Here is a 56136-nt window from a genome sequence, read left to right as displayed (position 1 = left end):
CAGGGCGATTTCGCGCTGCGCCATGGCGTAGCGGGTCAGCGAATCCATGATCAGCAGCACGTTTTGCCCCTGGTCGCGGAAGTGTTCGGCAATCGCCGTCGCATACGCGGCCCCTTGCAGGCGCATCAGCGGCGGCGTGTCGGCCGGCGCGGCCACGACGACGGAGCGGGCCAGGCCTTCGGGGCCCAGGATCTGCTCGATGAATTCTTTTACTTCGCGTCCCCGTTCGCCGATCAGGCCGACGACGATCACGTCCGCCTCCGTGTAGCGGGCCATCATGCCCAGCAGCACGCTCTTGCCCACGCCGGAACCGGCGAACAGGCCCATGCGCTGGCCACGGCCCACGGTCAGCATGGCGTTGATCGAGCGCACGCCCACGTCGAGCGTGTCGACGATGGGCGCGCGGCCCAAGGGATTGGCGGGGCGTACATTGATGGGGGCGCTGTCCGTCGTGTGCAGCGGGCCCAGCTGGTCGAGCGGGCGGCCCGCGCCGTCGAGCACGCGGCCCAGCAGTTGCGGACCCACGGGCAGGTGGCGCGCGCGGTCGCTGGGGCGGCGGCGCGGGTGCGCCACGCTGCCGGGACGGGGAATGGCCGGTTCGACGGAAAACACGCGCGTGCCGGGCACGATGCCTTCGACGTCGCTTTGCGGCATCAAAAACAGGCGTTCGCCTTCAAAGCCGACCACTTCCGCCTCGACCCGGCCGCCATTCGGCAGCGGCACGGTGCAGGCGGCGCCGACGGCCAGGCGCAGGCCCACGGCTTCCATCACCAGGCCGGCCACGCGCGTGACGCGTCCTGAAATCTGCATCGGTTCGACAAAGCCGACCACGGCCGTACAGTCGCTCAGGTAGGCGCGCCAGCGCGCCGCATGGGCAGCAGGGCCTTTGACGGGCTCGCTCACGGCGCCAGCCAGTCCAGGTCTTTGCCCAGCGCATGCGTCAGGCGGTGCCAGCGGGTGGACGTCTGCGCATCGATCTGGTTGCTGGCCGTGTCGATCTTGCAACCGCCACGTTCCACGGACGGGTCTTCGATGACGCGCCAGCCGCCCTTGTCGAGCTCATCGCCGATGCCGTCGCGCACCACTTGCGCATCGTCCGGGTTGAGCATCAGCAAGGCTGGTTGTTGTAGTACAGGCAAGTACTCGATGGCTTCGCGCACCATCGGCAGCATCAGTTCGGGGCGCACGGGCAGGGCCGTCTTCAGCATGCCCTTGGCCAGCTGCAAGGCCAGTTCCATCACGTCATTGGCGATCAGCTCGTCGGCCTGGTGCACGGCCGTGCCGAAGTCGACGGCGATGGTTTGCAGGTGCGCCAGTTCCACGGCGGACGCCGCCTTGCCTTCCGCATACGATTGCGCATGGCCGTCGGCATGCCCGGCCGCATGGCCTTCCGCATAGCCGGCCGCGCGGCCTTCGTCGAAGGCCGTGGCGCGCGCTTCTTCGCGGATGGCGTCGAGTTCTTCCTGCGTCGGGTATTCCAGCGGCGGGGCCAGCTCTTCCTGGTGCAGCTCGCCGTAGGGATCGGTTTCCGGATCGATTTCGGGCTCGGGGTCCGGTTCCAGCAGCTTGCGCGCCGCCACCACGCTGGGACGCTCGTCGCCAAACGAGGTCATTTCCCAGCGCTGGTAGGCGGTTTGTTGCTCTTTGGGAATTAAACTAGACAAACGAATCCTCGCCTTTTCCGCCTAAGACAATCTGCCCCTCGTCCGCCAGGCGGCGCACGATCTGCAGGATCTGTTTCTGCTGCGATTCCACTTCCGACAGGCGCACGGGGCCTTTCGATTCCAGGTCTTCGCGCATCATCTCGCCGGCGCGCTGCGACATGTTCTTGAAGATCTTGTCGCGCAGCTCTTGCGAGGCGCCTTTCAGGGCGATGATCAGCATTTCCGACTGCACTTCGCGCAGCAGCAGCTGGATGCCGCGGTCGTCGATATCGATCACGTTGTCGAACACGAACATTTCGTCCATGATCTTTTGCGCCATGTCATTGTCGTAATTCTTGATATTGTCCATGACGGAGCCTTCTTGCTCGCCGCTCATGAAGTTCAGGATCTCGGCCGCCGCGCGCACGCCGCCCAGCGACGATTTCTTGATGTTTTCGTTACCGGACAGCAGTTTCGTCAGCACGTCGTTGAGCTCGCGCAAGGCGGCCGGCTGCACGCCGTCCAGGGTGGCGATGCGCAAGACCACGTCGTTGCGCAGGCGGTCCGTGAAATGGCCGAGGATTTCGCAGGCCTGGTCGCGTTCCAGGTGGACGAGGATGGTGGCGATGATCTGCGGGTGCTCGTTGCGGATCAGCTCGGACACGGATTGCGAATCCATCCACTTCAGCGATTCGATGCCGGACGCGTCCTTGCCGCCCAGGATGCGCGACAGCAGCACGGATGCCTTGTCGTCGCCCAGCGCCTTGGTCAGCACCTGGCGGATGTATTCGTCCGAATCGAGGCCGACGGTGGAATTGAGTTCCGTCTGCGCGCGGAAGTCGTCGAGCACCTCGACCACCTGGTCGTGCGCGATGCCCTTCATGGTGGCCATGGCGGCGCCCAGTTTCAGCACTTCGCGCGGCCCGAGGAATTTCATGACCTCGGCCGCTTCGCTCTCGCCCAGTGCCAGCATCAGGATCGATGCTTTTTGCAGTCCCGTTGTCTCAGTCATTATTGCCTATCCATGCTTTGATTACGTTGGCCACGACGCGCGGGTCTTCCTGCGCCAGTTTCCGGGCCATCGCCAGGTTTTCGCGATAACCGCGGGCCGTATCTTCTTCCAGTTCCTCCAGCTCCGCTTCGCTGAGCAGGACTTCGTTTTCTTCGCCGTCCTTGCTCAGTTCCGGCTCGATGACGGGCGGCGGGGCGCCGAAATCGTCGATCTTGCGCATGACCGGGCGCAGCATCGGGCGTACGATCTTGATGAATATATACAGCAGGATCAGGGCCGTGATGAGGAATTTCGCCAGTTCCTTGGCCAGCGGCAAGTTGGCCGGGTCGCGCCACCACTCCAGCTTGCCTTCCGGCGCGCGGTCGATGCCGTCGAAGGGCGAGTTGGCCACGCTGAAGCTGTCGCCGCGCTCCTTGTTGTAGCCCATCGCTTCCTTGACCAGATTATTGATCTGGATCATTTCTGCTGGGGAAATCGGCTTGACCGTGACCTTGCCATCCTTGTCGAAGCTGCGGCGGTAGTTGACGACGACGGCCACCGACAGGCGGCGCAGGCCGCCCATGGATTTCTGTTCGTAGCGCACGGTCTTGTCGACTTCATAATTCGTCGTCGATTCCTTCTGTGTCGGCGCCGTCGGCGCGCCGCCCGGGGCGCCCGGCGCCTCGGCCGTCAATGGCGCCGTGGCCACGCCTGGCGGCTGGTTCGACAGCGCGCCCGGCACGCCGGACGGGTTGGCATTGCCGGCGCCCGTCGATTCGCTCGTCTGCTGGCTGCGGATGGTGGACGCTTCCGGCGGCGAGTTCGGCTTGTAGGTTTCGGCCGCCTGCTCGCTTTGCGAAAAATCCACGTCGGCCGTCGCTTCGGCGCGCACATTGCCTTCGCCGACGATGGGCAGCAGGATCGATTCGACCTGCTTGATCACGCTTTGCTGCAATTGCTGCACGTACTTCAGCTGGTTCGGGTCCAGGCTCTTGATGCCGTTGGCGCGGTCTTTGTCCTTTTCCTGGTTCGACAGCAGGGTGCCGGCCTGGTCGACCACGGTAACATTGATTGGCAGCAATTCCGGTACGCTGGACGCCACCAGGTGCACGATGGCGCTCACCTGCAGCTGGTCCAGGCCGCGGCCCGGGTGCAGGTTCAGCAGCACGGAAGCCGTCGGTTTTTGCTGTTCGCGCACGAAGACGGATGGTTTGGGCAGGGCCAGGTGGACGCGCGCCGTGTCGACGGCGGACACCGACTCGATCGATTTCGCCAGTTCGCCTTCCAGTGCGCGCTGGAAATTGACCTGTTCCAGGAATTGCGACACGCCCAGCTTCTGGTTTTCCATCAGCTCGAAACCCACGTTGCCGCCTTTCGGCAAGCCTTGCGCGGCCAGTTTCAGGCGCGCGTCGTGGACTTGCTCGGATGGTACGAGAATGGCGCCGCCGCCTTCGGAAAACTTGTGCTTGATGCCCAGCTGGTCCAGCGATGCGGTGATGGCGCCGCCGTCGCGGTCCGTGTAGTTGGAAAACAGGACCTTGTATTCGGGCGGCTGGTTCCACATGTACAGGGCCACGCCGATGGCGACCAGTGCCGCCACGCCCAGGCCGCGCAGGAAATTCTTGCCCATCGGCGTCTTGGCGAACGCTTGTACGGACTCCACGGGCGAGCGGGCAGGCGCCGGTTCCGGCGGTATGCGGTTCACATCGATTTCTTCGGCTACAGCCATGATTGCCTTCCAGGGCGGTGTATTTACGTGTATTGGGTGGTGCGTGGGGGCCGCTTCCTCGGGAGGATTGGGCGATATGCAGAATTATCCGCCACTGTCACGCGCTTCAATCGTCCAAATAGAAGGCGCTTTTGCCGCCTGCTCGGCCGAGCGGCTGGCGTTGGCGCTGGTATTGTGGAACCCTGGCAACATGTGACGGAAGTTATTGTACCCGTCGTTGCCTTGCAAGCCAGGGTTTTGTTCTCTGGGTGCAACAGGCATGGAACAGTTACGAAGCACACCAGAATCGGGAGGCAAAGTGAAAACAGGCGGTATCGATAGCAGCAGGATCGAGGCGATGATCGCGCAACTGAAGTCGGCGGCCACGCGGCCGGAGGCGAAAATACCGGCGATCCAGACCGAGATGCCGGCGGCGAAGGTGAATTTTGCCGATGCCTTCAAGAGCGCGCTCGACTCCGTGAGCGGCGCGCAAAAAGCCTCGTCCGCGCTGGGCCAGCGCTTTACCATGGGCGACGAAAAGGTCAGCCTGTCGGACGTGATGGTGTCGATGCAAAAGTCGAGCATCGAATTCCAGGCGACGGTGCAGGTGCGGAATAAACTAGTTTCTGCATATCATGAAATTATGAATATGCAAGTTTGAGTTTTAGCTACCCTAACGGCAGATTCCGGGGTCAGTTCCCAAAGAATCGGAATGTATCCCATTGGGATACATTCCCCCGCCGGGTCTGACTCCAGCTTTCGTTTTGGGTTATCAGCCCAGCCCAGCCATGCGCGCATTCCGTTCTCGTTCGAGGCGCGTGATATAGCGCTGCACGTGCGCCAGCATGCTGCGCGGCAGGTCGACGAATTGGCAGCCGAGTCGGCGGTTCAGCTTATTGTTCAGCAAGGTCATGTCCAGCGAGTTGCGAATTTGCAAAGTCGCGGTGACGATGCCGACGTCGGGCAAGTCGATGCGGCAGCCGGGATAGTCCCTGCCGATGGTTTCGCCCAGCATCAGTTTATTGTCGAGGATGGCGATGCCGCCGCAGCTGATGTCGGCCAGCGGGAACAGGGTGTCGGCGCCGCCCAGCGAGGGCGGCAGGGGAATCGCCACGCGCACGGGATTGCTCACGGGCGTAGTCATGCGGTAATACTCGCGCCGCTGCAAGCGGATCAGTGTTTCTGGAATGGAAATTTTCAAGGCGGGCGTGCCGCCGTAATTGCACTCTTCCACCAGGGCGCTGGCAAACAGGATGCGGATCTTGTCGAGCGAGGTTTCAAACGAAATGCCCTTGGCGGCCACCATGCGCCGGTTCTGGTCGGCATTCACGGAACGGTCGAGGATGACGCTATCGTGGTCGGCATCGACTTCCAGGATGGACGTGACGCACACATCGGATTCACCGTGGATCAGCATGCGGATCAGCTGGTTCTTTTCGCCTATGCTGCGCAGCAAGGCGATGATTTCCCGCCGCGATTCCACTTCAAAATCATGCCAGTTTTCGAGGCCGGAATCCATAATATGTGCTTGCATTGATGCCTGTCTATGTATCGGTGAGGTTGATGCTGGTGTCGGGCGGCGGCGGGATGGGCCCGCCATTCGCAGATTCAATATGATATAACCAGGCCAGCAGTTCCGCAATCGCCCGATACAGGCCGGGCGGAATCTGGCGGTCCAGGTCGACATCCATCAGCAACGCCACCAATTCCTTCGATTCATGCACGAAGACGCCGTGTTCGCGCGCCGTGCTGATGATCTGGTCCGCGATCAGGCCGCTGCCCTTGGCCACCACCTTGGGTGCGGGCGCGCCGCTCTGGTAGGCCAGCGCGACGGCCGTCTGCGGCACCTTGCGCTTGGTGTCGTCAAGCATCGTCCGCTTCCGTTGGCTCGGCGGCGTCCGGCTTGCCGGCGATCGTCAGCGACGTCAATGGCCAGCCGGCCGCGGCTAGCGACGCTTCCAGCGCCGCCGCATGCTGGCGCAAGGTGTCGGCGCTGCCTTCGCTGCCCGCTTGCAGCTGGATGGCCACGCGGCCGCCCTGCAAGACCACGTGCGCGGCCAGGTCGCCCAGCAGGGGAAACTGGAAGCGCACGTTGCTGCGCCAGGCCGTCGCTTCCTCGTCGCCGTCGCGCCCATCGTGCTGCTGTCCTTCCGGCGCATCCTTGCTGATATCCCACTGCATCTTCTGGCCGGGCCACGCTTCGCCCTGCCATTGCACGCGCGCCTGTTCGTGCGTATGCAGCTGCAAATTGATCAGTTGCGCCGAGGCAAGGTCGGTCCCCGTCCTGGCCGCCTCGCCTTGCGGGGCTTTCTGCATCTGCGGCTCCAGCAGCAGCGACGCCAGCGGCCGCTTGCCTTCGGCCCATTCGGCCACATGCGATTCATAGAACAGGCCGCTGCTGCCCACCGCCTCCTGCAGTTTTTGCGCCACCTGGGCCGGAGCTGCGCCCGGCGTGGTCATCAGCGGCGTCTTGCCGACCAGGGACAGGGGCGCGCCGGGCACGCTTTCCGCCTGGCTGAGCACGGTGCTGATGGCGCGCGCGGTGGTGCTCAGCTCGGGCGCGGGCGTGTCGCCCGCCAGGGCGGGCAACAGATTGGCCGGCGTCAGGGGTGCGCGGCTGAGCAGGGTGGCGGCCGTGCTGCTGGCGCGCGTGCCCGCCTGGGCGGCGCCGGGCTGGGGGCCGCGCGTTTCAGCGGCGTCCGGCTCGGCTTCCGCGTCCGCATACGTCAGCAGGGCGCTGGCGGGCTGGTCGCGGTTGTTGCCGATTTGAAAAGAGGGGCGGGGATTGATGCCGATCAAGGTCAGCGGGATTTCCGTGCCGGGCTGGGCGCCGGCGGGCAGCTGCATGCGGGCCGGCGTACCGGCCACGCGCACGAGAAAGCTGCCGTCGCCCATGCGGGCCAGCACCTGTCCCTGCATGGATTTGCCGATGAGTCCCTGCAGCGAGCGCTGGAACTCGGCCTGGCGCGGGTCGGCGACGGTGTCGGCCGGGCGAGTGCCCTTGATCGGGGTCAGGGGCGTCATGCCGATCGCATCCATCTTCGGCAACATGATAGCGGACCTTGCCCCGTGGGCGCTTACGCGCCGTAGGCGTTGGCCAGGCGCCGCTCGGTGCCGGTGCTGCTGATCAGCTTGGACAATTGCGCCATCCACGGCATGGTGAGGTCGCGGATCTTGCGGTCGTCTTCCAGGATCTGCTTGATCAGGGCGACCTTGCGCTGGCGGCCAGCGCTTTCCAGCACGACTTTTTCTTCATTCGCCTTCAGCGCGGCCACATGCGCGCTGATGCGCTGTTCCAGCACTTCGAGCGCATCCCAGTCGGCATTGGTGGCGGCGGTCACCATCTGGCCCGTCAGGGTCTGCATGGCTTCGTAGGTGGTCAGGACTTCTTGATTCGTCATCATGGGTCAGGCGCTCGCAAGGCTGGGCATACGTTTCAGATCGGCGCCAGGCATGGCGGCGGGAGTGGCGCCGATGGCGTTCCAAGTTTCGCGCAAGTCGGTGAGCAGGCGCTGCACTTCTTCCAGCAGGGTAATATCGTTGTGCAGGTTGGCCGTCAGCAGGCGCGCACTCATGTATTCATACAGGGCGTCGAGGCCTTCGGCGATCTGGCCGCCCGCTTCCTTGTCCAGGCTGGCGCGCAAGCCATTGTCGATGATCTGGATGGCTTTCGAGATGGACTTGCCTTTCTCCGGCACATTGCCCGATTTCATGTGCATCTGCGCGCTGAGCACGGCCACCAGGGCGCCGTCGTACAGCATCACGATCAGCTTGTGCGGCGAGGCCGAAACGATGCCCGTTTCCAGGCCGACCTTGGCATAGGCGTTGACGCCGCGTTGTTGGGTTCCAAACATGTAATTCTCCTGATGAATGGGCTTAACGGTTGGCGGCGATGGCGGCCAGCTGCTGGGTCAAATAGGTTTGCATGCCCTGCAATTTATTCAGGGACACGTCCAGGCGCGAGTACTGGGCGCGGTAGCGCGCTTCGATGTCGTTCAGTTTGTCACTGAACTTGTCGCGCTGCGTCGCGATGCTCTTGATGGTTTCGTTGAGGCCCTTGGAGCGGTTGGTGATCATGCCGTCCGTGCCGAGGAAGGAAGTGGCCAGGTTATTCAACTGGTAGGCATAGCCTTGCGAGAAGCTGACGGTGCCGCGCGAGCCGGTGGTGCCGCCCGTGACTTCAATCTTCAGGCCATCGGCCGGCGAACCGGCGGCGCCCGTCAGGGTCTGGCCCGAGCCGATCACCGGTTGTCCGCCCAGGGTGCCAGCCACGTCCGCGCCCTTGACGGGCGCGGATGCGCCGAACAGGTCGGTTGGCGCCGTGCCGGTGCCGCTGCTGATGGCGATATTCGAGACGGAACCATAGCGGCTCGAGGCCAGTACCAGTTTGCCCGCACCATCGACGGAAGCCGACACGGTGGCGCCGTTGTCGGAAAACGACTTCACGCCGTTGATCGATGACTGGATGATGGATGCCATCTGGGCCGGGGTGTACGTCCCGGCAGGAATGACGACCTGGGCCGTATTCTTGGCAGCGCTGGGCTCGGTATCGTTCAGCGTGATGCTCCACGTGGTGTCGCTGCCTATCGTGGTGGTGGCCGGCATCGCGGCGGCCGAGGTGATCGAGCCTTGGCTGGCCATCGTGGTGATCGTCAGTTCATAGCTGCCCGGCTTGGTTGCTGCGGTCGAGCTGGTAAAGGCGACGTTGCTGTCGGTGGCCTTGCCGAGCGCGGAAAACAGGCCGGCGATGTCCGTGAAGTTAGCGCTGATGGCCTTGTCGAGCTTGCTGGAGTCCAGGGTCAGGCTACCATCTTTCTGAAAGGAAATGCCGACCTGGCTCAGGGTGCTCAAACTGCTGTTCAAGCCGGTAATGGGCGCGCCCAATTGCTTGCGCAACTGGCTCTGGATCGATTGCGCGGTGGAGTCCCCCAGCAGGACGCCGCCCTTCTTGGTTTCCGGATCATAGGCCGTCATCTTGGCCATCGCCGTATTCAGGTCGTTATAGGCCTTGACGAAGGTATTGATGCTGGTCTTGACGGTGGAGGTATCTTTCTGCACCGACAAGCTGGTGCTGCCGACCTTGGCAATGCCGAGGGTCACGCCTTCGATGGCCGTATCGACACTGTTGGACGCGCTGGTGATGGCGATGCCGTTGACGCTGAAGTTGGTGTTTTGCGCGGCGCTGTTCTGTTTCAGGTTCTGCGTGCCGCTCGCATCGTAGGACAGCAAGTCATTCAGGGCGCTGTCCGGGGGCAGGCCGTCGCTGCCGCTCAGCGAGATCTTCATGGACGAGTTGGCACCCGTCTTCGACGAGCTCAAGACCAGATGGAACGGCTTGTCCGTGCCGTCCGAAACGATGCTGGCCGTCACGCCCAAGCCCGCGTTATTGATGGCGTCGCGAATGCCTTGCAAGGTGTTGTTGGTGGCGTCGATCACCACCGTGCCCGTCGCCTGCGTGCCGTCCTGGGTGAAGTTGGTGTTCATGTAGGCGCCACCCGAGCCTGCCGTCAGTCCGGCGGCGGCCGGATTGCTGCCGGCGATGGTGATCGGGCTGGCATTGCTCGAGGCCAGGTTGATGGTGCTGGTCAGCGTCACGTTCGAGCCGTCATTGACCGAGTTCGAGGCGTGGCCGATGCCGCCCTTGACCGAGCCCGTCACCACTTCTTCGATGTTCAGGTTGGAACCGTCGGCGCGCGTAAATTTCAGGGTGCCGTCGGCGGCCTTGCCGGTGACGGTGATGTTGGCCGCGGCCAGCGCATTCGAGACGGCATTCGGACCTTCGAGCGTCGTGTCGAGCGAGGCGGCCGTGATGCCGCCGTTGGCGGCCACGCCGTTGCCCTGCGTAACGATCTCGATGCCGCCCACCGACAGCGAATAGGTGCCATCCGCGCCCGTTTCGACGCTGCCGAAGCCGGCGAACATGGTCGCGCTGCTCGACGTCGGCTGGGCCGTGGCGGTCACGCCCGTGGTGCTGCTCTTGGCGTTGATGGCGTCGGCCAGGGCGCGCGCGCTCTTGGTGCTGGCATCGGTGGGGATGGCGGTGCCGTTGAGTATCAGCGAGCCGTTGCTGATGCCGGTCTGCGCCGTGGTGGCGGCCAGGGCGGTGCCGTTCAAACCGAAGGTGCCGCCGGTGAGCGAGCCCAACTGGAAGGAAATCGTCGTCTTGCTGCCCAGTCCGATGGTCGACAGCTTGTTGGCCATGCCGCCCGACATCAGGGTCTGCGACTGGGCAAGTTGGGTGACATTGATGTTGTAGTTGCCGGCCACGGCCTTGGCGCCGGCACTGGCCGACAGCACGAGGGGATCGGCGGGCGTGGCGCTGACTGCGCGGAAGTTATTTGTATTCGACAGGGCCGACAGCGAATTCTGGAAGGTGCTGACGGCGCCACTGAGCGTGCCCATCGCGCTGAGCTTGGCCTGGTAGGAGGCCGTTTTCTTGTCAAAAGTACCCAGCGGTGCGGCTTCGGCCGTCATCAGCTTGTCGATGATGGCATTCACATCCAGGCCGCTGGCGCCGGCGCCGATGCCTATGGATGAAAGGGTAGGTGTGATGGCCACTGAATACTCCTAGGAAAACGCTAATATAAGCTGTTATCGGCAGAATCAATCAGGACTTGAGAGGGGGATTTACCGTGCTGTTTTCAGCGGGAGCAAAAAAGCGGGGAAGAGATGGGAAAATATTGTACGAGTTGCAATAAAAAACGGGGCCGGATAGCCAGGCTACCGAACCCCGTGGTCATGCTGATGCCTGCTGCCGCGATGTCGCATGTCCGTGAGCCATGCCATCATCAGGCGCTTTGGCGGATCAGCGAACCCTTGGCCGAGTCAAAGGTCTTGGCCAATTCCAGCGCTTCCCGGGTGGGAATCTGGCGCAGTACTTCCTTGGTTTCCTGGTCGATGACCTTGACGACCGTGCGTTGGCTGTCTTCATCGATGGAAAACTCCAGGCCTTGCGTCTTCATCTGCGACGACTGGTTCAGCTCCGATACCGCCTTGTCGAGCTGCTCGCGGCTGGGTTCCTTGCTGGCTTGCTGTGGTGCAACCTTGTCGGTTTCCGTGGCGGCGCGTGGCGCTGCCGGGCGGGCCGGTGATGTGTCCGCAGACACATAACTCTTGTCTATCCTGGCCGCGGAGGCGGCCGCTATCGTGTCGATAGTCATGGTGCTCTCCTAGTGAAAATTCCCCGGCCGAAAAAATCCGGCAGGGGAATCAGAGTCCTACGCTGTTGCGATACTAATCAGGGATTAGCCACGCAGCAGGCTCAGGACGCCGTTTGGCAGCGAGTTTGCTTGCGCCAGCATGGCCGTACCAGCTTGTTGCAGGATCTGGCCGCGGGTCATGTTGGCCGTTTCCGATGCAAAGTCGGTATCGACGATGCGGCTGCGCGATGCGGACAGGTTTTCCGTGGTCGATTGCAGGTTGGAAATCGCCGACGAGAAGCGCGATTGCAAAGCACCGTACTGGGCGCGTTGGCCGTTGACCGTTGCCAGTGCTGCATCGGCAATTTTCAGTGCCAGCTGCGCGCCGTCAAACGTCGTCACGTCCAGGGTCGACACGGAGTTCAGGGTCGAACCTTGTGCCGTCGCTTTACCAATCGCCAGGCCGGTGGTGGTGGTTTCCGTTACCGAGAAGCTGTTTTGCGAGTCGAAGGTCACGCGGCCGTTGACCGTGGCGGCGTTGGCAGCGGTGATGATCGATTGCGCTGCAGCTTGTACCTTGCCGTCAGCCTTGTAGCCATCGACGTCGAACTTGACGTTGGCCGTCGTGCCTTGCGTCAGGCTGATGTTCTCGCCCGATGCATTCGTCAGCTTCATGCCCTTGTTGACGCTGTCGTACTGGGCGGTCACGCCGGTCTTGGCCGTTTGGGCATTGATGGCGTTGATGCCTGCAGCATAGTCAGCTGCGGTCGATGCCGTGCCGCTGACGGCGAATGACACGGTGACTGGCTTGGCGTTATCCGAACCGATGGAGAACGAATACGATTCGGCGCCCAGGTTCAAGTTCACATCCGTTTGTGCCGATGCGGTCACGCCCGTTTTTGCCGTTTGGCTGTTGATGTCGGCGGCGACGGATTTGGCCGTGCTGCCTTTAATGGCATCACCTGCACCTGGTGCCGTTTCGGCGACGGCGGCCGTCGTGTCGACGGTCGTGGTGCCGATGGAGCCGGAAATCGTCAGCTTGCCGACAACTGCATTACCTACGGCATCTTTCTTGACAGCCGATGCATCGTTGGCGATACGGTTGTTACCGTAGGTGTTGGTCAGGAAGTTCGCGCCGCTGGCGGAAATCAGCTGATTGGCATCGGCGCCAACCTGGAAGTTGGCCGTACCCATGGTGCCGTCCAGCAGCGCCTGGCCGTTGAACGAGGTGGTTTGGGCGATACGGTTCAATTCCGAACCCAGCTGGCCTACCTCGGTTTGCAGCGCTTGACGGTCGCTCGACGAGTTGGTGGCGTTCGACGATTGCACGGCCAGTTCGCGGATACGTTGCAGGATGTCGCCCGAGCTTGCCAACGCGCCTTCAGCCGTTTGGGCCAGCGAGACGCCGTCGTTTGCATTGCGGGTGGCTTGGGTCATGCCGCGGATTTGCGACGTCATGCGGTCGGAAATTGCCAGACCAGCGGCGTCATCCTTGGCGCTGTTGATGCGCATGCCGGAGGACAGGCGTTGCAGCGAGGTGCTCAGGGCCGACTGCGAGGTCGACAGGTTGCGTTGCGAATTCAGGGACGAGATGTTGGTATTAATTACTGCAGCCATGATAATTCTCCAAACAGGTACTACATTGCGCTATGTGCTAGTCACTTTGGCCTGCCCCGCTGTTCCGGGACAATCAAGCCGCTGTTGTTTAGGGTAACGGTTGCTCTGCGGGAAAATTTATGGCGAAAAGTGCTTTAAATTTTAATTTTTAGCCCTTCAGTTTGCCGCCGGCCGCGCGCTAGACGACATGATTTAAAGAAACTTGAGGGTAAAAATAGTTTTATTTTCATATCGCGCGGACGCCGGCGGAAGGCGGGAAGGCGATGAATGTTATTGTTTTTGCCATGAAAAATGCCGTCCGGCCGGTTGGCGGGACGGCATGGCGTGAAGCGGACCGGGCTTAGTCGGCCACCACCACGCGGTTCTTGCCCGTCTGCTTGGCCTGGTACATGGCGCGGTCGGCGCGCTTGACCAGCTCGGCTTGGTCTTCGTTGGGCAGGCGCAGGGCCACGCCGGCGGAAAAGGTGATCAAGACTTTTTCGTTGTCGTGCAGGAAGAAATGCCGGGTCAGCTCGCGCTGCAAGCGCGTCATCGTCGACGAGGCCGCCTCGACCGTGGTTTCCGGCAGCAGGATGAGGAATTCCTCGCCGCCGAAGCGGGCGATGACGTCCATCGAGCGCAGGGTTTCCTTGACGATCTTCACCAGGTGTTTCAAGGCGGCATCGCCGGCAAGGTGGCCGTAGGTGTCGTTCAGGCGCTTGAAATCGTCCAGGTCCAGCATGGCGATGCACAGCGGCGTGCCGCGGCGGTCGGAGCGGGCGGTCTCGCGCTCGAACACGTCGTCCAGGCCACGGCGGTTCAGGCTGCCCGTCAGCTGGTCTTCCCGCACCAGTTCGCTCATATGCTGGAGCTTGGCTTCCAGGGTGTGGATGCGCTGTTCCGCATCCTGCACTTCCTGGCGCGCCAGCACCATCTTGTCGCGTGCGCGCAAGGCTTCGTTCTGCACCATGCGTGTTTCGCGCAAGACTTCGTCGAGAACGCTGTTCAGTTCGCTGATATTTTCCGCCTGGCTGATCTTTTCCGAATAGCCGCCGATCTTTTCATGGAAGTCGCCCGTGCTGGCCGCCACTTGCCCCAGGCGGTCGATGAAGGTCATCATCATGTTCTTGACCGTCAGCTTGACGTCGGACAGGCTGTGCTTGAGCTGGCCTTGCTTGTAGATGACTTCCTTCAGGCTGCGCGTGGCGTCTTCCAGCGCGCGCTGGTCGAGCGGGCCGGCGATCAGGTTTTGCACGGCATCGACCTGGCCGCGCAGCCAGCTGTCGTCGTCGAGCAACTGGCTGACGTTGTCCAGCAGCAACTTGAACAGGCGCAGCAGCAATTCCTGCTGCTCGGCCGTGTCGCCGCTCTTCAGCTCGATCTGGTAGCACAGCTGTTTCAGGCGCAGCGCCGCTTCGTTCAGCGCTTCTTCCGTATGGGCCAGCTTGATGGCCGCGCCCAGCGATTCGGCCTCTTCCACCAGCGCGGGCGTGCCCGTCAGCAAGGTGGCGACGGCAAAGCCCAGGGTGCGGCTGAGCAACTCGCGCAGTGTGCGCGTCTGTTCGCCGTCCGGCAGGGGCGGCAATTCGATGCCGCCGCCTTTCTTCACCTGTTTTTCCGCCAGTTGCGCCAGGGTGCGCGCATAGCTGTCCCAGTCGCGCGCTTTCAGGGCGCGCTGGAAACGCCGGCCAAAGTCGCCCAGTTCGCCCGCCGATTCGCTCATCTTGGCGGCAAACTGCGTCAGGACGTTTTCCGCGCCACTCTCCGTGGGTGCGCTGGCGGCCAGGACCGCGGCAGGCGCGCCGGGCGTCTCCGCCGGTTCGCTGATGCCGGCGATTTCATTGTAGATATCGCGGTAGGCGCTTGGCGTGGGGGCGATGCGGCGCGTGGCCAGGCGGCGAAACGCTTCGCGGGCGATATCGGCAGGGTTCATCGCCGCAGCGGCGGCGGTATTCGTGGCGCCGGCGGGAGCGCTTGCTGGTGAAGTTGGCAATTTACTGGACATGTAGGCACAGCCTTTTTAGATATTTCTAATTATCCTCATGATATGCGAGTTGGCAAAGAACTTATTGTGCGAGAAGCAAGGAGAAGTCCTGTCAATTCGCCCGATGCCAGCGGGCATGCCGCTTTGCCGTCAATCCACCAGTTGGTTGCGGATGGCGTAATGCGTCAGTTCGGCGCTGTTCTTGAGTTTCATCTTGACGAGCAGGCGGGCGCGGTATTCGCTGACGGTTTTCACGGACAATTTCAGCTCTTCGGCAATGGCGCCCACGGCCTTGCCCGAGGCGATCATGACCAGGGTCTGGTATTCGCGGTCCGACAAGGTGTCGTGCAAGGCCGTTTCGTGGTCGTCGCCCACCGTGTTGGCCAATTCCTGCGCCAGCGAGGCGCTGATGTATTTCAAGCCTTGCGCCACCTGGCGGATGGCCGTGACCAGTTCGCGCGGCGCGCTCTGTTTCGTCAGGTAGCCGGCCGCGCCCGCCTTGAGCGAACGGATGGCGTACTGGTCCTCGCGGTGCATGGATAGCATCAGCACGGCCAGTTCCGGCTTTTCCTTCTTGATCTGCTTGAGCACCTCGATGCCGCTGCGGTCGGGCAGGGAGATGTCGAGCAGCAACACCTGGCATTTCGAGCCGCGGAACAGCTTGATGGCGTCGTGGCCATTTTCGGCCTCGCCGGCCACGATGATGTCCTTCGTATCGGCGAGGATTTGCTTCAAGCCCTCGCGCACGATCGCGTGATCGTCGGCGATGAATACCCGGATGGTGGCTTTTTCTTTCATGACTGCGTTGTTTCCTATCTAATTCACCCACTGGCCGCTTCTGGTGGCGGCCCGCTGTGCGCGGGCGCACTGGCTGCAGCCGCTATTATCGCCTCTCGCGGCGTGGTCAGCCGGATTTTTATGCTCAGGATGGTGCCGCCGTCCGGCCCGTCCATCAGGCTCAGGGTGCCGCCCAGCGCGCTGGCCCGCTCGGCCATGCCGCGGATGCCGAACGATTGCGGCTTGGCGCGGTCGGACAGGCGCATGCCGACGCCATTGTCGGCGATCGACAGGCTGATATGCTGGCGCTGCCGGGCCAGGCGCACGCTGACCTTGCTTGCCTGCGCATGCTTGGCGATATTCGTCAGCGCCTCCTGGGCGATGCGGAACAGGCTGGTCGCCTGGTCCAGCTCCAGTTCGATGTGCTGCCGGTTCGAAATGAACTGGCATTCGATGCCGGCCTGGCGCGCGAATTCCTTCACTTGCCAGTCCAGCGCGGCGACCAGGCCCAGGTCCAGCATGGAGGGGCGCAAGTCCAGCGAAATGCGGTGCACGGCGTCGATGCTGCGGTCGACCAGGGCATCGACATAGTCGGCCTTTTCCTGCAGTTGCCGGTCGTCCGGCGGCAGGCGGCGCGCCAGCATGGCCAGCGCCATCTTGATCGCCGTCAAATTGCCGCCCAGGTCATCGTGCAATTCGCGCGCCAGACGCGTGCGTTCGTGTTCCTTGACCTTGTCGATATGCGCCGTCAGCTCGGCCAGGCGGGCGCGCGACTGGCGCACTTCGCTCTGTTCCAGCCGGCTTTCCGTGATATTCGTCATGATGCCTTCCCACTGCACCGTGCCATCGGCCAGCGCGCGCGGCGTGGAGCGCAGGTTGATCCATTTCACATCCTTCCAGGCATCGATCCAGATGCGGCCTTCCCAGTTCCAGCTCCACAAGGCGTTTTTCGACGCTTGCATCGATTCCAGATACGAGGCGCGGTCGTCGGCGAGGATCAACTGGTAAAACAGTTCCGGGCGCGCGTGCAGCTGCGCCGGCCCCAGGCCCAGCAGGGCCTGGCAGCCATCGCTCAGGTAGGGAAAGGCGGCGCGCCCATCCGCATGCAGGCAGAACTGGTACACGAGACCCGGCGTATTCGAGACGATGGCGTTGAAGCGCGATTGCACCTGCGCCAGGGCGGCGGCCGTCGCCTGCGGCGTGCGCAAGTCTTCGCCCTCGGCCAGCAGCAGGGCGCGTCCATGGCGGCTGGCGCGCGACAGGTGCAGGCTGAGCGAATACAGGCTGCCGTCGCGGCGGCGCTGCTGCACGTGCAGCAGGGCTTGTGCACCGATGCTGTCGTCCAGGGTCGCCAGCACGGCGGCCAGTTGCTGCGCGTCGAGCTGCGGCGCCAGGGTGAAGGGTGTCATCGCCAGCAATTCCTTGCGCGCATACTGCAAGTTGTCACAGGCGGCATCGTTGGCGTCCAGCAATTGCAAGCTGGCCGCGTCGTACAGGTAGATTTCCGGCGCCGCCGCGCGCATGGCGGGGGCCAGGCGGGGAGTGTCGTGCATGGAGTGGCCTTTCTTCATCAGCGGCGGGCGCGCCAGAAGGCGGCGAAGCGGCGCAGCACCCTGGCCGGGCGCGAATTATGGCGTCCTGGCGTACCCTTGCGCAAGCGTTGCCACCAGGCAAGGCGAGCGCGGCCCAGCGCGGCCGACAGGCGGCTGACACGGCGCCAGGGGCGCGTGGCGCGCAGGCGGGCGATCCAGCGGTCCTTGGTTTCCATGAACAGGCCATGCCAGCGGGCAAACCATGGCAAACTGAGCAGGGTGGGACGCGTCAGGCTGTACAGGCGCGCCACGGCGGCCGCGCCGCCCAGCTTGGCGATGACGATCACGCCGATGCCGGAAAAGGCATGGCCGCGCGCGATGGCCAGCAGGGCCAGCAGCTTGACGGGGAACAGCAGTACGGCCGGCAGTACGAAGATGGCCAGCGCCCAGTACGGCGGCAGGCGCTTGATCCACGCTTCCAGCGCATGCAGGGGCGGAAATTGCGCGATCACCTGCATGAGGCGCGCGCCGGTCGCCCACAGCCATTCCTCGATCAGCAGGAAGATGGCAGCCAGGTAGACCAGCGGCGCGAACAGCCAGCGCCTGACTCTGTAGAATTTTTTCATCCGTCTCCGTGTGCGGCGCAGGTTTGCCGCGATTGCCACGATGATACGTCAAAAAAGCCCGTTTGCCCCCGCATCCCGTGTGCCCGTGGCTCCCTGGCGGGGCTACAATAGACAGATGAATAAAGCCTTTGTAAAAGAATCCGACAACGACGACGATGAAGAAGCGGCCGCGCTGGCGCTGGCCATTCCCGCCGGCGCCAAGAACTACATCACGCCGGCCGGTTACCAGCGCATCAAGGATGAGCTGCTGCAGCTGATCGACGTCGACCGTCCTGAAGTGGTGCGCATCGTCCATTGGGCGGCGTCGAATGGCGACCGTTCGGAAAATGGCGACTATATCTACGGCAAGCGGCGCCTGCGCGAAATCGACCGCCGCATCCGCTTCCTGACGAAACGCATGGACCTGGCCGCCATCGTCGACCCCAGCGTGCACCATGGCAACGACCAGGTGTTTTTCGGCGCCACGGTCACCTACCGCACGAGCGACGGCGAAACGCACACCATCACCATCGTCGGCATCGATGAATTCGACCCCCTGAACGGCAAGATCAGCTGGGTCTCGCCCATGGCCCGCACCATCACCAAGGCGCGCGAAGGCGACGTGATCACCCTCAACACGCCGCTGGGCGAGCAGGAACTGGAATTGCTGGAAGTGACGTATCCGGCGCCGGGGGAGACTTGAACTGATGTGCACCACATGAAAAAACGGCTGGGCAGAGAATCTGGCCAGCCGTTTTCTAGTTGCGCTCGCGCAATATCCGATTGACCCCGGCGACCCGGCGCACATTGCGCAGCAGGGCGGCCAGGTGGACGCGGTCCTTGACTTGCACGGTGAAGCGCAGCTGGTCGAGGACGTTGTCCTTGTCTTCATCCATGCCCACGTAGATGATGTTGGCGTCGGACTCGCCGATTTCGGCGGCGACTCTGGCAAGGATGCCCCGTTCGCTGTTGATCAGCACCTTGATGCGGCAGTCGAAGCGGCGGTTCAGTTCCGTTCCCCAGCGCACGGCGATCCAGCGATCCGGTTCCTTGGCGCGCTGGCGCTTCGCTTGCGAGCAGTCGCTCGTGTGCACGAGCAAGCCCTGGTCGCGGCGCAGCTGGCCGATGATCTGGTCGCCGGGAATCGGCAGGCAGCACGGCGCCAGTTGCACGGAGACGCCTTCGCTGCCGCAGATGGTGACGGGGTCGAGTTCGCTGCCGCTATTGTGTTCCACGGGCATGCTGGCCGCTTCGCCGCCGATCAAACCGAAGATGTGGCGCGCCACCAGGGTGGCCATGCGCTTGCCGATGCCGATGTCCGCGTACAGCTCGTCCATGGAATTGGCGCTCGATTCGTTGAGCAGGCGTTCGACCAGCGGCGCCTGCAGGTCGGCGTCGATGTTCAGCGCGTGCAGCGCCTGGGACAGCAGTTGCTGGCCCAGGGCGATCGATTCGGGCAGGTTGATCGTGCGCAAATGGTGGCGGATGGCCGAACGGGCCTTGCCGGTGCGCACGAACGACAGCCAGGTCGGGCTGGGGCGAGACGAGGAATCGGTGATGATTTCCACGATGTCGCCGTTGTGCAGCTCGGTGCGCAGGGGCGAGGTTTCGTTGTTGATCTTGACGGCCACGGTCTGGTCGCCGATGCCCGTATGGATCGAGTAGGCGAAGTCGATGGCCGTGGCGCCGCGCGGCAGGGCGATGATCTTCGACTTTGGCGTAAACACGTAGACGGAGTCGGGGAACAGGTCGACCTTGACGTGTTCGAGGAATTCGGCCGAGTCGCCCGTCTGTTGCTGGATGTCGAGCAAGGATTGCAGCCAGGCATGCGTGCGCTGCTGCAGGTCGGACGGGTTCGATTCGCCGCTCTTGTACAGCCAATGCGCCGCCACGCCCGATTCGGCCGTGCGGTGCATTTCCTGCGTGCGGATCTGGAATTCGACGGGCGTGCCGTAGGGGCCGATGACGGTCGTGTGCAGCGACTGGTAGCCGTTCAGCTTGCGGATCGCGATGTAATCCTTGAACTTGCCCGGCATGGGCTTGTACAGGCTGTGCAGGGTGCCCAGGGTCACGTAACAGTCGGCAAAACTGCCCACCACCACGCGGAAGCCGTACACGTCCAGCACTTGTGAGAACGACAAGTGCTTGCTGCGCATCTTCTTATAGATGTCGTACAAGGTCTTTTCGCGGCCCGTGACGTCCGCATCGAGCTCGGCCATGGACAAGGTGCTTTTTACGGCTTCCATGATCTTGTTGACCACTTCGCGCCGGTTGCCGCGCGCCGCCTTGACGGCTTTCGCCAGGGTGCGGTAACGCATCGGATACAGGTGCGAGAACGACAGGTCCTGCAGCTCGTGGTAGATGTTGTTCAGGCCGAGGCGGTGCGCGATCGGCACGTACACTTCCATGGTCTCGCTGGCGATGCGGCGCTTTTTTGCCGCCGTCATGAAGTCCAGGGTGCGCATATTGTGCAGGCGGTCGGCCAGCTTGATCAGGATCACGCGCACGTCGGACGCCATGGCCAGCAGCATCTTGCGGAAGTTTTCCGCCTGCGCTTCGATCTGGCTCTGGAATTCGATCTTTTCCAGCTTCGACAGGCCGTCGACCAGGTGCGCCACGGGCGCGCCGAAGCGCTCGATCAATTCTTCCTTCTTGACGTCCTGGTCTTCCATGACGTCGTGCAGCAGGGCGGCCATGATGGCTTGCGCGTCGAGCTTCCAGTCGGCGCAGATTTCCGCGACGGCGATCGGATGCGAGATATACGGCTCGCCCGAGCGGCGCATCTGGCCCAGGTGCATTTCGTCGGAGAAGCGGTAGGCTTCCTTGACTTTCTTCAGGTCCGCGGGAGACAGGTATTCGGCCAGCTTGTCGGCCAGGTGGCTGACGGAGGCCACGCCCAGGGCGGGCGCTGGCGGTACTGCGGGGATGTTGCTGCCGGACGTGCCGACGCCGGGCGTGGTTGCGCCCTGCGATTTTGCCGCCTGGCGCGAGGCCAGGGGCGGCAATGCTGCGGAAGTCGTGTCGGCTGGGGTCAGACTCATAAAACGTCGCGTTGCTTCACAGTGTGAATAAAGGATACGGTAGAACCAGGGGTCAGCACTGTTCCGGCACGCGGGTTCCCACTTACATCGGGACCTTTTTCAGCATTTCGATGCCGACTTTACCGGCAGCGATTTCACGCAGTGCAACAACGGTAGGCTTGTCCTTGGCTTCCACCTTAGGGGTGTGGCCTTGCAGCAACTGACGTGCGCGATAAGTCGCAGCCAGGGTCAGCTGGAAACGGTTAGGGATCTGCTTCAGGCAATCTTCGATTGTGATACGGGCCATAGTAACTCCTAAAATTTTTGCGTGGTGCTGTGTGAACTGGCGTGCAGGCGAATTACTCTGCGTGCAGGCCCAGCTGGGCGAATAGCGATGCGTTGCGGGCCGCTTGTTGCGCAAACCGGCAACGGGCCGCTCTCACGATCGCGCTCAGTTCGGACAAAGCGACCGTAAACTCTTCATTGATAATAACATACTCGAACTCGGGAGCGTGTGCGATTTCGCCGCCGGCCGCCAGCAGGCGGCGCGTGATCACGTGCGGCTCGTCCTGGCCGCGCTTGTTCAAGCGTTCTTCCAGCGCATCGATCGATGGCGGCAGGATGAAAATGCCGGCCGCGCGGGGGAATTGCTTGCGCACCTGGCGCGCGCCCTGCCAGTCGATTTCCAGCAGGATATCGGTGCCGGCCAGCATTTGCTGCTCCACCATGATGCGCGACGTGCCGTAGTAATTGCCATGCACTTCCGCCCATTCCAGGAATTCGCCCTGTTCGGCGCGCGCGACGAAGTCTTCCGCCGTCGTGAAATAGTACTCGCGGCCATGCTGCTCGCCCGGACGGGGCGCGCGCGTGGTGGTCGAGATCGACAATTTGATGCCGGGCTCTTGCGCCAGCAATGCATTGACCAGTGTCGATTTGCCGGCGCCCGAGGGCGCGGCGACCACGAACAGGCTGCCGGAGAAGGCGGTAGGGTGGCTCATGCGGATCTTTCCATTTGCGTGTGATGGCGGCGTTTGCGCTTGCGTGGGCGCCGCCCAATTCGGTATTTTACCAAGAGGCAAGGCGGCGAGCCAGCCCCGCGATGCGCCTCGCCGCCCCGCTTGTGCATATTTTGCTTGTTATCCTGAGGAAATAGTTATTTAATTTGGATGGTTTTTTCTCAATAACTATTCTACCGACAGGATGCGCGCATGAAGAATTTCCCGTTTCTCAGTTCCGCCCAGGCCATGTTGTTGCTGCGCGTGGCCATCGCCGTGATGTTCATGGCGCACGCCATCACGCGCATCGCCAATGGCACCATTCCCCGCTTTGCCGGTTTCCTGGAAGACAAGGGATTTATTTACGGCCTGGCCGTGGTGTGGGCGATTACCGTCGTCGAGATCGTTTGCGGCAGTTTGCTCATCGTCGGCAAATACACGCGCTGGGCGGCGGCCGGGCTGATGGTGATCTGCATCGGCGGCATTGCCATCGTGCATGCGGCCAAGGGCTGGTTCGTTGGCGAGCATGGCGCCGGCGGCGTGGAATACAGCATCGTGCTGTTTGTCGCCTGCGTCGTCATCGCCGCCAGCGACCAGGGGCGCGCCGGAGCGCGCCTGGCCTGACGGGGTTTATTCCAGGTTCTGCACCTGTTCGCGCATCTGCTCGATCAGCAGCTTCAAGTCCATCGAGGCGTCGGCCAGTTCCTTGACGGACGCCTTGGCGCCCAGTGTGTTGGCTTCGCGGTTCAGCTCCTGCATCATGAAGTCGAGGCGCTTGCCCACTTGCCCGCCCTTGGTGAGGATGTGGCGCGTTTCGCCCAGGTGGGCCGACAGGCGCGCCAGTTCTTCCGACACATCGATGCGGATGCCGTACAGGATGACTTCCTGGCGGATGCGTTCCATGGCGTCCTGGCGCGACAGGGCCGAATTCGAGCCCTGGCTGGCCAGGCCCAGCGCGTCCTGCATGCGCTCGATGGCTTTTTGCTGGAAGGCCGCCACCACTTGCGGAATCAGGGGCGTGATGCGTTTGACGATGGATTCCATCGCTTCGATGCGCGACACCAGCACCGCTTCGAGCGCGGCGCCTTCGCGCTTGCGGCTGTCGACGAAGGCGGCCACGGTGCGTTTGGTCAGCGCGCCCACATCCGCCTGCAGGGATTCCTGTCCCACTTGCGCTTCTTCGATGACGCCAGGCCAGCGCAGCAGTTCGGCCACCGTCATGACGGGGGCGGAGACAAAATGCTGGCCCACTTCGTTTTGCAGGCGCGCCAGTTCGGTCAGCAGGGGCAGGTTCAGCGCCTGCGTGCCGTTTGTGGCGGCCTTGCGGCCAAAGCTCAGGCGTACCTCGACTTTGCCGCGCGTGATGGCGGACATGACGGCGGCGCGCAAGTCAGGCTCCAGGGCCCGCAGATCGTCGTTGATCCGGAATTGCAGGTCGAGAAAGCGCGAGTTGACGCTCTTGATTTCAATTGTCAGTGTGCCTGCAGCACCTTCGCTGGTGGCAACCGCGTAGCCTGTCATGCTTGAAATGCTCAAAGGATTCCCCGATTTGGTCTTGTATACAGTCACTTATACACTTAATCAGCCAGCGCAGGCAATACCGCCCGCGCCGCAAAAACAGAACCGCATGGTCTGATGGCCTGAAAATTGCTGAATAGTGTGCGTTTTACGGCATTGTAAAGAAAATTGTGTTTGGCGGGGCAGGATTGTAGGGATCATGTGTGCGCCGCCTGCCATTGCGTCTTGCGCTGTTGCATGACTGCAAATAGACGGGCGCGCGGTGGTAAAATCGCTGCCGCAACCCCAATCACACAGGACATCCCATGACATTTGAATCCCGCCCGAGCGGCCGCGCCGTCGACGCGCTGCGCGCCATCCGCATCACCCGCCAGTACACCAAGCATGCCGAAGGCTCGGTGCTGATCGAGTGCGGCGACACCAAGGTCATCTGCACCGCCAGCATCGAAGACAAGGTGCCGGGTTTCCTGAAAGGCAAGGGCCAGGGCTGGTTGACGGCCGAATACGGCATGCTGCCCCGCTCGACGCACACGCGCATGGACCGCGAAGCGGCGCGCGGCAAGCAGTCCGGCCGCACGCAGGAAATCCAGCGCCTGATCGGCCGCTCGCTGCGCGCCGCCTTTGATTTGCAGGCGTTCGGCGAACGCACGCTGCACCTCGATTGCGACGTGATCCAGGCCGATGGCGGCACGCGCACGGCGTCGATCACGGGCGCCATGGTGGCCGCGTATGACGCGTTTTCCCAGCTGCAGGCGCGCGGCGCGATCGCCGCCATTCCCGTGAAAAGCTTTGTCGCCGCCATCTCGGTGGGCGTCTACCAGGGCATGCCGGTGCTGGACCTGGACTACGTGGAAGACTCGGGCTGCGACACGGACATGAACGTGGTGATGACGGAAGCGGGCCACTTCATCGAAGTGCAGGGCACGGCCGAAGGCGCCGCCTTTGACCGTGCCGGCATGAACCGCCTGCTGGACCTGGCGCAGGGCGGCATCGCCGACCTGATCGCCCTGCAGAAGCAGGCATTGGGGATCTGATCTTTACACAGATTTACATCCGCTGGCCCGCCGCGCCGGGCAAAAAGCCCACAGTTGCCGCTTCTTGCGGCAGCTTCGGGGCGAGGTGAGGGGGGCGCAAAAGGTTTACAATGTCGGCACTTCAACCGGATTACTGACATGACTCAACGCCTCATCCTCGCCTCCAACAACGCCGGCAAGCTCAAGGAATTCAACGAGCTGCTCTCGACCATCGGTTTTTCCGTCCACGCCCAGGGCGAGTATGCCGTGCCGGAAAGCGACGAACCATTCCACACCTTCGTTGAAAACGCCCTGCAAAAGGCGCGCCACGCGTCGCGCCTGACGGGCTTGCCGGCGCTGGCCGACGATTCCGGCGTGTGCGTCAATGCGCTCGGCGGCGCGCCCGGCGTGTATTCGGCCCGCTATGCCGGCGAGCCGAAATCGGATGCCGCCAACAGCGCCAAGCTGATCGCCGACCTCGAGGCGCATGCCGACAAGTCCGCGTACTACTATTGCGTGCTGGTGTATGTGCGCCATGCGGACGACCCGCAGCCGGTGATCGCCGACGGACGCTGGAATGGCGAAATGATTGCCGCGCCGCGCGGCAACGGCGGTTTCGGTTACGATCCGCACTTCTTCATTCCCGCGCTGGGCAAGTGCGCGGCCGAACTGACGTCCGATGAAAAGAACGTGCTGTCGCACCGTGGCCAGGCCCTGCGCGCGCTGGTGGAAAAGCTGCGATGATCCCGATCAAACTGGTGGGCGCCGTTGCCAAGTCGGCAGCCAAGCCCAGTACCGCTCCCGCGCCGCAGGACGGCATTTCCGGCGCGGCCGGGGCGGCCCTGAAATACCTGCAGCCGGGTGCGCTGAACCTGACGGCTTTGCCGCCGCTGTCGCTGTACATCCATTTCCCGTGGTGCGTGAAGAAATGCCCGTATTGCGACTTCAATTCGCACGAGGTGCGCGGCGACTTGCCGGAAGCCGAATACCTGGCGGCCCTGCGCCTGGACCTGGAAATGGCGCTGCCGCTGATCTGGGGCCGCAAGATCCACACCATCTTCATCGGCGGCGGCACGCCCAGCCTGATGTCGGCGGCGGGCCTGGACCGGCTGATGTCGGATGTGCGCACCTTGCTGCCCCTGGAGCCCGATTGTGAAATCACCATGGAAGCCAATCCTGGCACCTTCGAAGCGGAAAAATTCAAGTCCTACCGGGCCAGCGGCATCAACCGCCTGTCGATCGGCATCCAGAGTTTCAACGGCCGCCACCTGCAGGCGCTGGGCCGCATCCATGACGACAACGAAGCGCGCCGCGCGGTGGAGATCGCGCACGCGAACTTCGACAATTTCAATCTCGACCTGATGTATGCGCTGCCCACGCAAACCCTGGCCGAGGCGCAGCAGGACCTGGACACGGCGCTGTCGTTCGCGCCGCCGCACCTGTCGCTGTACCACCTGACTTTGGAGCCGAACACGCTGTTCGCCAAGTATCCGCCCGTGCTGCCGGACGATGACGAGAGCGCCGACATCGCCGACATGGTGGCCGCGCGCGCGGCGCAGGCGGGCTATGGCCGCTACGAAGTGTCGGCCTACGCGCAGCCGGGCCGCCAGGCTAAGCACAACCGCAATTACTGGGAATTCGGCGACTACCTGGGCATCGGCGCAGGCGCCCACTCGAAGATTTCGTTTCCGCACCGGGTGCTGCGCCAGGCTCGCTACAAGCAACCGCGCGCCTACATGGACGCGGTACTGGCCGGTAACCCGGTGCAGGAAGAGCGCGAACTGGCGCGCGAGGAAATGGGTTTTGAATTCATGCTCAACACCCTGCGCCTGACGCAGGGCTTTTCGCCGAACCTGTTCGCCGAGCGCACGGGCCTGGCCCTCAATGCCATCGAGCAGCCGCTGAACGCGGCCGAAGCCAAAGGCTTGCTGTACCGCGACCACCAGGTCATCCGCCCGACGGCGCTGGGACTGTCCTTCCTGAACGACCTGCAGCAAATGTTCCTGGAAGACTGACTGCCTTAATGACGCCTGCTAATGCGTGCTGGCGGCGCGCAGGCGCTGCAGCTTGGCCGCGTACAGTCCATGCTCGCCGCGCGTGGTGCTGGTGTCCATCGCCAGTTCCAGCTGGCGTCCGGCCTGCGCCAGCTGGCCCATGCGCGCATACGCCTGCGCCAGCCAGAAGTGGAATTCATGGTAATACGGATCACGCGCGATCTCGCGCTTGAACAGGCGCGCCGCTTCCTGGTAGTCGGCGGTTTCCATGGCGCGCTGGCCCAGGTTGAAAAAGTGGAAGGGCGGCTCTGGCTGCAGGGCCAGCAATTTGCGCCGCAGCAGCTGCGCTTCGCCCGTGCGTCCCAGGCCGTCGAGTGCCTGCGCCAGGTTGGACAGCAGCACGGCGTTCGATGGCGAGCGTTCCAGTGCGTAAGCGAGCGTGCGCCGCGCCGGCTCGATGTCGCCGTGGCGCAACTGGATGATGCCCAGTGTATTCAAGGCGCCCGCAAACGTGGGGTCTTGCAGGATGGCGGCGCGGGCATACCAGTAGGCTTGATCGAGCTCGCCGCTGGCCATGGTTTCGGCGGCGCGATTGTTGAGGTACATGGCCAGGATGGTTGCTTCGCGCACCTCCTGCGTGCGCTGGCCGGTGAGGTCTTCGCCCGGCAGGAAGTCGATGAGCAGGATGGCATCGGCGTCGTAGCCGACGGTATTGCTGGCGGCACGGCGTTCCAGCGCGAGATTGACGTGGCCGGCAACGAAATACATGCCGCCGCTGCGGCTCCAGCTCTCATCTCCCAGGACCACCTGGTAGTGCACATCGAGTCCCATTTCCTTGGCCAGCGCGGCCGTCATCAGCACCAGCGACAGGCAATTGCCGCTGCGCGCATCGAACGCCTGTGCCGCCGTGCGCGTCATGGCGGCATCGTATTCCAGTTGCAGCCCGGCCCGGTTGTGGAGGGCATCGGCGAGCGCCCGGCGGGGATTCTTGTTGCGCGCCTCGCGCGCGATATCGACACGCACGTATTGCCGCATGGCCTCGCTCATGGCAAACGCCTGCTGCGGGTCGACCGGTATGGTGGGCGCGGCAAAGCTGGCATCGTTGAACAGGTCGGGCGGAGGCAGGGTGGCGGGCGCCGTGGCGCAGCCGGCAAGGGCTGCACACAGCAGCAAGGGGGACAGGAAGCCCCGGCGCAGCTGTGCGCTGATGCCGCTGATACATTTCATGTTCGTACTCCCGCAGAACGATGTCGGGCGCAACACGTATTGCTGCCGGTGGAGCGCCATGCCACCTGAAACAAGTATCCTCGCGCGCCAGGGCGCTGTCAAACCCTTTCAACTGGCGCCGCCGTCAGCCTTAAAACTCTTCCCAATCCTGCTCGCCCGCCACCTGCGCCTGAGGCTTGCGCGCAGGTGGCGCACTCCTGGCCGCGCTGCCTGGCTGCCTGGCGGGAGTGTTCCTGGCCGCCGGCCTGGCCAGCTTGGCGGCAGCCGGCCGCGCGGCGCGTACCGGCGCCGCCGCGGCCATGTGTTCGAGCTGGAAGCCGGCCGCCACTTGCGCCAGGCGTGCCGCCTGGTCCTGCATGCTTTCGGCGGCGGCCGCCGCTTCCTCCACCAGGGCCGCATTTTGCTGCGTCACCTGGTCCATCTGTGCGATGGCCTGGTTGACCTGGTCGATGCCCATGCTCTGCTCGGCGCTGGCGGCAGTGATCTCGGCCATGATGTCGGTGACCCTGCGCACGCTGTCGACCACTTCGCCCATGGTATTGCCGGCCTGCTGCACCAGCCGCGTGCCGTTGTTGACCTGCTCCACCGAGTCGCCGATCAGGGTCTTGATTTCGCGCGCCGCCGCCGCCGAGCGCTGCGCCAGGCTGCGCACTTCCGTGGCGACGACGGCAAAGCCGCGTCCCTGCTCACCAGCCCGGGCCGCTTCCACGGCCGCGTTCAAGGCCAGGATATTCGTCTGGAAGGCGATGCCGTCGATGACGCCGATGATGTCGACGATTTTCGTCGATGCCGTGTCGATGGCGCCCATGGTGTCGACCACCTGGCTGACGATGCTGCCGCCCCGTTCAGCCACGCCGGAGGCGGCCACCGCCATCTGGTTGGCCTGGCGCGCATTGTCCGCATTCTGCTTCACGGTGCTGGTCAGTTCTTCCATCGACGACGCGGTCTCTTCCAGCGAACTGGCCTGCTGTTCCGTGCGCGCCGATAAATCCTGGTTGCCGGCGGCGATTTCGCCCGACGCCGTGGCAATCGCATTGGTGCCCGTCTGCACTTCCGACACCACCTTGCGCAGCGCCTCGTTCATGCCGTGCAGCGCGCGCATCAGGTCGCCGATTTCATCGCTGGCAGGCGTGCCGAAATGCGTGCGCAAGTCGCCGTCGGCCACCGTTTCGGCCACCTTCACGGCGGCCTTCAACGGTTGCGTGATCGAACGCGTGATCAGCCAGGCGCAGACGCTGCCCAGGGCCACCACCAGCGCGCACAAGGTCAGCAGCAGGGTGAAGCTGCGTTCGTTGGCCGCCTCGATGGCTTGCGCCGTGGTGTCGATGGCCTGGCGCTGCTGCGCCAGCAGGGCCTTGACGTTGTTCTGGTAATTGGTGGCGGCCGGCGCGAAGCTGTCGCGGTAGGTGCTTTCCGCCTGCGCCGCATTGCCCGCCTTGCGCGCATTCATGACCAGGGTCTTGGCATCCTGGTATTTGACGCGCTCGGCGATGGACGATTTGAAGATGGCTTTTTCTTCATCGCTGTCGAGCAGCGCCTCGATTTTCTTCAGCAGTTCGCTGCCCTGTTTCGTGCTGTCGGCGATGGTGTCGGCAAACACGTTCGACAGCGTTTCATCGGTGCTCCTGGCGATCATCGAGGTGCGTGCGATGGCCGAGTAAATCAGCACGTACCAGTCCGATACGAGGCGTTCCTTGGCCAGCGGCTTTTCCATCATTTGCCGCGTCGCTTCGGCATTCACGTGGGCGCTGTACAGCGCGTACGAGGTGGAGATCACGGACAGCAGCAGCACCAGCGCGAAGCCTGCAGCCAGGCGCGTGCCGATACGAAGGTGGGAGAGGGCATGCATGGTCGGAACTCCTGTCGCAGAGGGATTGAAGGTTGCCTGTGCGACATAGTATGCACTGATAAGTGACCAATAGGCGAGGGAAAAGCGCGCTTGTTTTGGCGCCTGTTGCAGTCTCGCCCGTGCTACAGATCGAGCGCCTGGCGCAGGTCCGGCTGCTCGGCCCAGCGGGCGAAGGCGGCCGCCATGCGCTCGCTTTCCGCGATGGCGCGGCGCCAGTCGCGCATGCGCGCCGCGTGGTCTTGCCCGTAATGGGCGAAGTCGCGCCGGTCCGGCAGCTTGCCGTTGGGCAGGCTGGCCACGAAGGCGGGCGAGGGCGAGACGAGGATCATGTTGTCGAGTGCGCTATCGCCGCTGCGCGCGCGGCGCCAGGGCATGGCCTTGTCCAGCCAGCCCGGCACGATATGGTCGGCAAAGTGCGGGTACAGCACCAGGTCCGGTTCGCGCTGGTAGGGCAGGTGCAGATGGTAGTCGACCAGGCCGCCATCCCAGTAGCGCCCGGGCGGCGCGCCGGCGATGTCCGTGACCGCATCGAGCACCAGCGGGATGGAACCGGAGGCCAGCAGCGCGTCGCGCAGGTTGTCTTGCGCCAGCGGCACGAAATGGGATTGAAAGGCGTCGAAGCGCGAGCGCAGCCAGCTGGCGCCGTCCGGCCCTGCATGGAACACCGCGCGCTCGAGCGAGGTGGCCAGGCGCGCGCGCGCCACGGCATTGCCGGCGGCCGCCAGCAGGAAGCCGCGCCGGTCGCGCCATTTTCCTGGCTGCGCCAGGGCGCCGATGCCGCGCACGGCCAGCACGGACAGGCTATGCCGCGCGTGCTGCAGCAACTGCGCATCCTGGCCATCGAGGACGGCGTCGAGCAGGGCGCGGCACGTGCGGCTGACGTGCGCTGCGTCGGGTTTGTCGGGGTAGCGCTGGCCCACGTATTCGCGCACCAGGCGGCGCTGCGCTGCCACCGGGTCGGGAAATACGGCGGCGGCCATGCGCCAGGCGCCGATCGAGGCGCCGACGAAGTGGCGCGGGCGCGGCGCTTGCGCCAGGAAGTCGCCGAACAGCCAGCAATCGAGCTGGTGCAGGATCAAGCCTTTCGGCCCGCCCGCGGCGGCAGGGACGATGGCGACGTCAAGCGCGCGCAAGCCGTTCTCGGCAATGCGGGCATGGGCGCGGCGGCCCAGGCGGATGGTGATGGCGGACGAAGCAGGCAGGGTGGAGGACATGCGCGTGGCGGCTGGTGGCGATTGCCTATTGTAGCGATTGTAGCGTCATGCCGCGCCCATGCGCGGCCGCAGGCGTGCGACAGTTGAGAGGAAAAAGCAATATTATCTGAAATGCAAAGATGCCATGCAAGCGTGCCGTCTTTGCCTTTTTTGAATCATAAGGAATACATGAAACAACCAACCTGCGCCTCCCTCCTTGTTCTGCCAGTCTTGCTGGCTGCCACCCTCAGTGCCTGTGGCGGCGGCTCTTCCTCCTCCGATACCCAGGTCGCCGTGAATCAGGCCACGCCCGTCAATCCACTCCCTCCGGTGACACCGCTTACCCCACCGCCTGTCGGCAGCGACACGGGCAGCGTCAGCACGCCGTTTGCGAAGGGGCTGAGTCCGCGCTATCTGTTGCTGGCCGTTGCCAGCCAGGCCTACGGCACCCTGGGCAGCGTGACGCAAGACAGTTCCGGCGCCCTGAGCGGGATATCGGGCATCAGCTTCAGCGGCACGCCCGCCATCACGCGCGACGTCGTCGGCGACGCGGCATTTGCGCAGGGACGCTGGTTCACCGGCACCATCACGCGCAGCAGCGGCACTACCGTCATGAGCGGCAACAATGCCAGTGCCCATTACAGCGTCTATAACACGGTGGCGGCCTTGCCCTTCACCGGCGCCTTCCAGTGCGATGCGGGCAAGTTCACGGCGCCCAGCTACACGGGCGGCGCCAGCGTGCAGCAGGACGGCTATTTCGGCACGGCCAGCGGCAGCGCCACCTTGGCTTTCGGCGCCGCGGGCGCCGCGCTGGCCATGACGGTCGATGTCGCGGCCGGCGGCAGCACTGGCAAGGCCAGCGGCACCGGCACGATCAACACGCCGGACATGACGGTCATCAGCGGCGGCTTCCTGGGCGGCAGCTCGGGCATGCTGCTGGCGCTGGGGGACGGCGGCACGGGAACCTACCTGGTTACGGGCGGTTACAAGGTGGTCATGGCCAACGGCGCCAATTACCAGGGCGTAGCGACCTTCCGCTGCTCCTGATGGCGCGGACATGAAAAAAGCGGCGCCGTGCACTGCACGGACGCCGCTTTTTTACGCCAGTCGTGTGCTTAGCGCAGTGCCGCGATCATCTGTTTCAGCTTGCCGGAGTCGACGCAGAAGGCGCGGATGCCTTCGGCCAGTTTTTCCGTCGCCATCGCGTCTTCATTCATCATGAAGCGGAAGGCTTCTTCGTTCAGCGACATTTGCACGATGTTGGTCGATGGCGCCGCTTCGGCGCTCAGCTTGCGCTCCACCGGCGCATCGCTGTCGGCCAGCTTTTGCAGCAGGTCGGGGCTGATGGTGAGCAGGTCGCAGCCGGCCAGTTCGAGGATTTGCGAGGTGTTGCGGAAGCTCGCGCCCATCACCTCGGTCTTGTAGCCGAACTTGCGGTAGTAATTGTAGATGCGGCGGACCGATTGTACGCCCGGGTCTTCCGCGCCCACGTAGTCGATGCCCGTCGATTTCTTGTACCAGTCGTAGATGCGGCCGACGAACGGCGAAATGAGCTGCGCGCCCGCTTCGGCGCAGGCGATGGCCTGGGCCAGCGAGAACAGCAGGGTCATGTTGCAGCGGATGCCTTCCTTTTCCAGGATGGCGGCGGCGCGGATGCCTTCCCAGGTGGAGGCGATCTTGATCAGCACGCGTTCGCGGGCAATCCCCGCGTTCGAATACAGGGCGATCAGGTCGCGGCCCTTGGCCACCGTGCCTTCCGTGTCGAACGACAGGCGCGCATCGACTTCGGTGGAGACGCGGCCGGGGATGGTTTGCAGGATTTCCACGCCAAAGGCGATCAGCAGGCGGTCGATGATTTCCGCGGTGGAGGCATTCGGATGGTCGCGCACGGCCTTTTCCAGCAGCGGCTTGTATTCATCCTTTTGCACGGCCTTCAGGATCAGCGACGGATTCGTCGTCGCATCGCGCGGCGTGTAAGCCTGGATCGATTGGAAGTCGCCGGTGTCGGCCACCACGGTAGTAAATTGCTTCAGTTGTTCGAGTTGGTTCATGGCTGCACGGGAAAGAGTGAATGGGCTTGCCGGAGTATTGTACCGAATCCCTTGCCCGAAGCAGCGACTATTGTCTTGCCCGCGCACTCCTTGTTCAATTGAATCTTGCTTTTTTAAGAACTCGCGCATAATTGCCTGAACTTGTTTATTTTGCACATTGTTTTGATAAGTAATGTGCGATGCCACTTTCCAGATGAAGAGCATCCTTTGACACAAGATATCGTTAGCGCGGTAGCCGCCTTCAATGGCGCGACGCGCCTGTATGCATTGGCCATCGGCGACGATGGCCAGGACAGCGGTTTGCTGGTCGAAGCCTTTGCCGCCGATGAACGGCTGCAGGAGCTTGGCGCGCGCGAGATTATCGCCTTGTCCACGAATGCCGATGTTGCGCTGGCCTCCCTGCTGGGGCAGCCGGCCAGCCTGCAAATCAGCCTGGCCGACGGCACGCGCACGCAGTTTTCCGGCTATATCAGCGCAGCGGCCATGCTGGGCAGCAATGGCGGCCTGGCGCGCTACCGGCTGCGCATCACGCCCTGGCTGTGGCTGCTGACGCAAGTGCGTAACAGCCGCGTATGGCAAGATCGGAGCGTGACGGCCATCGTCGACGAGGTATTGCAAGCCTATGCGCCGCATGCCCTGTGGCAATGGAGCGACGAGGTGGCGCAGTGCATGCAGCAGGCGGGAGAGCGCAGCTATTGCTGCCAGTACCGGGAATCGGACTTCGATTTCGTGCGCCGACTGCTGACGGAAGAGGGCATCGCCTGGCGCTTCGACGAGCACACACTGATTTTGTTCGCCGACAGCAGCCAGCCCTGCGCCACGCCCGAGGATGCCAGCAGCGCGCAGGGCGGCGGCTTGCGCTTTCATGGCGCCAGGGCCGGCGAAGCGAGCGACAGCGTGCAGGCGCTGTGCGCGCGGCGCAGCCTGCACGTCGGGCTGAGCAGCGTGCTGAGCTACGACTACAAGGCCAAGAAGGCGGTCGCCGCCAGCGTGCCGACGAATATGGCCATCGGCGGCCAGCATGCGCCGGTGCTGGAAAGCTACGATACGCCGGGCCAGTACTGGTATGCGAATGGCGCGCAGGCACAGCACTATGCCGCGTTGCAGATGCAGGCCCGCGAAGCGCGCGCCCAGCTGTGGCAGGCGCGCTCGACGGTACGCACCTTGCGCGCCGGCACGCGGTTTACCCTGACGCAGGGACCGTTGCCGCAGGCCGATGGCGCCGCGTCCGACTATGTCGTGCTCCGGGTGGCCAGCATCGGCATCAACAACCTGCCGGCGCCCGCCTCCCAGGCGCTGGCTGAACTGTTCGGCCCGGTGCCCGAACTGCTGGACGAAGCCATGCCCGGGCTGGGCGACGGCTTTGCCGACTTTGCCGCCGCGATTGCGCAGGCGCAAGCCAGCGGTTACGCCAACTGCATCGAGATGATCGCCGCGGCGACGCCATGGCGTCCTGTACATGGCGACAACGACGCGCGCCACCATCCGAAGCCGACGGCCCGCGGCAGCCAGAGCGCCATCGTGGTCGGCGCCGACGGCGGCAGCGAGATCCATTGCGACAAGCTGGGCCGGGTGCGCATCCGTTTCCACTGGCAGCAGGAAGGCGGCGCCACCTGCTGGGTACGCGTGGCGCAGCGCTCGGCAGGCGGCGGCATGGGCAGCCGGTTCCTGCCGCGCATCGGCCAGGAAGTGCTGGTGCAATTCCTGGAAAACGATATCGACCGTCCCATCATCGTCGGCGCCCTGTACAACGGGCAGGGCGAGGGCGGCGTCGCGCCCTCGCCGGGCGGCATCACGGACAAGCCCGCGGATGCCAGTGTCTTCGAGCCGGCGCGCGACCATGCGCCGTCGGCGCAGGGCAACGTGGCCGGCGGCAACAGTCCGGTCTGGCATGGCGCGGCCGGCGGCAGCGCCGGCCACCGCAACGGCGCGGCGCAGTGGGGTATCCGCAGCAAGGAATTCGGCGCTGCCGGCTCCGGCTCTGGCTATAACCAGCTGCTGTTCGACGATACCGATCAGCAGGGGCGCATCCAGCTCAAGAGCAGCCATGCAGCAAGCGAACTCAATCTTGGCCACCTGATCCATGCGGCCGACAATTACCGGGGCAGCCTGCGCGGCACGGGCGCCGAGCTGCGCACCGACGCTTACGGCGCCGTGCGGGCCGGCGCCGGGCTCCTGATTTCCAGCTACCTCGTCAATCACGACGCGCAGGCGCGCGATCCGGCCGGCGACAATGCGCCGGGCATGGTCTTGCTCAAGCAGGCGGCCAAGCTAGGTGCAACCTTCAGCGCCGCCGCCGTCACGCACAAGACGGTCGCGTATGCCAGCCACCTGGGGCCGGCCAAGGCGAATGCCAGCGTGCTCGACGAAAAGGCGGCGCCCTTGCCGGCGTTTTTGACGAGCGTCTCCGGCATGCTGAGCCAGGACGATACGGCCGCCGCCAGGCGCGACGCGGCGGGCAAGCCGACCAGCCCCGGCGATGACAAGTTGCCGCACAGCAGCGACGCCATCATCGCCATCGCCGCCCGTGCGGGCCTGGGCGTGCTGGCGGGCCAGGATATCCAGCTGGCAAATGGTGAAACCACCTCCTTGATGAGCGGCCTCGACACCCAGTTCGTCGGCGGCGGCCAGTTGCGCGTGCACTGCGGCCAGGCCATCGGCGCCCTGGCCGGGGTGGTCAAGGCGGGCGAGAACAATATCGGCCTGCAATTGATCGCCGCCAAACAGGCCATCGACCTGCAGGCGCAGGCCGACGTGCTCAACGTGCAGGCGCGCGAGGAAGTCAACATCGTCAGCGCCGCCGCGCACATCGACTGGGCGGCGGCGAAAAGCATCCGCCTGTCGACGGCGGGCGGGGCGAACATCACGATCGAGGGCGGCAACATCACCGTGCAGTGTCCCGGCAAGATCACGGTGCATGCCGGCAAGAAGAGTTTTATCGGGCCGGAACGGCTGGCTTATCCGTTGCCCAGATTTTCCCGTTCCATATGCAAACGATGCAGGCTTAATGCCGCCAAATCAGGTTCGCCTTTTTCTATGGTGAATGAGTGATCAGCCAAACACAACTGTTAGAGGAGCATGAATAGGTGAGTATTAATATGTTTCCCGCAGATTGGAAAGCATCATTGCACACGCGCTTGCAGGCGTTTCGCTGCCAATTTCCCGATGCGCATATTTATGCGCTGGTCGATGGTGTTTTTGACGAGTCGTGTTATCCATTGCTTAAGCGTGCGCAGCACCTGCAATATGAGTTGCTGTTTGCCGGTACGCCATGTGCTGATGAAGAAACTTTGACAGTTTCTCCGCTGCTGGTTGAGTTTCGCGATGCAGGTCGTTTTACTTGGGAACGACTGCTTGAGAAAGCCAATGGTCATCCGGCGCTCAGTTTGATTGTCACGCCGGAGCCGTTGAAACAACTGGCGGCCCGTTTGGCGCCATGGTGCATTGTTGACGCCGCCGACTATACGGTGGCATTGTCGTTTGCCGATACCCGCATTTTGCCGCAGCTTTTCAAGATATTGACGGCGCAGCAGTTGGGCCAGTTTTGCGGACCGGCACACCATTGGCAATATGTCACGCGCAACGGCGATTGGGATGACTTGACCTTGCCTGGTGAGGCGCTTCCGGCGGCGGTTGGCATATCGTTAAGCGAGCAGCAATGCGCTCAACTGATGCGCGCGGCGGAAGGCGACGGTATCCTGTTCCAAGTGCGCGCGACTAGCCCTCGCTTGTTAGAGCCCCATACTGCAGAACACGCCCATGCCTTGGTCGAATATTGGCTGGATTGTGCCGATCATGCACGGCTCGAAGCACCGCCAGATCGATTTGACGTATGTATATTTGGCCTCGAAAATCCAGGCCTGCAAGCACGGCCGCAACTTGCGTCCTGGCTAGCTGAACCTGCACAGGCACAAATGCCAGCTGCATTGTTTGAACTATGGCTAGCAGAGCAATCCTCTGTCGATGTGTCGACGTTATCGGTGGAGACAAAGTCATGATTGTCTTGTTCAGGCAGAGGCTGTGGCGATGCCTCTTGCTGGCCGCATGTTTACCCGGCATCGCCATGGCCGCGAGCATTCAGGCGCTGAATTATTCTTCGCGCGAAGTCGATTACATCGCGGTTGAAAATCCTGGCAATACCAACAGCGGCGGCGGTGGCGATTCGATCCGTCCATACGGGCAGGGCGGATCGATATGCTGTTTCAGCGTGCCGGAAAAGTGGCATGCGGATTTGAAGGTGGTGGTGGTCTATCAGTTGTCCCCGGACCCGACCTTTCATCGCGAGACGGTCAGTGTTCCACCGTATCCGGATGGGAAGGCGGGCGATATCTGGCTGATCGTCTATGAAGATGGCAGCGTTGGCGCCGTGGTGTCGCTTTACGGACCGAGCCGACCGGAGTGGCCGGGAAAAATCAAGGGGTATCCGGTGCCGACGAAGGAGTATCGGGATGAGCGCCGCAAGCAGAAATTGAATAGAGAAAAAGCTAGCTTACTTACGCTGGAAAGAGGACTGTTGCTTAGAGGGAATTCTTTGCCAGATGAGAAGGTAAAGGAGATTCAGGAAATCATTGAGTTTCAGAAAAAAGTCATCCAAAGCTTGGAAGGAAATCCATGACTGCTTTTTTAGCCAAAAGCTATTCTGTTGATAAAAATGATCCGTCTGACAGAGATGGATTTTTTGATGAAGTTAATGAATTGCCAAAGATTTTTGAGTTTATTAGAGATCGTGAATGCCCACTTCCCGGTTTCCCACCGCCATGTGATGTCAATCTGTTTTTCGGCTTCTTTTTCGATGGCACTAATAATAATATGAAACGGGATCTGGCATTTCATTCGCATAGTAATGTGGCACGTTTGTATCACGCATTTCCCGGTGGTAAAGACACGCATGGCAGCGATGCCTGGCCGGACTTGGAAACAAAATACCACAAGAGTTATTTTCGCACCTACGTCCCCGGGGTCGGCACACGCTTCGACGAGGTTGGCGATACGGGCGAGGGATTTAGCATCCTCAGCAGCGACCGGGCGCGCGGTCTGGCTTTTGCCTACAAGGGCGAGAATCGCATCATCTGGGCATTGGTGGAAGCACTCAATAATGTGCACAGATATTATACCGATGCTCCTTTGGTGGACGATAAATTGTTTAAAGAGGGCTTCAATACGCTCAGTTTGCCCAGCAAAGTGCAGCCTTCACCTGCATTGGAGAACGCTTTTACGCAAGCTTTGCAAAAGTTGCACAGCAATTTGCGGCCATTTGTACCGGTTCGGGCGCCGGGGAAAGACGCCAAGAAAGGCAGGGTGATCAATATTTTCGTGTCGATGTTCGGTTTTTCGCGCGGCGCGGCCGAAGCGCGCGCGTTTGCCAACTGGTTTATCTGGTTATGCCAGCTAGATGCGCAACTATGCAACCAGGCTGCGCAACTGGCCGTTATCAAGGACTTCAAGGAGCGTAAGTTAAGTATTGGCACCATTGAGGTGACGTTTGACTTTATGGGTCTGTTCGATACCGTCGCTTCGGTTGGCTTGGCGGCTTCAGCACCCCTCCTGAACGTGGTGGTGGACGGACATGGTGGCTGGGCCGACACCGAAGTGTCGCTCAAAATACCCACGGCACCGGGGCCAAGCAAGTGCCTGCATCTGGTCTCGGCGCATGAAGTGCGCCGGTCTTTTCCCTTGGACTCCGTTGCTCACCTGGGCAATATTCCCGCCAATTGCACGGAAATTGTTTTTCCTGGCGTTCACTCGGACATCGGAGGCGGCTATTTGCCGCAAGAACAAGGGCGCGGTACAGATCCAAGCGGAGGCGACTTGATGTCGCGCATTACGTTGGCCACGATGTACCGGGCGGCGCGCGTGGCTGGGGTGCCGCTGAAGCTGGAAGAGGCCAGTGAAAAGACGAAGCGGGCCTTTCGCATCGATCCGCGCACAATAGCCACCTTCAATGCGTATATCGGCTTTTGCCATGCGCAGCAAGGAGCTGAGCCATCATTGCGGCTCCATAGGGTCATGGAATTCCAGCACATGCTGTACATACAGTGGCGCAAGAAAGTGCTAGGCAAGATGGGAGATTTGCCGAATGTCAAGAATCTGGCAACAAGCTATAAAAGCGGGAAATTCGATTTTACTGATCTCACGATGGCGGACAAAGAGCTGGAGGAAGAGGTTGCAAGCTTTGAGAAGTGGCGCATCGATCAGCGCACGAGCAACAGTAGAGGGCAACCCCGTAATCCCGAATGGAAACCTATCGCCGAATTTTGGGACAAACCGGCGCTACCTGCCGAAGTAAGCAATTTTTTTGAACAGTTCGTACATGACTCGCGCGCGTGGTTCAAACCGCTGGGGAAAGACATTCCCGACTTGTGGTATGCGCTGGAATTGCTTGTGGCGCAGGAAGAGCGAGCCCGTGACTGGGAGAGCGGACCGGATGCCGACCCTGGTAAACCCAATCCCTATAATTTGAGCAAGGCTGAAAAAGAGCAATTGCTGCGATACAAAGCGGTCAAAGGCACCGAAAATGAAATGGATGCGATCGAGCCGGACAAGGGCGGACGCGAGAGCAAACTCATGGGCGGTGGCTACTTGCGTTTCCGGCGGATTTACATGGGATCGGATAGCTTCAAGCCGACGGGTGCTCAGTATGCGGGCATGCTGCCTGTTTTGCACAAGGAACAGCGCGGTATCGCGATGGCCCATCACAGATCTGCCGATGCGGTGGAGCAAGCGAAGACGGTGTAAGGCAAGCTAAGTCATTGAGCTACCCGTGCGCTGGGCTGATACGCGCACATTGCCGGCCTTGCTGGCGGCCTTGACGCAAACCCAATATGCGCATTTGCTGAGCCCCATCTACCGCTGGTGGTCGCTGCGGCGCGATGGTTCCCTGATCAGTTGGCAGGGCGAGGCGCTGCCCAGTCCCGTTCCGGCGGAGTTTGACAAGTTCCCCCTCAGTGACGCCGCCTTCGCAGCCCTGGTGGATACCGCCGAAGCCGATGCCATCCTGGCCAATCTGCATGATGTGCAGCCGGACCTGTTTCATTCCGGCACCCCGGCCGAGTGCCACGCGCGCGTGGCGCGTCATTTGCTTGTGGCAAACGCCAGCGGCATCGAGGCGGCGGGTCAGCGTCAGCATTTCAGCGCCCTGGCCTTGATGCTGGCCGACGATTTTACCGTGCATCCGGCGATGGCCAGCCTGTTGCGGCGTACGCGCCAAGGTGCGAATTACCTCTCCGAACTCGACACGCTGCCCGACGATTTCTGGCAGGCGCGCTCGGCTGCCTAGCCTTGCTCCCTCAACTGCTCACTTTTATAAAAGGAAAATCATGAAATGGATTATTTATCTTGGCACCGCCTTGCTGCTGAGCGGTTGCGCCCTCAAGACCAGGCAGGTTGAGCAAGTCGGCCCAAGTCCTACCGCGACAGCGCAGGTGGGTATTGTCAACCATACGGGGAAATATATTTATTCCGCATCGGTGGATGGGGCCGGAGGCGCCAACATGGCCAGGTGGGGGGCGGGGGGGGCAGAAATCTGTTGCGCCTCTATCCCGAGAGTGTGGTATCCGGGAATGAAAGTCCTGGTGCGTTGGAATATGCCTGAAGGGCATACCGACGTTATCAAAGAAAAAATGGTGGAAGTGGAAAAATACGATGAAACGGGAAGTATTTATATCCATTTTTTTCCAGACGATGAAGTTCGGGTTGTGGTTTCAATTTATCCCGGATATAGCACTGCTCATCCGATACGCCACTATGGAAAACCGGAAAATATCAATCCTTAGAGGTTTATTTCGATTAATGAAACTCCACTCTTGCACATTTTCCTGGTTTTTCTTAAACCATTTGCGACGCGTGGGAGTTCTATGTTTTCTATTGTCACGTGTGGCAGTAAAATGAAAAATGGCGTGGCATTTTTTATAAGGTGCAAATGATGAAATGGATTATTTATCTTGGTGCGGCCTTGCTGCTGAACGGCTGCGCCTTCAAGGCCCGGCAGGTTGAGGACGTCAATCCAAGTCCTACCGCGACGGCGCAGGTGGGTATTGTCAACCATACGGGGAAGTATATTTATTCCGCGTCAGTGGATGGAGCGGGAGGCGCCAATATGGCCAGGTGGGGAGCGGGGGGAGCTGATGTTTGCTGTGCTTCTATTCCTCGGGTATGGTATCCGGGAATGATGGTTCGGGTGCGATGGGATATGCCGGAAGAACATACGCATATTGTCAAAGAAAAAATGGTTGAAGTGGAAAAATACGATGAACCAGGGGATATCTATATGCATTTCTTCCCCAATGATGAGGTGAGAGTCGTCGTGTCAAATGCTGGAGGGGGGGCAAAAACTCATCCTATTCTTCACTCCGGAAAACCTGCCAATATTCCTTGATATTATGATCAGTGAAACTCCCCATTCCGCGCCGTTTCCCGTCGGTTTTTTTTTAAAGCCGTTGACGAAAGAGCAATCCGAAATTGCCAAGGAGGCATGTGAAAAGAAAGATGGCGCGCCGTGCAGTATTCCAGTGAGGGTTGGACTTTTCTTTGATGGAACCAATAATAATCTGGAGCGCGATAGGAATGGGGTTAGGACAGGTGTGCTCGATCCAAGAACAAAAAAGCCCATTCCTATAGCTAATGTTGTGGTCGACCCCAATAGTGCCAGCCATAGCAATGTGGCGCGGCTATTTTCGAGTTTTCCCTCGAATAAACGGGGTGCGGGATATTTTCGAAATTATATTCCTGGCGTGGGAACGCCATTTAAGGAAATTGGTGAATTGACTGAATCGGACGAGGGGAAGGCTTTTGCCAAAGGAGGGCAGCCGCGTATTATCTGGGGCTTATTGCAGGTTTTAAATGCAATTCATCGAACGGTTTATGGAGATGAAACTCCATTATATAAATCAGATAAGGCTGGCGAACTTGCCCGTACTTATGATAATGCCGTAGGCCACAAAAAGGTGCCGCATCCCTCAACCGGCAGGGAGCGCTTCATGACCCACTCGGACTGGTTCGCTGAGCATATTGAAAAACTCAAAGTGGCGGTGGCGGCACAACCCAAGCCGCATATTCCATCGCTGACCTTGTCGGTGTTCGGTTTTTCGCGTGGCGCCGCCGAGGCGGTGGCATTCTGCCAGCTGTTTGCCGATTTGCTCACGCCGGGCAAAGGTGAGGGGCAGGAGTTTGCCGGCATTCCGGCCAGCATCGATTTTCTTGGCGTATTCGACACGGTGGCAACCGTGGGCAGTTCGGCGTCTGTCGCGAAAACCACGATCGCGCCTGGCGCGATGTTCGATGGCCATTGGGCCTGGGCCAATGAATTGCTCAAGCCGCTGCCTCGCTGCGTTCAGGCAGGCTTGCATTGCATTGCCACGCATGAGCAGCGCATGAATTTCCCCGTTACACGCTTGGAAGGGAAAATCGAGGAAGTGTATTTTCCTGGCGTGCACTCCGACGTGGGAGGCGGCTATGGTCCGGGCGAGCAGGGAAAGGGACGCGGCGGACAAGCAGCCTTGTTGTCGCAAATTCCGCTGGCGCATATGTTCAAGGAGGCGCGCCTCAAGGGAGTGCCTTTGATACCGTTCAGCGAACTGGAGGCAACGGACCGAGATGATTTCCAGGTCAGTCAAGAGCTTGCCAAGGCATGGGAAGCATATACCGCCGAGCTTAACAAGCAAGGCGCCTTGCTGAGCAAGCATATGGAGCTGTATTACCGCTGGCGCGCCGTGCGCGTCAAGACCCTGGAAGCCACGGCCAGCTTCAAGGCGGCCAACGCGCAGGAGCGGGAGGATCTGGGTTCCTACAACCGTTTGCTGGCGGGCGATCTGGAAGCGCTGCGCGCACGCAAAGCCTTTCGTCATGGCGATGAGGATAAACCGTTCAGCGCCCGGGATATTGCGCGCATCAATCACTGGCAATACTATCGCGCGCAAAATCATACACCGCTGGATGACTGGGAAGCTTGGGCGCTCGACATATTCGATCACCCAAAACCACTGCCGCCCGAAGTGATGCGTTTTTTTGACGACTATGTACACGATTCCCTGGCCGGATTCTATATGGCGGGCGAAGTGACGGAATACGATAAACGGGCCAAGATCGCCTCGTTCGCCGATAAACCGCCTGAAGAAGGCTTTTATAAACGCGCGTATGAACTGAGCCGAAAGACCGAAGTTGCGCAATTGAAACAGAAGAATGGCGAAGCATTGACGCCGGAAGAGGACGCACTGGTCAAGGAAGCGCAGTACGGCACCCCCTACCCAATCCGTACGGATGCCGACAGCGCCGACATGCGCAGTGCGGTGATCACCACGCAAACCTATACGCGTCGCGAGGGTGGCGGCTATATCTTGCGCCGTGGCTACTACCCGCAAAGCGGCTTTTTCCGGAAAAGCGTGCACGAGAAGGAATTGCAACGCATGCCGACGGCCGGCATCCAGGCGGAAGAAACACCCGAAAAATTCGTGTGGAGTGAAAACTTAACACAGGATATTGCGCAAGCCAAAGCCGATGAAGAGATTTACCTGGCGCAGCAGCGCTATGCAATGCGGATCGAGGCGCTCGCATAGGGCGTGATTTCAGCGCGGCTGGAGCCGAAAGGAAAATCATGAAATGGATTATTTATCTTGGCACTGCTTTGCTGCTGAGCGGCTGTGCGTTCACGGCCAAGCAGGTTGAGGACGCCGGCTCAAGTGCTACCGCGACGGCGCAGGTGGGTATTGTCAACCATACGGGGAAGTATATTTACTCCGCATCGGTGGATGGGGCAGGAGGCGCCAATATGGCCAGATGGGGAGCGGGAGGAGCCGAGGTTTGCTGCGCATCCATCCCGCGGGTATGGTATGCGGGGATGATGGTTCTAGTGCGGTGGGATATGCCGGAAGAGCATACGCATATTGTCAAAGAAAAAATGGTGGAAGTGGAAAAATACGATGAGCCCGGGGATATCTATATGCATTTCTTCCCCGATGACGGGGTGAGAGTGGTTGTGTCAAATGTGGACGGCGATAGTAAAAACCATCCTATTCTTCATTCTGGAAAGCCTGCCAATCTTCCTTGATAGGATGATCGATAAAAATTTCTTTTCTGGACCGATTCCCATCACTTTTTCTTGAGGCATTCAAGCGTGGGCAGTCCCCTATTTTTATTGCCGTATGTGGCAGTGAAGTAGAAAAACCACGTGGTATTTTTTGCAAGGTGAAAATTATGAAATGGATTATTTATCTTGGCACTGCCCTGCTGCTGAGCGGCTGTGCCCTCAAGGCCAGGCAGGTCGAGGAAGCCCGCCCAAGTCCTACCGCGACGGCGCAGGTGGGTATTGTGAACCATACCGGGAATTTTATTTACTCCGCGTCGGTGGATGGAGCCGGAGGCGCGGATATGGCGAGATGGGGGGCGGGAGGAGCAGAAATCTGTTGCGCCTCTATCCCGAGAGTGTGGTATCCCAGAATGATGGTTCGGGTGCGGTGGGATATGCCGGATGGACTACAGCATATTATTAAAGAAAAAATGGTGGAAGTGGAAAAATATGATAGGCCAGGAGATATCTATATGCATTTTTTTGAAAATGACGAGGTGAGAGTGGTTGTGTCAAATGTGGATGGCGATAGTAAAATTCATCCTATTCTTCATTCCGGAAAACCGGCTGATATGCCTTGATGCCTGTCGCACAAAGCAGAGGCTCCAGCGAGGCTGGAGCCGATGGGGGGATCAGCCGATGAAGGAGTCGAACTGCATGTCGAATTCCTGCAGCGCCTTCTGCGCGTTCTGCATCTTCTTGCGGAATTCCGGTCCCCGTTGCAGGGCCAGGCCCACGGCCAGTACGTCGATCACCACCAGGTAGGCCAGGCGGGCAGAAATCGGGGTGTAGGGGTCGGTGTTGAAGACCAGGTCGATCGGGATCAGGACGGTCGCCAGGTCGGCCAGCGGCGTGCCCGATGGGGCCAGCACGACGACGTCGGCGCCGCCGCGGCGCGCCAGTTTCACGGAGCGGACCAGGGCGGGGCTGTTGCCGCGCTGCGAGATCGCCACCAGGCAGTCGCCGCCGCGCAGCAGGGCTGCCGCGATGCTGTGGATGTTCGGGTCGCTGTACGCCACCGTCGGCACGCCCGAGCGGAAGAACTTGTGCTGCGCGTCGGCCGCCACGATGCCCGACGTACCCTGGCCATAGAATTCGATCTTGCTGGCGCGCGACAGGATGTCGAGCGCGCGCTGGATCGCTTCCGGGTTCAGGTTGTTGCGCAGGTCGAGCAGGGTGTTGATCGAGCGGCTGCAGATTTTATTCACGAGGTCGGCAGCCAGGTCGTCCTGCGCCGGCTGCTCGTTCGCGCCCGGCATGGCCAGGGCCAGACCCTGCGCCAGCTTCAGCTTGAATTCATGCCAGCCGTCGTAGCCCAGGGTGCGGCAAAAGCGCACCACGGTCGGTTCCGACACCTGTGCGCTTTTCGCCAGCGCCGTGATGTTCTGGCTGACCGTCTGGTTCGGCTGGTCAAGCACGGCCAGCGCGACCTTCTTCTCCGACTTGGAGAGCGAATCGAGCTGGGTGCGGATGGAGTCAAGCAGCATCAGGGTAATCTTCTGGGTTAGTTTTCGGGAACTCGGGGACTGGCAACGGTGAAGCAGGGAATTCGTGGAGCACCGCTCCACGCCTGCGTAACGGTCTGGCCTTGCAAGGCCAGACTCCTTGCGCTTCCAAACTAGTCTTCAGGAAGCGCCTCTTCACGCCACTGCAAGCCATCGCGGCCGATCAGGGCGCTGGCGGCCGCGGGGCCCCAGGTGCCGGCCGTGTAGGGAATCGGCGCGCTGTCGTTCTGTTCCCAGTTGTCGAGAATCGGCTCGACCCATTCCCAGGCCGCTTCCAGTTCGTCGCCGCGCATGAACAGGGTCAGCTGGCCGCGCAGGACGTCGAGCAGCAGGCGCTCGTAGGCGTCCATGCGCGGGGTCTTGAACGATTCGCGGAAATCGAGTTCCAGTTCCGCCGGTTTCAGGCGCATGCCGTCGCCCGGGGTTTTCGCCATCAGGTTCATGCGCAAGCCTTCGTCCGGCTGCAAGCGGATCACCAGGCAGTTCGGCTGGAAGCTGGACGTCGGCTGGTTGAAGATCGAGTGCGGAATCTGCTTGAAGCGCACGACGATCTCGGCCAGGCTGTCAGCCATGCGCTTGCCCGTGCGCAGGTAGAACGGCACGCCGGCCCAGCGCCAGGTGTCGATTTCCGCCTTCAGGGCAACGAAGGTTTCGGTGCGCGAGTGTTCCGGCGCGTCCGGCTCGTCGCGGTAGCTCGGCACGGTGGCGCCATCGACGTGGCCGGCGCGGTACTGGCCGCGCACGATGTTCTGCGCCAGGGTAGTGGGCGTGAATTTTTTCAGCGAGCGCAACACTTGCAGTTTTTCATCGCGCACGGCGTCCGGCGCGATCGAGGTCGGCGGCTCCATGGCGACGATGCACAGCAGTTGCAGCAAGTGGTTTTGCAGCATGTCGCGCAGCGCGCCCGAGGTGTCGTAGTAACCCATGCGGTTGCCCACGCCCAGCTTTTCGGCGATGGTGATCTGCACGTCGGAAATCCATTCGCGGCGCCACAGCGGTTCGAACAGGATGTTGCCGAAGCGCAGGGCCAGCAAGTTCTGCACGGTTTCCTTGCCCAGGTAATGGTCGATGCGGTAGATCTGCGATTCCTGGAAGACCTTGCCCACTTCGGCATTGATCTGCTTGGCGCTGGCCAGGTCGCGGCCCAGCGGTTTTTCCAGGACCACGCGCGAATTCGGCGTCACCAGGCCGTTGTCTTCCAGGTTGTCGCAGATGAGGGCGAACAAATGCGGCGGCGTCGCCAGGTAGTACACGCGCGTCAGGTCGGCATCGCCGCGCAGCGCTTCGACCAGCGGCGCGTACGTGGCCGCATCGCTGGCGTTGAGCGACACATACACGATGCGCGCGCAGAATTTGCTCCAGGTGGCGGCATTCAGGGTGCTGGCCTTGATGTGGGGACGCGAGTTGGTCTCTACCATTTTCAGGAAAGCATCCTGGCCGCTGTCCTGGCGGCCCACACAGATGATGCGCGCCGTCGGCGGCAAATCGTTCGCGACGTCGCGCGCATACATTGCAGGCAACAACTTGCGCATTGCTAAATCGCCGCTGCCGCCAAACAGGACCAGGTCAAAATCGGTAAGTGCCATAAGTGAGTGTCGTCGCAAAAGTAAAAGGGCCGGAGCGGGGAGGAAGCCGACCGGAAGTGCCAGTCTGTCGCTACTATAATCGATGGTGTAAATTTACTACGTAGAACAGGCAATTGCAAGAAATTTTACTACATTCCCTCCGCTGCCGTCGCCATTTTGCCCGGTATGCATGCCAGCGATGTCGGCCTGGCCATTATATGCCGTTCGCCGGCGTCGGCGCAGCGTCCTGCTTTTCATTGGCTTTTCAAAGCAACCATGGTTGCCAGGGAAATTTTCGATTCTCTCCATCATCATTTGCGCTGTAGCAACAAGCAAATCAAGAAATACTGTCAGGATCGCTGTTGGCAGCGTAAAGTAGCTTTGAAGAAAGTAAAAAACCGTATAATTCAAGCTCGAATCGATAGCAACTATTGGTTGTAAGAAATTGTACGACATACACTGCACCGCTAGCGCCGGCCATGCCCCGAACCCGCCATCCGACGTCCATGCGACGTGCAGTCCGCACTGTCCGCAGCATCAGGGCAGGCGACTTAACTTTACAAGACGGCTCAAGGGGACACAATGAATTCAATGCAGCAAGATGTCGATGAACGCACCAGCCTGACAGGCAATAACAAATTCGAACTGTTCCTGTTCAAGCTGGGCACCAGTGATCACTCGACCAGCCGCGAACTATTCGGCATCAATGTGTTCAAAGTCCGTGAAATCATGGAAATGCCGGCCATCACGGCCGTGGCCGGTTCGCACCCCCACATGTTGGGCGTGGTCAACATCCGTGGCCAGATCGTGCCCGTGATCGACTTGCCGATGGCGGTCGGCTGCAAGAGCAATGGTTTGAAGATCCTGATGGTGACCGAATTTGCCCGCTCGACACAGGCGTTTGCCGTGGAAGAGGTCGATGAAATCGTGCGCCTGGAATGGAATCAGGTGCTGTCGGCCGAATCGAGCGTCGGCGGCGGCCTCGTCACCAGCATCGCGCGCCTCGATGGCGACACGGACAAGACGCGTCTGGCCCAAGTGCTTGACGTGGAACAAATCCTGCGCAACGTGCTGCCGTCGGGTGACCCGGACGTGGACGAGAACAGCATCGGCCCGCAAGTGCGCTTGCCGGCCGGCGCCGTGATCCTCGCGGCCGACGATTCCTCGCTGGCCCGCTCGCTGATCGAGAAGGGCCTCGAAGCGATGGGCGTGCCTTTCATCATGACCAAGACGGGCAAGGAAGCGTGGGAGCGCCTGCAGGCGATCTCGGCCCAGGCCGCCACGGAAGGCAAGACGGCGAAAGACAAGGTCGCGCTGGTGCTGACCGACCTGGAAATGCCGGAAATGGATGGCTTTACCCTGACGCGCAACATCAAGAACGATGGCCGCTTCGCCAACATCCCCGTGGTGATCCACTCGTCGCTGACGGGCTCGACCAACGAAGACCACGTCAAGGGCGTGGGCGCCGATGGTTATGTCGCCAAGTTTGTGGCGGCTGAACTGGCGGAGACGATCCGTAAAGTGCTGGCGCGCTGATTCGCGCGCTCGCATGTGAAAAAGCGCCGGTACCCGCGAGGGTCCGGCGCTTTTTTTATGCGGGCAAACGATTACGCCTGATACAGGTGTTCCGGCTGTCCCGCCACGTCCACACGCACGGACAGCACGTGGCCGCTCAAAGGGTGGTTGGCAATTTCCTCGGCCGAGCGGTTATGGCTGGCGCTGGTGATGTACAAGGTGCGCAGGTCCGGGCCGCCGAACGTCACCATGGTGGGGCAGCGCACAGGCACGGCGATTTCGCCCAGCAAATGGCCATCGGGGGCGAAGCGCAAGATCTTGCCGCCTTCAAACATGGCCGACCAGTAATTGCCCTCGCTGTCGACGGCCGCGCCATCGGGGCGCCCGCCGTAATCAAAGGCTTTCTTGTCCGTGGAAAAACGCTGGAATGGTTGCGGCGCGGAAATGACTCCACTCGCCGCGTCGAAATCGAAGCGGTCGATGCGGTGCGTGGTGGTATCCGAGTGGTACATGGTGCGCTTGTCCGGGGAAAATCCCAGGCCGTTCGATACGGTCATGCCGCCCGACCAGACCTTGCGCACATGGCCCTTTTCCAGCACGAACATTTCTGCCGCATCGGCGTTGCGCGGCTCGAAAATCGTGCCGACCCAGAAGCGGCCGGCAGGGTCGACCTTGCCATCGTTGAAGCGCGTGGTGGCCATGTCGAACGGCGCCGGGGCGATTTCCGCCAGGCTGCCCGTCTTCGTGTCGAGGTGGGCAAAGCCGCTGCGCAAGGCCACGATCAGGCCGCCGCCCGCGTTGATGGCCAGCGCCGACGGTTCCGTCGGCATGCTCCACTGTTCATGCTTGCCGCTGGCGGGGTGCAGGCGGTGCACGGCGCGGCCATCGATGTCGACCCAGTACAGGGCCGCTTCCTTGCCATGCCATAGCGGGCATTCGCCCACTTGCATGGCTTTGTCGCTGACTACCTTGATCTCGTAAATATTCATAAACCTCAATTAAGTTAATACGCTGCCTTGGCGGCTTTCGCCAGGGCAATCAAGCCATTGGTCGAGCTGTCGTGATGGTCGGGACGGGCTTCGCCCGTCAGTTCGGCCTGGATTTTCTTGGCCAGTACCTTGCCCAGTTCCACGCCCCACTGATCAAAACTGTTGACATTCCACAAGACGCCCTGCACGAAGGTCTTGTGTTCGTACAGCGCGATCAGGGCGCCCAGGGTGGTCGGGGTCAGCTGATCCATCAAAATGGTATTGCTGGGGCGGTTGCCGGGGAACGTCTTGTGCGGCACCAGCGCTTCGATCTCGCTGTCCGGCAAGCCTTGCGCCTGCAAGTCAAGACGCACTTCCTCGCCCGTCTTGCCCGTCATGAAGGCTTCCGACTGGGCAAAGCAGTTCGCCAGCAGGGCGTCGTGGTGGCCGGGCAAATCGTGCGTGGCGCGCAGGGCGGCGATGAAGTCGATGGGCGTGATGTCGGTGCCCTGGTGCAGCAGCTGGAAATACGCGTGCTGCGCATTCGTGCCGCAATCGCCCCAGATGACGGGGCCGGTCGGCACGCCGACGGGCACGCCATCCTTGGTGACGCGCTTGCCGTTGCTTTCCATGTCCAACTGTTGCAGATAGGCAGCAAAGCGGCTCAAGTCCTGGTGGTAAGGCGCGATGGAAACGGAGCCGCAATCGAGGAACTGGCGGTTCCAGAAGCCCACCATGGCCAGCACCACGGGCATGTTCTGTTCCAGTGGGGCCTGGCGGAAGTGCTGGTCCATCGCATGCGCGCCGGCGAGGAAATCGCTGAAGTATTCAAAGCCGACGGACAGCGCCACGGCCAGGCCGATCGACGACCAGACGGAATAGCGGCCGCCGACCCAGTCCCAGAACGGGAACATGTTGTCCGGGGAAATGCCGAAGTTGACGATGGCTTGCGTGTTGGTCGAGACGGCCACAAAATGCTTGGCCAAGTCGCTTTCTTCGCCTTCGAGCAGGAACCAGGCGCGCGCCGTGTTGGCGTTAAGCATCGTTTCAGCCGTAACAAAAGTTTTCGAGGCGACGATGAACAGGGTCGTTTCCGGATCGACTTTCGACAGGGTTGCTTCCATGTCGTGCCCGTCGACGTTGGAAACAAAGTGCATTTCCAGGCCCGGGTTGGCGTAGGAACGCAGCGCCAGGCACGCCATTTTCGGGCCCAGGTCCGAGCCGCCGATGCCGATGTTGACGATGTCGCAAATCGGCTTGCCCGTGTAGCCGAGCCAGCTGCCATTGCGCACCTTGTCCGTAAACGCCTTGACGCGTTGCAGCACATCTTGCACGTCGGCATCGATATCCTGGCCATCGACCACCAGCTTCGTGCCGCGCGGCGCGCGCAAGGCGGTATGCAGAACGGCCCGATGTTCGGTAAGATTGATTTTCTCGCCAGTGAACATGGCTTCGCGCTGCGCTTCCACGCCGCGCTCGCGGGCCAGTTCCATCAGCAGGCCCATGGCGGTGGCGTCGACCCGGTTCTTCGAGTAATCGAGCAGCAGGCCGGCCGCATCCACCGTCATGCTGGCAAAGCGCGCGGGGTCGGCCGCGAACAACTGGCGCAGATGCACGTCGCGCAGGCTGGCGCTGTGCGCTTGCAGGGACTGGAAACTGGCGGTGGCGGTGATGGCAGGAGTAGGTGCTGGCTGGCGCATGGCGGTCGGCTTGGGTGCTTGTCTCGGTTGAAAGGAGCGCGGCGCGTTCGGGGTGGCGAACTGCGGATCCGGCGTTGATGTGAGAATAATACATCAGAAAAACGTAATTTCACTACAGTTTGTGATGCGAAGCTGATTTTGTTGTGCTTTTTTTAGCGATTGCGCCAGTGGTATACAAGAGAGGAGTTGGCCGGTGCTGATACGCGATATTGCCCGGGTTTGCTTTGATACGCCGCAATCCGTGGCTTATTTGTGTTGTTGGCCCATGCAAGAGTGCTTCTTCTTCGTCATTTTGTAGTAAAATTTCACGAAATACTCATTTTTAAGGAAATCCATATGGCGCTGCATCCAGTAGTCGAATCCGTAACAGCGCGCATCATCGCGCGCAGCCGGCCATCGCGCGGCGCCTATCTGGCGCACCTGGATGCTGCCCGCATCCAGGGCGTGCAGCGCGGCGCCCTGTCGTGCACCAACCTGGCGCACGGCTTTGCCGCCTTTCCCGCCAACGACAAGCTGTCGCTGAAGGAATACAAGAAGCCGTCCGTGGCGATCGTTTCCTCGTACAACGACATGCTGTCGGCGCACCAGCCGTTTGAAGGCTTCCCGCAGATTATCAAGCAAGCCGTGCGCGAAGTGGGCGCTGTTGCCCAGTTCGCCGGCGGCGTGCCCGCCATGTGTGATGGCGTGACGCAAGGCCAGCCGGGCATGGAACTGTCGCTGTTCTCGCGCGACACCATCGCCATGTCGACGGCCGTGGCGCTGTCGCACAATATGTTCGACTCGGCCCTGTACCTGGGCGTGTGCGACAAGATCGTGCCGGGCCTGTTGATCGGCGCGCTGCACTTCGGCCACTTGCCGGCCGTCTTCGTGCCGGCCGGTCCGATGACATCGGGCCTGTCGAACCAGGAAAAAGCCAAGGTGCGCCAACTGTATGCCCAAGGCAAGGCCACGCGCGAAGACTTGCTCGAAGGCGAGTCGAAAGCCTACCACGGCGCCGGCACCTGTACCTTCTACGGTACGGCGAACAGCAACCAGATGCTGATGGAAGTGATGGGCCTGCATTTGCCGGGCGCTGCCTTCATCACGCCGAATACGCCGCTGCGCGATGCGCTGACCGCCGCCGCCGCCCAGCGCGCCGCCGGCATCACGGCGCAAAGCGCCAATTACTTGCCAGTCGGCCATATTGTCGACGAGAAATGTATCGTCAACGCCGTCGTGGGCTTGCTGGCCACGGGCGGTTCGACCAACCATACCTTGCACCTGGTGGCCATCGCCAAGGCGGCCGGCATCGTCATCGACTGGAACGATTTCAACGAGCTGTCGGCCATCGTGCCGATGCTCACGCGCATCTACCCGAACGGCGACGCCGACGTGAACCATTTCCACGCGGCCGGCGGCACGGGTTACCTGATCCGCGAACTGCTGGACGCGGGCTTGCTGCACGAAGACGTCAACACCATCCTGGGCCACGGTTTGCGCGCGCACTGCATGGAGCCGTTCCTGGGCGAAGACGGCAAGGTCTTCTGGAAAGATGCACCGGCTGCCAGCGCCGACGAAAGCGTGCTGCGTCCGGCTTCGAACCCGTTCGCGCCGGACGGCGGCATGGTATTGGTCGCGGGTAACCTGGGCCGCGCCGTGATGAAGGTCTCGGCCGTCAAGCCGCAGCACCGCACGGTGGAAGCGCCTGCCCTGGTGTTCAATTCGCAGGAAGATTTCATGGCCGCCTACAAGGCGGGATCGCTGGACCGCGACTTCGTCGCCGTGCTGCGCTTCCAGGGCCCGCGCGCCAACGGCATGCCGGAATTGCATGCGCTGACGCCGGCGCTGGCCAACCTGCAGGATGCGGGCCGCCACGTGGCGCTGGTCACCGACGGCCGCATGTCGGGCGCGTCGGGCAAGGTGCCGGCCGCCATCCACGTCTCGCCTGAAATCCTCGCTGGCGGCCCGCTGGGCCTGGTGCGCGACGGTGACATCATCCGCCTCGACGCCTTCACGGGCGTGCTCGAAGCGCTGGTGCCGGCCGACGTCTGGCATGCCCGTTCGCTGGTCACTGCCGACCTGTCGCCGAACCACATCGGCATGGGCCGCGAGCTGTTTTCCATGTTCCGTTCCACCGTCAGCGCGGCGGAAGAGGGTGCCACCACCTTCGGCCTGCCGTCGCCGATTCCCACCACCGTCGCCTTGCACGACGCCGACAATGTCGGTGATACCGTACCGGGTTCCGATGAAGACTTTTTGGCTAGGAAATAAGAGATGACCATGACACTACTGGAAATTATGCGCACCTCGAGCGTGATCCCCGTGATTGCGATCGACGATCCTGAACACGCCGTACCGCTGGCGCGCGCGCTGGTGGCGGGCGGCATCCGCGTGCTGGAAGTGACCCTGCGCACCAAGCACGGCCTGGAAGCGATCCGCGCCATGTCGGAAGTGCCGGGCGCCATCGTCGGCGTCGGCACCCTGACCCGTCCCGAGGAATTCGCCCAGGCGCGCGACGCGGGCGCCGTCTTCGGCGTCTCGCCAGGCCTGACGTCCGCCCTGGTGGCGGCGGCGAAAAGCAGCGGCTTGCCCCTGCTGCCAGGCGTGATGACGCCGGGCGAAGTGATGGCGGCGCGTGAAAACGGCTTCCAGCAGCTGAAACTGTTCCCGGCCGTGCCGGCGGGCGGCATCGGCATGCTCAACGCCATTTACGGCCCGCTGCCGGACATCACGTTCTGCCCGACGGGCGGCATCTCGCAAGAGACGGCGTCGCAGTTCCTGGCGTGCAAGAACGTCGCCTGCGTGGGCGGTTCGTGGCTGACGCCGAAAGACGCGATCGCGGCCGGTAACTGGGACCGCATCACGGAAATCGCCAAGGCAGCCAGCGGCCTGCGCTCGGTTTAGTCGTACCTGACATAAGCTACTGCGCGTCGCCCTTTGCGGCCTGCGATGCTCACCGTGCTCCAGCACGGTTGCGCTTCTTGGCCACAAATCGCTGCCGCTCGCTACGCTTCTGTCAGGAACTTGACGCTTTGATAATGCGGCAGGCCTGCATGCCTGCCGCGCTTTCTTCTCCTCTTCTTATGCGCGTCTTGCGCCGTCCCCTCACCATCGGCGAAACTGCCATGGCCCGCAGCGTCTTCCAGGGCGCCATCGACTACGCGCGCGTGCGCGTCGTGCGCGGCTCCTTTTTACCGTTCGGCTTGCAGGACCAGAACACGGCGATGACGCCGCGCGGCAGCCTGCACTTCATGCCGGCCCAGTACCGCGACGATTTTTCCCGCGAAGGCAATGGCGGCAAGCTGTTCTTCATCCACGAGATGGTGCATGTGTGGCAATACCAGCTCGGCTACAGCGTGCTGCTGCATGGCGTGTTGCTGGCGCTGTGCGGCGGCTACATCCGGCAGCGCGCCTACCGCTACGACGCGCAGGCGGGCGGCGTCCTGTCCGACTTCAACATGGAACAGCAGGGCGACCTCATCGCCCACTACTTCGGCGCGCGCCAGCTGGGCATCCCCGCCTACGTGGCGAAGCTGCCGCAACTGCAGGAGATCCTGCAGGGCTTCCTGCTCGATCCCCGTGACCGTACCTTGCTGCCGCGCTAATTTTCTTTCCCCCGCGAATTTTCCTACGCGCATAAATTTCTGCATATTCAGACCTTGACTTTCGGCTTAGCATTACCTAAATTAAATTATACAAAGAACAATTTATTTGGTTTTATTGCAACGTCGGCGCAAGACCGAGAGCAACCTGTCCAAGCGAGTAAATTATGCAGACTAGAAACAACTGTAGGGGAATGTTGCGAATGAAAAAACCATCGCGCGGCGCGGCGCTGGTGGAGTTTGCCTTGATCGCCCCTATTCTTTTTTTCCTCATCGCCATGATCATGGAACTGGGAGTCATGTTCTGGGTTAACCTGACGATGCAGTACGCGGTGCGCGAAGGAGCCCGTTACTCCATCACGGGACAGAACAACCTCGATCCCGCCAGCGCCAACAAGCAGCGCTATGAGGCTGTGCTACAAAAGATCAAAGACAGTTCGGTCGGCCTGTATGCCATGGTCAGCCCAGTGGTAGTGGTCAATGGCGTATCGCAAGCGCCATCCGCGTACAACAACAATATGTTTGGCGCGGCAGGCGATATCGTCGTCTTGCAGGTGAATTGCACCTGGCCCGTCATCACGCCCGCATGGCGCTTGATGGCTTTGCTCAATCCCAAAACGTCCACCAGCGTGCCGGGCCAGTATGCCTTCAGCGTCGCTGCCACCATGCGTAACGAGGCCTTCTGATGACACCATCCAAACTATTGGCGCGCACGCGCAGCCAGCAGGGCGTGGCCGCTGTGGAATTCGCCCTGGTCCTGCCTTTCCTGCTGATGATGGCGATACCCGTCTTTGACCTGGCGCGCATCGTGCAAGGCGACATGATCCTTACCAACCTGAGTCGCGAAGGCGCCAACCTGGCCTCGCGCTCGTCGCAAGACCCGCAAACCATCATGACGGCGCTGGCGATGACGACACCGCCGCTTGACATGGCCAGCAATGGCAGCATGTACATCAGCAAGATCATGGGCAATGGCCCCGGTAAGCAGAACGTCATCCTTGAGCATTACCGCTGGACTCAGGGGCCGCAACAGGCCAGCAAGGTATGGAGCTGCAGCAACTGGGCCAGCGACGGCACGGGCAAGTGCACCAGCATCCCCAGCGCCGGTTCGCCCATCAATGATGCCATGAGCAACCAGCTGGCCAACGGCGAAATTATTTATGTCGTCGAGGGGCTATATCGCGCCAACATCCTGTTCGCTGGCATGAGCCTGGGCTTTGGCGCGCAAACGCCCCAGCTGAGTGGCAATCTGTACGCCAAGACCATTTTTTAGACACGCTGTCATCATTGCGCAGGCGCACGTGCAGGCGCTCGTGCAGGCACCGGGAGAAGACCATGAAAAGCATACGCAGGCAGACTGGAAAACAAAAGGGGCAAGTTCTGATCGTCATCGGCCTGTCGATGGTGG

General features: G+C 61.8%; 53 protein-coding genes (2 of these 53 cut by a window edge). 24 read left to right on the top strand and 29 right to left on the bottom strand.

The window, feature by feature from the left end; all coding sequences use genetic code 11:
- The 4 genes from fliI to fliF all read right to left on the bottom strand — a co-directional run.
- Window positions 1-810, bottom strand: the 5' portion of a protein-coding gene (gene fliI, locus O3299_RS14380; protein WP_233516143.1) for a flagellar protein export ATPase FliI. 507 nt of this gene lie to the left of the window's left edge; the window shows 810 of its 1317 coding nt (coding positions 1-810); it begins with the start codon at window positions 808-810; its stop codon lies off the left edge, out of view.
- A gap of 89 nt (window positions 811-899) precedes the next feature.
- Entirely contained in the window at window positions 900-1613 is a 714-nt protein-coding gene (locus tag O3299_RS14375; protein WP_289911482.1) for a flagellar assembly protein FliH, read from the bottom strand.
- Between the two features lie 43 nt (window positions 1614-1656).
- The gene (gene fliG / locus O3299_RS14370) at window positions 1657-2655 is read right to left on the bottom strand and encodes a flagellar motor switch protein FliG (RefSeq protein ID WP_077407811.1); all 999 of its coding nucleotides are present in this window, start codon (window positions 2653-2655) and stop codon (window positions 1657-1659) included.
- Complete coding sequence (fliF, locus tag O3299_RS14365) at window positions 2648-4363, bottom strand: flagellar basal-body MS-ring/collar protein FliF (RefSeq protein ID WP_251350721.1); 1716 nt, start codon at window positions 4361-4363, stop codon at window positions 2648-2650. The genes fliG and fliF overlap by 8 nt, the downstream gene beginning before the upstream one ends.
- A 337-nt stretch (window positions 4364-4700) precedes the next feature.
- On the opposite strand from fliF, the gene fliE reads away from it, so the two are divergent.
- On the top strand, window positions 4701-5003 hold the full coding sequence (gene fliE / locus O3299_RS14360; protein ID WP_230539976.1) for a flagellar hook-basal body complex protein FliE: 303 nt from the start codon (window positions 4701-4703) through the stop codon (window positions 5001-5003).
- A 111-nt stretch (window positions 5004-5114) separates the two neighbouring features.
- Here the strand turns inward: fliE and O3299_RS14355 are convergent, their stop codons facing one another.
- The 12 genes from O3299_RS14355 to O3299_RS14300 all read right to left on the bottom strand — a co-directional run bounded on the left by O3299_RS14355 (window position 5115) and on the right by O3299_RS14300 (window position 17996).
- Window positions 5115-5861, bottom strand: a complete 747-nt coding sequence (locus O3299_RS14355) for a flagellar brake protein (RefSeq protein ID WP_305062554.1) — start codon at window positions 5859-5861, stop codon at window positions 5115-5117.
- A 25-nt stretch (window positions 5862-5886) separates the two neighbouring features.
- Window positions 5887-6213: an EscU/YscU/HrcU family type III secretion system export apparatus switch protein gene (locus O3299_RS14350; RefSeq protein ID WP_099666872.1), complete on the bottom strand. Its 327-nt coding sequence runs from the start codon at window positions 6211-6213 to the stop codon at window positions 5887-5889.
- Window positions 6206-7393, bottom strand: coding sequence for a flagellar hook-length control protein FliK (locus tag O3299_RS14345; RefSeq protein WP_305062553.1), 1188 nt, complete (start codon window positions 7391-7393; stop codon window positions 6206-6208). The genes O3299_RS14350 and O3299_RS14345 overlap by 8 nt, the downstream gene beginning before the upstream one ends.
- Before the next feature lie 26 nt (window positions 7394-7419).
- Window positions 7420-7746, bottom strand: coding sequence for a flagellar protein FliT (locus tag O3299_RS14340; protein WP_305062552.1), 327 nt, complete (start codon window positions 7744-7746; stop codon window positions 7420-7422).
- A gap of 3 nt (window positions 7747-7749) precedes the next feature.
- Window positions 7750-8196 carry a flagellar export chaperone FliS gene (fliS, locus tag O3299_RS14335; protein WP_077407797.1) on the bottom strand — a complete coding sequence of 149 codons (447 nt, stop codon included), beginning with the start codon at window positions 8194-8196 and terminating at the stop codon, window positions 7750-7752.
- Between the two features lie 22 nt (window positions 8197-8218).
- Entirely contained in the window at window positions 8219-10900 is a 2682-nt protein-coding gene (gene fliD / locus O3299_RS14330) for a flagellar filament capping protein FliD (RefSeq protein ID WP_257218879.1), read from the bottom strand.
- Between the two features lie 230 nt (window positions 10901-11130).
- Entirely contained in the window at window positions 11131-11502 is a 372-nt protein-coding gene (locus O3299_RS14325) for a flagellar protein FlaG (protein ID WP_099666874.1), read from the bottom strand.
- A gap of 84 nt (window positions 11503-11586) precedes the next feature.
- Window positions 11587-13098 (bottom strand): flagellin, encoded by a 1512-nt coding sequence (locus O3299_RS14320; RefSeq protein ID WP_034787088.1) that lies wholly within the window; start codon window positions 13096-13098, stop codon window positions 11587-11589.
- Window positions 13099-13438: 340 nt separating this feature from the next.
- Window positions 13439-15010 (bottom strand): GGDEF domain-containing protein, encoded by a 1572-nt coding sequence (locus tag O3299_RS14315; protein WP_077407790.1) that lies wholly within the window; start codon window positions 15008-15010, stop codon window positions 13439-13441.
- Window positions 15011-15211: 201 nt separating this feature from the next.
- Entirely contained in the window at window positions 15212-15859 is a 648-nt protein-coding gene (locus O3299_RS14310; RefSeq protein WP_077407788.1) for a response regulator transcription factor, read from the bottom strand.
- Window positions 15860-15882: 23 nt separating this feature from the next.
- Entirely contained in the window at window positions 15883-17391 is a 1509-nt protein-coding gene (locus O3299_RS14305) for a sensor histidine kinase (protein WP_305062551.1), read from the bottom strand.
- A 17-nt stretch (window positions 17392-17408) separates the two neighbouring features.
- Window positions 17409-17996 (bottom strand): hypothetical protein, encoded by a 588-nt coding sequence (locus O3299_RS14300; protein WP_305062550.1) that lies wholly within the window; start codon window positions 17994-17996, stop codon window positions 17409-17411.
- A gap of 115 nt (window positions 17997-18111) precedes the next feature.
- On the opposite strand from O3299_RS14300, the gene greB reads away from it, so the two are divergent.
- Window positions 18112-18678, top strand: coding sequence for a transcription elongation factor GreB (gene greB / locus O3299_RS14295; RefSeq protein WP_289898644.1), 567 nt, complete (start codon window positions 18112-18114; stop codon window positions 18676-18678).
- A gap of 55 nt (window positions 18679-18733) precedes the next feature.
- Here greB and O3299_RS14290 read toward each other — a convergent pair whose 3' ends face one another.
- The 3 genes from O3299_RS14290 to gmk all read right to left on the bottom strand — a co-directional run bounded on the left by O3299_RS14290 (window position 18734) and on the right by gmk (window position 21993).
- Window positions 18734-21016 (bottom strand): bifunctional (p)ppGpp synthetase/guanosine-3',5'-bis(diphosphate) 3'-pyrophosphohydrolase, encoded by a 2283-nt coding sequence (locus O3299_RS14290; RefSeq protein ID WP_099666876.1) that lies wholly within the window; start codon window positions 21014-21016, stop codon window positions 18734-18736.
- Between the two features lie 82 nt (window positions 21017-21098).
- Window positions 21099-21302 carry a DNA-directed RNA polymerase subunit omega gene (gene rpoZ / locus O3299_RS14285; protein WP_010400723.1) on the bottom strand — a complete coding sequence of 68 codons (204 nt, stop codon included), beginning with the start codon at window positions 21300-21302 and terminating at the stop codon, window positions 21099-21101.
- A 52-nt stretch (window positions 21303-21354) separates the two neighbouring features.
- On the bottom strand, window positions 21355-21993 hold the full coding sequence (gene gmk / locus O3299_RS14280) for a guanylate kinase (protein ID WP_099666877.1): 639 nt from the start codon (window positions 21991-21993) through the stop codon (window positions 21355-21357).
- A gap of 210 nt (window positions 21994-22203) precedes the next feature.
- On the opposite strand from gmk, the gene O3299_RS14275 reads away from it, so the two are divergent.
- Window positions 22204-22614 carry a DoxX family protein gene (locus O3299_RS14275; RefSeq protein WP_251350732.1) on the top strand — a complete coding sequence of 137 codons (411 nt, stop codon included), beginning with the start codon at window positions 22204-22206 and terminating at the stop codon, window positions 22612-22614.
- A gap of 6 nt (window positions 22615-22620) precedes the next feature.
- On the opposite strand, the gene O3299_RS14270 is transcribed toward O3299_RS14275, so the two are convergent.
- Window positions 22621-23511 (bottom strand): YicC/YloC family endoribonuclease, encoded by an 891-nt coding sequence (locus tag O3299_RS14270; RefSeq protein WP_305062549.1) that lies wholly within the window; start codon window positions 23509-23511, stop codon window positions 22621-22623.
- Window positions 23512-23813: 302 nt separating this feature from the next.
- Between O3299_RS14270 and rph the strand changes: the two genes are divergently transcribed.
- From rph to hemW, 3 genes are all read left to right on the top strand, one after another.
- Window positions 23814-24542, top strand: a complete 729-nt coding sequence (rph, locus tag O3299_RS14265) for a ribonuclease PH (protein WP_034787067.1) — start codon at window positions 23814-23816, stop codon at window positions 24540-24542.
- Window positions 24543-24680: 138 nt separating this feature from the next.
- A complete protein-coding gene (gene rdgB, locus O3299_RS14260) occupies window positions 24681-25265 on the top strand; it encodes an RdgB/HAM1 family non-canonical purine NTP pyrophosphatase (protein WP_305062548.1) in 585 nt (194 codons plus the stop codon).
- Window positions 25262-26536 (top strand): radical SAM family heme chaperone HemW, encoded by a 1275-nt coding sequence (gene hemW, locus O3299_RS14255; protein WP_099666882.1) that lies wholly within the window; start codon window positions 25262-25264, stop codon window positions 26534-26536. The genes rdgB and hemW overlap by 4 nt, the downstream gene beginning before the upstream one ends.
- Window positions 26537-26554: 18 nt before the next feature.
- Here hemW and O3299_RS14250 read toward each other — a convergent pair whose 3' ends face one another.
- The 3 genes from O3299_RS14250 to O3299_RS14240 all read right to left on the bottom strand — a co-directional run bounded on the left by O3299_RS14250 (window position 26555) and on the right by O3299_RS14240 (window position 30805).
- Complete coding sequence (locus tag O3299_RS14250; protein WP_305062547.1) at window positions 26555-27742, bottom strand: tetratricopeptide repeat protein; 1188 nt, start codon at window positions 27740-27742, stop codon at window positions 26555-26557.
- A 130-nt stretch (window positions 27743-27872) separates the two neighbouring features.
- On the bottom strand, window positions 27873-29591 hold the full coding sequence (locus tag O3299_RS14245; protein WP_305062546.1) for a methyl-accepting chemotaxis protein: 1719 nt from the start codon (window positions 29589-29591) through the stop codon (window positions 27873-27875).
- A gap of 122 nt (window positions 29592-29713) precedes the next feature.
- A complete protein-coding gene (locus O3299_RS14240) occupies window positions 29714-30805 on the bottom strand; it encodes a patatin-like phospholipase family protein (protein ID WP_305062545.1) in 1092 nt (363 codons plus the stop codon).
- A 168-nt stretch (window positions 30806-30973) separates the two neighbouring features.
- Between O3299_RS14240 and O3299_RS14235 the strand changes: the two genes are divergently transcribed.
- Complete coding sequence (locus O3299_RS14235) at window positions 30974-31831, top strand: hypothetical protein (RefSeq protein WP_305062544.1); 858 nt, start codon at window positions 30974-30976, stop codon at window positions 31829-31831.
- Window positions 31832-31899: 68 nt separating this feature from the next.
- On the opposite strand, the gene tal is transcribed toward O3299_RS14235, so the two are convergent.
- Window positions 31900-32835, bottom strand: coding sequence for a transaldolase (gene tal, locus O3299_RS14230; RefSeq protein ID WP_099666887.1), 936 nt, complete (start codon window positions 32833-32835; stop codon window positions 31900-31902).
- A gap of 207 nt (window positions 32836-33042) precedes the next feature.
- Here tal and O3299_RS14225 point away from each other — a divergent pair, with 207 nt between their 5' ends.
- The 10 genes from O3299_RS14225 to O3299_RS14180 all read left to right on the top strand — a co-directional run bounded on the left by O3299_RS14225 (window position 33043) and on the right by O3299_RS14180 (window position 44475).
- Window positions 33043-35886, top strand: a complete 2844-nt coding sequence (locus tag O3299_RS14225; RefSeq protein WP_305062543.1) for a type VI secretion system Vgr family protein — start codon at window positions 33043-33045, stop codon at window positions 35884-35886.
- A 47-nt stretch (window positions 35887-35933) separates the two neighbouring features.
- Window positions 35934-36833: a DUF4123 domain-containing protein gene (locus O3299_RS14220; protein WP_305062542.1), complete on the top strand. Its 900-nt coding sequence runs from the start codon at window positions 35934-35936 to the stop codon at window positions 36831-36833.
- Window positions 36830-37450, top strand: a complete 621-nt coding sequence (locus O3299_RS14215) for a DUF3304 domain-containing protein (RefSeq protein WP_305052912.1) — start codon at window positions 36830-36832, stop codon at window positions 37448-37450. The genes O3299_RS14220 and O3299_RS14215 overlap by 4 nt, the downstream gene beginning before the upstream one ends.
- Entirely contained in the window at window positions 37447-39570 is a 2124-nt protein-coding gene (locus tag O3299_RS14210) for a DUF2235 domain-containing protein (protein WP_305052911.1), read from the top strand. The genes O3299_RS14215 and O3299_RS14210 overlap by 4 nt, the downstream gene beginning before the upstream one ends.
- Before the next feature lie 25 nt (window positions 39571-39595).
- Complete coding sequence (locus tag O3299_RS14205; protein WP_305062541.1) at window positions 39596-40111, top strand: hypothetical protein; 516 nt, start codon at window positions 39596-39598, stop codon at window positions 40109-40111.
- A gap of 40 nt (window positions 40112-40151) precedes the next feature.
- Window positions 40152-40607, top strand: a complete 456-nt coding sequence (locus O3299_RS14200; RefSeq protein ID WP_180278710.1) for a DUF3304 domain-containing protein — start codon at window positions 40152-40154, stop codon at window positions 40605-40607.
- 146 nt (window positions 40608-40753) lie between these two features.
- Complete coding sequence (locus O3299_RS14195) at window positions 40754-41209, top strand: DUF3304 domain-containing protein (RefSeq protein WP_099666891.1); 456 nt, start codon at window positions 40754-40756, stop codon at window positions 41207-41209.
- Window positions 41145-43385, top strand: coding sequence for a DUF2235 domain-containing protein (locus tag O3299_RS14190; protein ID WP_305062540.1), 2241 nt, complete (start codon window positions 41145-41147; stop codon window positions 43383-43385). Before O3299_RS14195 ends, O3299_RS14190 begins: the two co-directional genes overlap by 65 nt.
- 38 nt (window positions 43386-43423) lie before the next feature.
- Entirely contained in the window at window positions 43424-43876 is a 453-nt protein-coding gene (locus O3299_RS14185) for a DUF3304 domain-containing protein (protein WP_251350339.1), read from the top strand.
- Between the two features lie 146 nt (window positions 43877-44022).
- Window positions 44023-44475, top strand: coding sequence for a DUF3304 domain-containing protein (locus O3299_RS14180; RefSeq protein ID WP_099666894.1), 453 nt, complete (start codon window positions 44023-44025; stop codon window positions 44473-44475).
- Window positions 44476-44526: 51 nt separating this feature from the next.
- Here the strand turns inward: O3299_RS14180 and O3299_RS14175 are convergent, their stop codons facing one another.
- The 3 genes from O3299_RS14175 to O3299_RS14165 form a co-directional block, all read right to left on the bottom strand.
- Window positions 44527-45381 (bottom strand): SIS domain-containing protein, encoded by an 855-nt coding sequence (locus O3299_RS14175; RefSeq protein WP_034750862.1) that lies wholly within the window; start codon window positions 45379-45381, stop codon window positions 44527-44529.
- A 131-nt stretch (window positions 45382-45512) separates the two neighbouring features.
- Window positions 45513-46985, bottom strand: coding sequence for a glucose-6-phosphate dehydrogenase (gene zwf, locus O3299_RS14170; protein ID WP_034750861.1), 1473 nt, complete (start codon window positions 46983-46985; stop codon window positions 45513-45515).
- A 96-nt stretch (window positions 46986-47081) separates the two neighbouring features.
- Window positions 47082-47420, bottom strand: a complete 339-nt coding sequence (locus O3299_RS14165; RefSeq protein ID WP_305062539.1) for a hypothetical protein — start codon at window positions 47418-47420, stop codon at window positions 47082-47084.
- Between the two features lie 126 nt (window positions 47421-47546).
- Between O3299_RS14165 and O3299_RS14160 the strand changes: the two genes are divergently transcribed.
- Window positions 47547-48500 (top strand): chemotaxis protein, encoded by a 954-nt coding sequence (locus O3299_RS14160; protein ID WP_070281275.1) that lies wholly within the window; start codon window positions 47547-47549, stop codon window positions 48498-48500.
- Between the two features lie 71 nt (window positions 48501-48571).
- Here the strand turns inward: O3299_RS14160 and O3299_RS14155 are convergent, their stop codons facing one another.
- Both O3299_RS14155 and pgi read right to left on the bottom strand, forming a co-directional pair.
- Window positions 48572-49468, bottom strand: coding sequence for an SMP-30/gluconolactonase/LRE family protein (locus O3299_RS14155; protein ID WP_305062538.1), 897 nt, complete (start codon window positions 49466-49468; stop codon window positions 48572-48574).
- Between the two features lie 14 nt (window positions 49469-49482).
- On the bottom strand, window positions 49483-51147 hold the full coding sequence (gene pgi, locus O3299_RS14150) for a glucose-6-phosphate isomerase (RefSeq protein ID WP_305062537.1): 1665 nt from the start codon (window positions 51145-51147) through the stop codon (window positions 49483-49485).
- Window positions 51148-51483: 336 nt separating this feature from the next.
- Between pgi and edd the strand changes: the two genes are divergently transcribed.
- From edd to O3299_RS14120, 6 genes are all read left to right on the top strand, one after another.
- Entirely contained in the window at window positions 51484-53397 is a 1914-nt protein-coding gene (edd, locus tag O3299_RS14145) for a phosphogluconate dehydratase (RefSeq protein ID WP_305052904.1), read from the top strand.
- A 3-nt stretch (window positions 53398-53400) separates the two neighbouring features.
- Complete coding sequence (gene eda, locus O3299_RS14140; RefSeq protein ID WP_035821279.1) at window positions 53401-54030, top strand: bifunctional 4-hydroxy-2-oxoglutarate aldolase/2-dehydro-3-deoxy-phosphogluconate aldolase; 630 nt, start codon at window positions 53401-53403, stop codon at window positions 54028-54030.
- A 188-nt stretch (window positions 54031-54218) separates the two neighbouring features.
- Window positions 54219-54731: a Rhs element Vgr protein gene (locus tag O3299_RS14135; protein WP_305062536.1), complete on the top strand. Its 513-nt coding sequence runs from the start codon at window positions 54219-54221 to the stop codon at window positions 54729-54731.
- 200 nt (window positions 54732-54931) lie between these two features.
- Window positions 54932-55414: a TadE/TadG family type IV pilus assembly protein gene (locus O3299_RS14130; RefSeq protein WP_305062535.1), complete on the top strand. Its 483-nt coding sequence runs from the start codon at window positions 54932-54934 to the stop codon at window positions 55412-55414.
- On the top strand, window positions 55414-56001 hold the full coding sequence (locus tag O3299_RS14125; protein ID WP_305062534.1) for a TadE/TadG family type IV pilus assembly protein: 588 nt from the start codon (window positions 55414-55416) through the stop codon (window positions 55999-56001). The genes O3299_RS14130 and O3299_RS14125 overlap by 1 nt, the downstream gene beginning before the upstream one ends.
- Before the next feature lie 62 nt (window positions 56002-56063).
- Window positions 56064-56136, top strand: partial view of a vWA domain-containing protein gene (locus tag O3299_RS14120; RefSeq protein WP_305062533.1) — the 5' end (the start) only. Its footprint extends 1310 nt past the window's final position; the window shows 73 of its 1383 coding nt (coding positions 1-73); it begins with the start codon at window positions 56064-56066; its stop codon lies beyond the right edge, outside the window.

The sequence above is a fragment of the Janthinobacterium sp. SUN176 genome (assembly GCF_030587335.1).
GTDB lineage: Bacteria > Pseudomonadota > Gammaproteobacteria > Burkholderiales > Burkholderiaceae_D > Janthinobacterium > Janthinobacterium kumbetense.
This window is presented reverse-complemented; position numbering and strand designations above follow the sequence as displayed.

What these genes read in the sequence shown, in the direction of transcription:
- O3299_RS14375 (WP_289911482.1), bottom strand. Translation starts at nt 1,613, where the DNA reads ATGACCTCGTTTGGCGACGAGCGTCCCAGCGTGGTGGCGGCGCGCAAG.
- fliG (WP_077407811.1), bottom strand. Translation starts at nt 2,655, where the DNA reads ATGACTGAGACAACGGGACTGCAAAAAGCATCGATCCTGATGCTGGCA.
- fliF (WP_251350721.1), bottom strand. Translation starts at nt 4,363, where the DNA reads ATGGCTGTAGCCGAAGAAATCGATGTGAACCGCATACCGCCGGAACCG.
- fliE (WP_230539976.1), top strand. Translation starts at nt 4,701, where the DNA reads ATGATCGCGCAACTGAAGTCGGCGGCCACGCGGCCGGAGGCGAAAATA.
- O3299_RS14355 (WP_305062554.1), bottom strand. Translation starts at nt 5,861, where the DNA reads ATGGATTCCGGCCTCGAAAACTGGCATGATTTTGAAGTGGAATCGCGG.
- O3299_RS14350 (WP_099666872.1), bottom strand. Translation starts at nt 6,213, where the DNA reads ATGCTTGACGACACCAAGCGCAAGGTGCCGCAGACGGCCGTCGCGCTG.
- O3299_RS14345 (WP_305062553.1), bottom strand. Translation starts at nt 7,393, where the DNA reads ATGTTGCCGAAGATGGATGCGATCGGCATGACGCCCCTGACCCCGATC.
- O3299_RS14340 (WP_305062552.1), bottom strand. Translation starts at nt 7,746, where the DNA reads ATGATGACGAATCAAGAAGTCCTGACCACCTACGAAGCCATGCAGACC.
- fliS (WP_077407797.1), bottom strand. Translation starts at nt 8,196, where the DNA reads ATGTTTGGAACCCAACAACGCGGCGTCAACGCCTATGCCAAGGTCGGC.
- O3299_RS14325 (WP_099666874.1), bottom strand. Translation starts at nt 11,502, where the DNA reads ATGACTATCGACACGATAGCGGCCGCCTCCGCGGCCAGGATAGACAAG.
- O3299_RS14320 (WP_034787088.1), bottom strand. Translation starts at nt 13,098, where the DNA reads ATGGCTGCAGTAATTAATACCAACATCTCGTCCCTGAATTCGCAACGC.
- O3299_RS14315 (WP_077407790.1), bottom strand. Translation starts at nt 15,010, where the DNA reads ATGAACCCTGCCGATATCGCCCGCGAAGCGTTTCGCCGCCTGGCCACG.
- O3299_RS14310 (WP_077407788.1), bottom strand. Translation starts at nt 15,859, where the DNA reads ATGAAAGAAAAAGCCACCATCCGGGTATTCATCGCCGACGATCACGCG.
- O3299_RS14305 (WP_305062551.1), bottom strand. Translation starts at nt 17,391, where the DNA reads ATGCACGACACTCCCCGCCTGGCCCCCGCCATGCGCGCGGCGGCGCCG.
- O3299_RS14300 (WP_305062550.1), bottom strand. Translation starts at nt 17,996, where the DNA reads ATGAAAAAATTCTACAGAGTCAGGCGCTGGCTGTTCGCGCCGCTGGTC.
- greB (WP_289898644.1), top strand. Translation starts at nt 18,112, where the DNA reads ATGAATAAAGCCTTTGTAAAAGAATCCGACAACGACGACGATGAAGAA.
- O3299_RS14290 (WP_099666876.1), bottom strand. Translation starts at nt 21,016, where the DNA reads ATGAGTCTGACCCCAGCCGACACGACTTCCGCAGCATTGCCGCCCCTG.
- rpoZ (WP_010400723.1), bottom strand. Translation starts at nt 21,302, where the DNA reads ATGGCCCGTATCACAATCGAAGATTGCCTGAAGCAGATCCCTAACCGT.
- gmk (WP_099666877.1), bottom strand. Translation starts at nt 21,993, where the DNA reads ATGAGCCACCCTACCGCCTTCTCCGGCAGCCTGTTCGTGGTCGCCGCG.
- O3299_RS14275 (WP_251350732.1), top strand. Translation starts at nt 22,204, where the DNA reads ATGAAGAATTTCCCGTTTCTCAGTTCCGCCCAGGCCATGTTGTTGCTG.
- O3299_RS14270 (WP_305062549.1), bottom strand. Translation starts at nt 23,511, where the DNA reads ATGACAGGCTACGCGGTTGCCACCAGCGAAGGTGCTGCAGGCACACTG.
- rph (WP_034787067.1), top strand. Translation starts at nt 23,814, where the DNA reads ATGACATTTGAATCCCGCCCGAGCGGCCGCGCCGTCGACGCGCTGCGC.
- rdgB (WP_305062548.1), top strand. Translation starts at nt 24,681, where the DNA reads ATGACTCAACGCCTCATCCTCGCCTCCAACAACGCCGGCAAGCTCAAG.
- hemW (WP_099666882.1), top strand. Translation starts at nt 25,262, where the DNA reads ATGATCCCGATCAAACTGGTGGGCGCCGTTGCCAAGTCGGCAGCCAAG.
- O3299_RS14250 (WP_305062547.1), bottom strand. Translation starts at nt 27,742, where the DNA reads ATGAAATGTATCAGCGGCATCAGCGCACAGCTGCGCCGGGGCTTCCTG.
- O3299_RS14245 (WP_305062546.1), bottom strand. Translation starts at nt 29,591, where the DNA reads ATGCATGCCCTCTCCCACCTTCGTATCGGCACGCGCCTGGCTGCAGGC.
- O3299_RS14240 (WP_305062545.1), bottom strand. Translation starts at nt 30,805, where the DNA reads ATGTCCTCCACCCTGCCTGCTTCGTCCGCCATCACCATCCGCCTGGGC.
- O3299_RS14235 (WP_305062544.1), top strand. Translation starts at nt 30,974, where the DNA reads ATGAAACAACCAACCTGCGCCTCCCTCCTTGTTCTGCCAGTCTTGCTG.
- tal (WP_099666887.1), bottom strand. Translation starts at nt 32,835, where the DNA reads ATGAACCAACTCGAACAACTGAAGCAATTTACTACCGTGGTGGCCGAC.
- O3299_RS14220 (WP_305062542.1), top strand. Translation starts at nt 35,934, where the DNA reads ATGTTTCCCGCAGATTGGAAAGCATCATTGCACACGCGCTTGCAGGCG.
- O3299_RS14215 (WP_305052912.1), top strand. Translation starts at nt 36,830, where the DNA reads ATGATTGTCTTGTTCAGGCAGAGGCTGTGGCGATGCCTCTTGCTGGCC.
- O3299_RS14210 (WP_305052911.1), top strand. Translation starts at nt 37,447, where the DNA reads ATGACTGCTTTTTTAGCCAAAAGCTATTCTGTTGATAAAAATGATCCG.
- O3299_RS14200 (WP_180278710.1), top strand. Translation starts at nt 40,152, where the DNA reads ATGAAATGGATTATTTATCTTGGCACCGCCTTGCTGCTGAGCGGTTGC.
- O3299_RS14195 (WP_099666891.1), top strand. Translation starts at nt 40,754, where the DNA reads ATGATGAAATGGATTATTTATCTTGGTGCGGCCTTGCTGCTGAACGGC.
- O3299_RS14190 (WP_305062540.1), top strand. Translation starts at nt 41,145, where the DNA reads ATGCTGGAGGGGGGGCAAAAACTCATCCTATTCTTCACTCCGGAAAAC.
- O3299_RS14185 (WP_251350339.1), top strand. Translation starts at nt 43,424, where the DNA reads ATGAAATGGATTATTTATCTTGGCACTGCTTTGCTGCTGAGCGGCTGT.
- O3299_RS14180 (WP_099666894.1), top strand. Translation starts at nt 44,023, where the DNA reads ATGAAATGGATTATTTATCTTGGCACTGCCCTGCTGCTGAGCGGCTGT.
- O3299_RS14175 (WP_034750862.1), bottom strand. Translation starts at nt 45,381, where the DNA reads ATGCTGCTTGACTCCATCCGCACCCAGCTCGATTCGCTCTCCAAGTCG.
- zwf (WP_034750861.1), bottom strand. Translation starts at nt 46,985, where the DNA reads ATGGCACTTACCGATTTTGACCTGGTCCTGTTTGGCGGCAGCGGCGAT.
- O3299_RS14165 (WP_305062539.1), bottom strand. Translation starts at nt 47,420, where the DNA reads ATGTCGTACAATTTCTTACAACCAATAGTTGCTATCGATTCGAGCTTG.
- O3299_RS14160 (WP_070281275.1), top strand. Translation starts at nt 47,547, where the DNA reads ATGAATTCAATGCAGCAAGATGTCGATGAACGCACCAGCCTGACAGGC.
- O3299_RS14155 (WP_305062538.1), bottom strand. Translation starts at nt 49,468, where the DNA reads ATGAATATTTACGAGATCAAGGTAGTCAGCGACAAAGCCATGCAAGTG.
- pgi (WP_305062537.1), bottom strand. Translation starts at nt 51,147, where the DNA reads ATGCGCCAGCCAGCACCTACTCCTGCCATCACCGCCACCGCCAGTTTC.
- edd (WP_305052904.1), top strand. Translation starts at nt 51,484, where the DNA reads ATGGCGCTGCATCCAGTAGTCGAATCCGTAACAGCGCGCATCATCGCG.
- eda (WP_035821279.1), top strand. Translation starts at nt 53,401, where the DNA reads ATGACCATGACACTACTGGAAATTATGCGCACCTCGAGCGTGATCCCC.
- O3299_RS14130 (WP_305062535.1), top strand. Translation starts at nt 54,932, where the DNA reads ATGAAAAAACCATCGCGCGGCGCGGCGCTGGTGGAGTTTGCCTTGATC.
- O3299_RS14125 (WP_305062534.1), top strand. Translation starts at nt 55,414, where the DNA reads ATGACACCATCCAAACTATTGGCGCGCACGCGCAGCCAGCAGGGCGTG.